This is a genomic window from Eubacterium sp. CAG:161, from assembly GCF_000432355.1.
In the GTDB taxonomy this organism is placed as follows: Bacteria; Bacillota; Clostridia; order Lachnospirales; family Lachnospiraceae; genus Eubacterium_G; species Eubacterium_G segne.
In genome coordinates this window covers 65,077-105,498 of sequence record NZ_HF991872.1, presented here as the reverse complement: position 1 = coordinate 105,498, position 40,422 = coordinate 65,077, and the positions used below count along the sequence as shown (strand labels likewise).

Sequence of the window (40,422 nt, the reverse complement as noted above, 5' to 3'; positions counted from 1 at the left end):
TAAAGAAAATTATTTATTAAAATAAAGATGAAAGGACAGGTAACATGAAGGAGAGATTAGAAGCAATTAAACAGGAAACAATTGCAAAAATCAAAAATGCCGAAGATTTAAATATTCTTAATGACATAAGAGTAGAAATCCTTGGAAAGAAGGGACAACTGACAGAAGTTCTTAAGGGAATGAAGGATGTTGCTCCGGAAGACAGACCAAAGGTAGGTCAGATGGTTAATGATACAAGAAAAGCCATTGAGGAAAAAATGGAGGAAGTTAAAGCCCAGTTACAGGAGAAGGCAAGAGAAGCAAAACTTAAGGCAGAGGTTATTGATGTTACACTTCCTGCTAAAAAGAACAAAATAGGACATAAGCATCCTAACACATTGGCATTAGAGGAATTGCAGCGTATATTTGTGGGAATGGGATACGAAGTGGTAGAAGGTCCTGAAGTGGAATACGACTATTACAACTTTGAGGCACTTAATATACCGGCAAATCATCCGGCTAAAGATGAACAGGATACATTTTATATTAATAAAAATATCGTTCTTAGAACACAGACTTCATCAGTTCAGGCAAGAGTAATGGAGAAAACACAGCCACCTATCAGAATTATTTCACCAGGCAGGGTTTTCCGTTCAGATCAGGTAGATGCAACACATTCACCATCATTCCATCAGGTTGAAGGTCTTGCAATTGACAAAAACATTAACTTTGCAGATTTAAAGGGAACGTTACAGGAATTTGCCAAGGAGTTGTTTGGACCTGATACAAAGACTAAATTCAGACCTCATCACTTCCCGTTTACGGAGCCAAGTGCAGAAATGGATGTTTCATGCTTTAAATGTGGAGGAAAGGGATGCAGATTCTGTAAAGGCGAAGGCTGGATTGAAATTTTAGGATGTGGTATGGTACATCCTCACGTACTTGAAATGTGTGGAATTGATCCTGAAAAATATCAGGGATTTGCATTTGGAGTAGGATTAGAGAGAATAGCATTGTTAAAATATGAAATAGATGATATGAGACTGTTATACGAAAACGATGACCGTTTCTTAAATCAGTTCTAAAGGAAAGGAGTTTACAATAATGAATACACCATTATCTTGGATAAAAGCATATGTTCCTGAACTTGAATGCAGCGATCAGGAGTATATGGATGCAATGACTTTATCAGGAACAAAATGTGAAGGCTACGAGAGATTAGATGCTGATCTTGACAAAATCGTTGTAGGACAGATTGAAAAAATAGAAAGACATCCGGATGCAGATAAGTTAGTTATTTGTCAGGTAAATATAGGAACAGAAACTATTCAGATAGTTACAGGAGCACCAAATGTTGAAGAAGGTCAGAAGGTTCCTGTAGTTTTAGATGGAGGAAGAGTTGCCGGAGGACATGACGGCTCAAGAACACTGGGAGGAATTAAGATTAAGAAGGGCAAGCTTAGAGGAATAGAATCCTGTGGTATGATGTGCTCTATTGAAGAGTTAGGCTCATCAAGGGATTATTATCCAAAGGCACCTGAAAACGGTATATATGTATTTGATGATGATGTGGAAGTAGGGGCTGATGCTGTAGAAGTGTTAGGTCTTCACGATACAGTATTTGAATACGAAATCACGTCTAACAGAGTTGACTGTTACAGTGTAATGGGTATTGCAAGGGAAGCAGCAGCTACATTTAAAAAGCCTTTTGTGGCACCAAAAACAGCTCCTGTGGGAAAAGACGGAGATGTAAATGATTACATTTCAGTTGAAATTAAAGATAGGGATTTATGTAAAAGATATTGTGCAAAGGTAGTAAAAAATGTAAAAATAGCTCCGTCACCGGAATGGATGCAGAGACGTCTTGCAAAAATGGGTATCAGACCTATTAACAATCTTGTAGATATTACAAATTATGTAATGGAAGAGTTTGGACAGCCAATGCATGCTTATGACTTATCAACAATAGCAGGAAATAAAATTGTTGTAAGACGTGCAAATGATGGAGAAACATTTGAAACATTAGATGGTCAGGAAAGAAAATTAGACAGCGAAATGCTTATGATTTGCGATGGTGAAAAGCCTGTAGGCTTAGCAGGAATCATGGGTGGAGAAAATTCAAAAATAAATGATGATGTTAAGGATATGCTTTTTGAGGCAGCATGTTTTGATGGCACCAACATCCGTCTTTCATCAAAGAGAGTAGGACTTAGAACTGATGCATCAGGAAAGTTTGAAAAGGGACTTGACCCTAATAATGCAGAGGATGCAATTAACAGAGCATGTGAGCTTATTGAAGAGTTAGGTGCCGGTGAGGTTGTTGCAGGTATGGTAGATGTATATCCTGAAAAGAAGGAGGAACATACTATTAAATTTGATCCTGATTATGTAAATAAACTTATTGGATTTAACCTTACAGAGGAGCAGATGGTAAGTTATTTCCCTGCTCTTGAGCTGAAATATGATGCTGCAACTAAGACAATTACGGTACCTACATTCAGACAGGATTTAATTGGTATGTGCGATATTGCTGAAGAAGTGGCAAGATTTTACGGATATGCCAACATTCCTACAGCACTTCCAAGTGGAGAGGCAACAGCAGGAAAATTATCCTATAAATTAAGAATAGATGAAATTGCAAGAAGAGTAGCTCTTTACTGTGGATTTTCACAGGGAATGTCATATTCATTTGAAAGCCCGAAGGTTTATGACAAATTGCTACTTCCTATGGATTCTGATATGAGAAAATCCATTGTTATCTCAAATCCTTTAGGAGAAGATTTCAGTGTTATGAGAACATCATCTCTTGGAGGTATGCTTACATCATTAGCTACAAACTACAACAGAAGAAACAAAGACGTAAGACTTTTTGAAATGGGAAATATTTATCTTCCAAAAGCTTTACCACTTACAGAGCTTCCTGATGAAAGAATGCAGTTTACACTAGGATTTTATGGTGATGGTGATTTCTTTACAATGAAAGGTGTTGTGGAAGAATTTTTAGAGCAGGTAGGAATGAAGGACAGAGTACACTATGATGCTGATGCAGGTAAATCATTCCTTCATCCGGGACGTCAGGCTAACATAGTTTATGACGGAAATGTTATTGGATATTTAGGAGAAGTTCATCCTACAGTATGTGAAAATTATGACATGAAAACAAGAGCATATATTGCAGTTATTGACATGCCATATGTATATGAAATGTCTTCATTTGATAAGAAATATGAGGGCATTGCCAAATTCCCTGCTGTCACAAGAGATATTTCAATGGTAGTTCCAAAGAATATTTTAGTTGGACAGATAGAGGAAGTTATTGAAAAGAGCGGCGGAAAGAATCTTGAAAGCTACAGTCTCTTTGACATATATGAAGGAGACCAGATTGAAGAAGGATTCAAGTCAGTTGCTTATTCAATAGTATTTAGGGCAAAGGACAGAACATTAGAGGAAAATGATGTTTCAAGTGCAATGAAGAAGATTCTTAAAGGACTTGAAGAAATGGGAATCCAGCTTAGAGGATAGAACCTTAAGGGCAAGTTGATTAAGACAGGCATATCATAAGTGGTGAAAACTACAATGGTATGTCTGTTTTTATAAGAATCTAAAAAATAGAAGGGGAAAATGTGAAAAAACGCCATTATATTTAGCTTATGAAACAGATAAACTTCTTTAGTATTTTACAAAGCTTAAAAGATATTGTAAACTAGTAGGCGGACAATAAAACAAGAGGTGATAAAAGTGAAGTTTGTGATACAGCGTGTAACTGATGCTAAGGTTTCCGTAGATGGAAAAGTAGTTGGCAAAATAGGAAAAGGATTTATGGTTCTTATAGGAATTGCCGGTACGGACACTGTGGAAATTGCTGATAAAATGATTAAAAAACTAATTGGAATGAGAATTTTTGAAGATGAAAATGGCAAAACCAATTTAGCTTTAAAGGACGTAGGTGGAGAGCTGCTTCTTATTTCACAGTTTACTTTATATAGTGATTGTAAAAAAGGTAACAGACCTTCATTTGTAAACGCCGGTGCACCGGATATGGCAGATGAAATGTACCAATATATTATATCACAGTGCAAAAAAGAAATAGATGTAGTTGAAAAGGGAATATTTGGAGCGGATATGAAGGTAAGCCTTGTAAATGACGGACCTTTTACCATTGTGTTAGATAGTGATGAAATAATAAAGAACAAATAGAAAAGAGGATATATTATGTGTAGCGAAAATAAAATGAGTTTACATGATTATTATTATGATTTGCCTGAGGAGTTAATTGCTCAGGATCCTTTAGAGGATAGAAGCAGTTCCAGACTTATGGTACTTGATAAGGAAACAGGGAATGTGGAGCATCACGTATTTAAGGAAATAATAGATTATTTAAATCCGGGAGACTGCCTTGTTATAAATGATACAAAGGTTTTGCCTGCAAGATTGTATGGAAACAAAGTAAGAACAGACGCAAAAATCGAAGTTCTTCTTTTAAAGAGGCGTGAAAAGGATGTGTGGGAAACTTTAGTTAAGCCCGGCAAAAAATGTAAGCCGGGAACTGTTATTAACTTTGGCGACGGCATTCTTACAGGAGAAGTTATTGATGTAGTTGAGGAAGGAAACCGACTTATTAAGTTTAATTATGAGGGAATATTTGAGGAAGTATTAGACAGGTTAGGTGAAATGCCTCTTCCACCATATATTACCCACAAACTTAAAGATAAAAGCAGATACCAGACGGTATATGCCAAGTATGAAGGCTCAGCGGCAGCACCAACGGCGGGACTTCATTTTACTAAGGAATTATTAGAAAAAATCAGGGAAAAGGGTGTTAAAATTGCCCACGTTACCCTTCATGTGGGACTGGGAACTTTCAGACCGGTAAAGGTTGACAATATTTTGGAACATCATATGCATTCAGAGTTTTATATGGTGGATGAAGAAGATGCTAATCTCATTAATACATGTAAAGAAAATGGTGGACGCATTATTTCAGTTGGGACTACCAGTACCAGAACATTAGAAACAGTAACAGATGAAAATGGAGTGGTACATGAAGGTAGTGGATGGACACAGATTTTCATTTATCCGGGATATAAGTTTAAGGCAATTGATTGTCTTATTACCAATTTCCATTTGCCTGAATCAACACTTATTATGTTAGTGTCAGCTTTAGCCGGTAGGGAAAAGGTACTTAATGCTTATGAAATTGCAGTTAAGGAAAAATACAGATTTTTCAGCTTTGGCGATGCTATGTTTATAAAATAGGATGAATGGGAGAAAACCGGTTGGATACTTATAAGGTAAAAAGAATTAAGGATAAAAGAAACATTGATGTTGTGGTTCCCGGTTCAAAAAGCATTACAAACCGTGCACTTATGTTGGCAGTTTTATCACAGGAAAAATGCAGACTTAAAGGGGTGCTGTTTAGTGATGATTCCAGGGCGTTTTTAGATTGTCTTGTAAGCTTAGGATTTGACGTTAATATTAATGAATCTGAAAAACAGGTAATTATACAAGGGGAAAATGGAAATATTCCCAATAAAAATGCATGTATAAATGTACGAAGTGCAGGAACTGCCGCAAGATTTATGACTGTTTTGTTAGCAGTGGCAGGTGGAAATTATACTCTTAATTCTTCTGAACAGATGAAGAAACGTCCTATGGAAGAATTAATTAATGTTTTAAGACAGTGTGGTGTAACTATTAATTGTCTTGAAAAAGAAGGTCATTTTCCTTTTGAAATTCATTCTAAGGGAATAAAAAACACAAAGGTTGAAATAGATACTACCAAAAGCAGTCAGTATGCCAGCGGATTAATGATGGCAGGCGTTATAAACGGGTTAACAGTTACTCTTACAGGCTCCAGAACCAAGGGTGCTTACATTAAAATAACTGAAAACTTAATGAGACAGTTTGGAATTAAGTATTTAAGAACCGATGATACATATGTGATAGAAAATGTCGGATTTAGCTGTAGTGATTACTATATTGAACCTGATATGTCAGCAGCATGTTATTTTTACGCCATGGCAGCTATTTTAAAGACAAAAGCAAGAGTTTATCAGATACATTTAGATTCCATGCAGGGAGATGTGAAATTTTTAAAGGTGTTAGAAAACTTAGGATGTATTGTTGCGGAATCTGAAGAAGGTGTAATTATTGACGGAAGTCAGATTAAAGAATATTCAGGCATAGACATTGATATGTCGGATTTTTCTGATCAGGCACTTACAATGGCAGTGGTGGCAGCCTTTGCCTCAACGCCAACTGTCATTAGAAATATCGGTCATATAAGGGGGCAGGAATCTGACAGGGTAGCAGTTATTGCCAATGAACTGAAAAAGATAGGCTGTGATACGGAAATTATTGAGGTAAACGGCAGAACTGATGTAAAAATAGTGCCGGGAAAATTACACGGTGCAGAAATTGAAACCTACGATGACCACAGGGTAGCCATGAGTTTTTCTCTTATTGGTCTTTTAGTAGAGGGAATAGTTATAAAGAATCCTTTATGTTGTAAAAAAACATTTGAAAATTATTTTGAGGTTCTTGATGAAATTACAAAATAACAAAGATTAGGAAGAAAAGAAAATATGGGTAAATATATTTTATTTGATATGGATGGTGTTTTGGTAAATACCGAACCTATGCATTTTGAAATATGGAAAAAGGTATTTAAGGAAAAAGGAATAGATATTGATTACGAACATTATAAAGGCTGTATCGGTTCTACAAGAAGCTTTTTGTATAACCTTATAAAAGAGGGATATGGAGTGGATGTAAGCGTATATACGGATTTGCCGGAAAGATTTTCCCAGGTTAAGGATGAGATGCTTAAGGAAAAAGGTATTCCGAGAATAGAGGGTGCAGTGGAAACAATAAAATATCTTTATGATAAAGGCTATGAAATGGCAGTGGCATCTTCTTCATCTCAGGATTATATTGAAAGCCAGATGAAAACCCTGGAAATAGATAAATGCTTTAAACTTTTGTTTAGTGCGGAAAATGTGGAAAAACCAAAGCCGGCTCCTGATGTTTTCCTGGTAGCAGCAGAAAAACTTGGTGGAAAGCCGGCGGAATGTACTGTTGTAGAGGATTCTGCAAATGGAAGCAGAGCTGCAAAAACAGCAGGAATGACCTGCATTGGATTTAGAAATCCTGATTCAGGAAATCAGGATTTAAGTGTTGCAGATAAAATTATTTACAAAATCACGGAGCTGAAAGATATTTTCTAGTTTATTTTTTCTTAAAAACCTTGTATCTGTGTCTTTCAAGCTGTTCAATAGCTTTATTTGCAGAGGATTCGTCATAAAATGAGATTTTAAGGACCCCTTCCTGATGTTCTCTGTTGTGAATGATTCCGATATTTTTAATGCTAATGCCATTAGTAGCTAATATGGTAGCTATGGTTGCAATAGCACCGGACTCATCAATAATATCACAGAAAACGCTATAGCTTCTCTGGATAATACTATTGTTATGCTCATCTAAATTATCACGATAATCACGGCTTTCGGCTATCATATTATTGATAGCCCTGCCGTCTTTTTTATCTAATTCATTTTGAACTTTCTTTAAGTCCTCAATATATAGTCCTAACATTTCGCTAATGTTAATATTGTTTGTCATACATATTTGCTCCCACATTTCAGGAGAAGAGGAGGCAATACGTGTAATATCCTTAAATCCTCCTGCTGCAAAGGTTTTCATATATTCAAGAGGGCTGTCATTATGCTTTACTAAATTAACCAGACTTGAAGCAATAAGATGCGGCAAATGACTTACCGCAGCAACTACACGGTCATGTTCCTTATAGGATATTTCAATAGGAATGGCTCCTATGTCAGAAACTATTTTGGAGTATTCCTTAACATATTTATTATCAACGCTATCTGTAGGCGTAACAGGATAGTAAGCATTTTCCAAAAGGCGGTCATTGGAAAACTCATAGCCTGTCTTTTCAGAGCCGGCCATAGGATGTCCTCCAATAAAATTCTTCTCCATGTTCAGTTTTTTAATGGCGGCATGAATGTTACTTTTTACGCTTCCCACATCGGTAATAATACAATCATCCTTAATAATATTCTTTAATAATGAAAGGTATTCCACATTTTTTTCCACCGGTGTACACAAAAATATGTAATCACATTCCCTAAAGGTATCATCAACACAATCTACGGCAATATTTGCAGTACCGTCATTCATTGCCATTACCCTTGGCTTTGCACCGCGATTGTAGACTATAATTTTACAGCCGGGATATACACGGCGAAGGGCTTTAGCCACTGAACCTCCAATTAATCCTATTCCAATAAATCCATATGTTAAACTATCTGTATTTCTCATAAAAACTCCATTCTGTTGTTAGTTAATTTATACTTTTGATACTTACATTGTAAATTATAAACGAAAAAATAAAATAATCAATTATCCTGTTAGTAGAATATAATTACTTCAGCACTTTAAAGTTTAACACTTTAAAGCGAACAAATCAAGTGAAAAGTGAATCTGAAAAATATTCTTATGTGATGAATATAAAATATAATACCTTATAAAAAAATTACACTACTTGTAGGGAGAAAATAATTTAGATATAAATAATCTATAAAAGTATATTTATAAGTGGAGGGATTTATTTTGAAGAAATATTTATGCTTGATTTTTGTTGTTACATTACTGTTAATATCAGGTAGTGCAACATATGCTAACACACCTGAGGAGTTATACTATGGCTCAGGAGCTATACGTTCTATGTCAATGAAAGATGACGGAACGGTAATTGGCGGAAGGAGCAGTGGTCATACAATAGAAGTATGGACAAGCTCAAACAGAGGGGAAAGCTGGACTAAAATAGGTACAGTGGCAAGCAATGACAACATTAATTATGGTGATGTTATGTTTATGGCTGTTTCAGGGACAGATAAGGTGTATTGTGCATTTCGTGAAAAAAATGCAGAGGGTAAATATTCAGTTGTTGTATGTAGAAGTGATAATGGTGGGTATAACTGGGTATATGACAGCACCGTAATTTCAGGATGTAGTCAGTTTGTAGGTGCTCCGTGGCTGTTTGTGACACAAAATGGAGATATGCAGTGTTATTATGATTCGGAACCTCTGGCTGCTGAAAATGGTGTATCCGGTGCACAGTGGATTGCAATGCAGGGAAGAGATGGTCTTACGGGAGCATGGAATAAGTACGGCGTAGTTGCTGCTTCAAGAGATGCTAATTCATCTAAATTTGTAAGAGACGGAATGGCATCTGTAGTTGATTTAGGAAATAATAGAATCATGGTTGTGACGGAAGGTATTGAAGATAATAAATCGGGGGGCGTGTATTCTAACGTGGTAAGGGCAATACAGTCTAATGATGGAGGATATACGTGGAACTATTCAGGAAGAAAAATAGTTTATCAGTCAACCATAGATTCGGAATCCGGTAGAAGATATAATGCATATTGTCCTATGGCTGTCAGAGTTGGTAACGGACCTGTAGGCGTGGTATTTTGCACTGATGAGGATTTCAAAGGCACACCGGATTCATCTTCAGAGAATGTGTCAAAGAGAAGAACTCATATTAAATACATAAGAACAATGGATAATTTTGAAACCTGGGGGCTTTTAACCGACATATGGACAGGAGGTTCTAAAGCATATGCTCCGGGAATTGTGGAAACCTCACGAAATAACATTTTAATTTCCATAGATCATTTTTCGGGAAATCAACGTTTTTATCATATGGATACTTTAGGAAAAAATAATAATTATGAGGTAATACCGGGAACAGGAAATTTATTATACAGCACAAATTTTGGAGATTCATATGGTCTTGATTTTTATCCGGGATTAGTTTCAAATACCCCTGTATATAATGAAAATGTTATGTCCATTAATGGAGGAAATTCCAACAAGGTAGTTGTGTCAGGAAAGGAATTTACTGATTTTGTTGTAGAGGCGGATATAAGCGTAAAGGAAGATGGCAGTAAAGACAGCAATCAGGGGGGGATAATTTTTAGGGTAAACAATCCTTACAGTAGTGTTTCAGATGGTTATGACGGATATTATTTTGGAATAGATGCACTGAAAAAAGAAGTGATTCTGGGAAAAGTCCATCAAAATAAATGGACTGAAATTGCAAAGAAGAAAATGACAATTGAATACAATAAATATTATCGTGTATCTGTAGCAGTGGCAGGGAATGAAATAAAAGGATATGTTAATTATAATGGTGAAAATTATGCCAAAATAGTGGCAGTTGATAATGATTTTTCAAGCGGTACAGTAGGATTTAGACATTGGCTTTCAGGAGCTTCATTTAAAAATTTAAGTGTATTTGAATATAATCCAAAAACACCGGAAAAAACATATACCAATTCAGTTTTAAATTCCTGTGCAGACCCGGATGTGTTGTATTACAAGGGTATGTATTATTTATATGCAACTAATACGGAAAATGCTAATTTAGGATTTAAAGTGTATTCATCTACTGACTTAGTTAATTGGACAGACAGAGGATGGGCATTATCTAAAAATGATGTATATGGTGACAGTGGATTTTGGGCACCGGATTTAATAGAAAAAGACGGTAAGTTTTATATGTATTACGTTGCAAATGAACATTTAAGTGTTGCAACAAGTGACTCACCTCTTGGACCATTTACCCAGACGAAGGAGGAACAGAAGCCTATGCATGAGGGTAAAGAAATAGACGCTCATGTGTTTAAGGATGACGATGGACAATACTATATATATTTTGTAAGGTTTTATGGAAAAAGCGGAGTAAGTGACGGTAATTACATTTATGGTGCAAAGCTTAATTCAGATATGAGAACCATGGATGATTCTACAATTACATGTCTTATTTCGCCGGAAGAAGCATGGGAAACAAATAAGGCAAAGGTAGCGGAAGGGCCGTTTATGCTAAAAAAGGACGGAGTGTATTACCTTACATATTCAGGTTCCCACTTTGAAAGTGATTATTATGGAAGTGGATATGCAACTGCCACAAGCCCGCTTGGAAATTATACAAAATATGAAAATAATCCTATTATGCAGTCTAATACATTAGTACATGGTGCAGGACATCATGGAATAGTGTCTTCACCTGATGGAAGTGAGATGTTTATTGTATATCATTGCCACAGTAGTCTTACTAAAACAGAACCAAGAAGACTTTGTATAGACAGGATTCATTTTACAAAGGATGATGCTGGGAAAACGGTTTTGGAGGTATATGGACCAACCATTACCCCACAGGGAATTCCAAAATCAGGCAATACCATTAGTAAGGGAATAGAAATAAACGGATATCAGATTAGTGCAACATTAGGTGGAATGAGAACTGTGTACTCAGTAGATTCCGTAATAAATCAAAAGGAAGTTATAGGATATGGTATGCTTTATTCATTAGCTGACTATGCAGATGAAGAGGATATGCATGTTGGAAGCAGCAGTAAATATGTTAAAAGCGTGGAGGGAACAAAAAACGGACAGCTGTCAATAAATGCTTCCGACTCGGATATAGCCTCAAGTTATGCAATGACAGTGTGTTTTACATCAAAACAGGCAGCTGAGTATACAGACAAATGGACAGTGAAGGCATATGCAAAGTTAATTGACGGGACATATGTATATAGTGATGCAAAAACATTTTGTGCTTATGATGTGGCAGATATATTGTATAAAAACAGTATGATGAATAATATATCAGCTCACAATTATTTGTACGAAAATATACTGACTTTAGTTAATAAAGAGTACACTAAGGTCGAGTATTCTAAAAGTTCTGTTGTAAGATAATTGTTAAAATATTAACCTTTCTTGTATTGTCATATTTTATAGAGTAAAATATATAAATATAGTTAGGGTGTTTGTACACCATCGGATATAAAATTGAATACAAGGAGGTACGGGATATGAATGTTTATAAGACATCGGATATCAGAAACGTTGTATTTCTTGGCCATGGTGGGGCGGGAAAGACAACTCTTGCAGAAGCCGTGGCATATGCTACAGGAGTTATTACCCGAAAAGGACGTGTAGAAGACGGTAATACCATTAGCGACTATGATAAAGAGGAAATAAACAGGAAGTTCTCAATTAGTGCGTCGGTTATACCTGTGGAGTGGAACGGACTTAAGATTAACATTCTTGATGCACCGGGATACTTTGATTTTGTAGGGCAGTTAGAGGATGCCATGAGCGTGGCAGATGCGGCGGTTATTGTGGTAAACGGTAAGGCAGGAGTTGAAGTAGGAACCATTAAGGCATGGGAAATATGTGAGAGAAGACGTATTCCAAGAATATTTTTTGTTACTAACATGGATTCACCAAATGCCAAATACATGGAAACTGTAGAGCAGTTAAAGGAGCATTTCGGAAAGAAAGTAGCACCGTTTCATCTTCCTATTTTAGAAAATGACAAACTTACGGGATATGTTAATGTGGTAAAAATGGGAGGAAGAAAATTCTTAGATGATGCAGGTAATTATACTGAAAGAGATATTCCTGATAGTGTGAAACCAAAGTTAGAGCCTGTCAGGGAGCAGTTAATGGAGGCTGTGGCTGAATCTGATGAAGAGTTAATGGATAAATATTTTGCTGGGGAAGAGTTTACATATGAGGAAATATCAAAGGCTCTTCGTAAAAGTGTAATAAGCTGTGATATTGTTCCGGTTCAGATAGGTTCAGGTGTAAGCTGTCAGGGAGTAAACAGCTTTCTTCAAACCTGTGAAAAATATTTTCCTAGTGCTGATAAGGCAGAGGTGCTTAAAAAGGCAACCAATGTAGATACAGGTGAAGAGGTAGTGGCGGATTTTGACTGCAACAAGCCCGTTTCAGCATATGTTTTTAAGACTATTATGGATCCTTTTGTTGGAAAATACTCCCTGGTAAAAGTTCGTACAGGGATACTGAAAGCCGGAGATACAGTTTATAATGCCACAAAGGATGTGGAAGAGAAACTCGCCAAATTATATGTTATGCGGGGAAAGAATGTAATTGAGGTTGACAGATTGTATTCAGGAGACATTGGCGCAATAGGAAAGCTGGCATCCACCAGAACCGGCGATACTTTATCTACAAGGCAGTGGCCTATAGAATATCATCCGACAACAATGTCAAAGCCTTATACATATATGGCATATCGTGCTGTAAATAAAGGTGATGAAGATAAAATGGCACAGGCTCTTACCAAGCTTTGTATTGAGGATTTAACACTGAAAACCGTATCAGATGAAGAAAACAGACAGTCGTTGATTTATGGAATCGGGGAACAGCAGTTGCAGATTGTGGCATCAAAGCTTGAAGACAGGTATAAGGTAAAGGTGGAACTTACAAAGCCAAGAATAGCTTTCAGGGAAACCATAAGAAAGAAGGCACAGGTACAGGGAAAACATAAAAAACAGTCAGGAGGACACGGACAGTACGGAGATGTTGTTATGGAGTTTGAACCTTCAGGGGATTTGTCAAAACCATATATTTTTGAAGAAAAGATATTTGGTGGAGCTGTACCTAAGAATTTCTTCCCAGCGGTGGAAAAAGGTTTACAGGAATGTGTTAAGGCAGGACCGTTAGCAGGTTATCCTGTAGTGGGAGTTAAGGCAACTTTAACAGATGGTTCCTATCACCCGGTGGATTCTTCAGAAATGGCATTTAAAATGGCAACCATTATTGCATTTAAGAAAGGATTTCTGGAGGCAGGACCTGTTTTGTTAGAGCCGATTGCTTTACTTAGTGTTACGGCACCTGATAAGTATTCAGGAGACATAATGGGAGATTTAAATAAAAGACGGGGACGAATACTTAATATGACTCCAAAGGACGGAAAGCAGTTAATAGAAGCGGAAGTTCCTATGTTAGAGTTATATGGATATTCTACATCCCTTCGTTCAATAACCGGTGGAAGTGGTGAATTTGAATATGTTGTATCCCGTTATGAACAGGCACCTCCTGATGTTCAGGAAAAACAGATACAGGACAATGCTTAAAAATAATCAAGGGGAAAGAGTGAAATTGCACCTTGACAATATGAAATATAAATTTTAGAATAAAGCAAACCGTTGACTAAGAGTAAGTAGTCATGTGAGATGTTTTTCAGAGAGTTGCCGTTTGGTGTGAGGCAATAGACTATCAGTGATGAATGGACTTAGGAGGGCAGCTTGAAACTATTTAGATGGAAGTAGACGCTGACGGAGACTCACCGTTAAAAGAGAGCGCATATGATGGTATGCAGTGAGTGAATGTGTTATACATTAATTTGGGTGGCACCGCAGAAGTATTTTATGGCTTTTGTCCCTTAATATTTAAGGGACAAAGGCCTTTTCTTTTTGTTTATCCTATCAATGAGAAATTCCAAAATCTTTTGTCCCAAAATCATTATTATTTTTTGAGGAGGACATATGAACACACAGAAATTTGAAAAAATTGAACATTTACTTGAGGATTACAGCATGATTCCAATATGTAAGGAAATATATGCAGATGTAATCACACCTATTTCATTACTTAGGAAGATGTAGGTCTTTGGGAAAAACTTCTTTCTTTTAGAAAGTGTGGAGGGTGGAGAAAACATAAGAGAGGGAGATATTTTTCAGGGAGTTATTTCAAGACGTTTTGAAGCGGAATATAAGGGAAGCTTTTTAAATGCTTACAGAGTTTTGAGAACCACTAATCCTTCACCATATATGTATTTTATACAGTCAGAAGATATGCAGATAGCCGGAGCTTCTCCGGAAACCATGGTTAAGTTAGTGGATAGGGAACTTACAACATTTCCTGTGGCAGGAACAAGACCAAGGGGAAAAACACAGGCGGAGGATATAGAAAATTTATGAGGCAAAAATTTATGGAGATGATTGTGTTTTGCTGATATGTTCCATACTAACTGATGCTAAACTTAAGCAATATATTGAAATTTCCGATGAATTAGGATTGTCAGCTTTAGTGGAAGCTCATGATGAGGAAGAAATTAACCGGGCATTAAAAGCAGGTGCAAGGATGATAGGTGTTAATAACAGAGATTTAAAAACTTTCAAGGTTGATATTTCAAACAGTGAAAGACTTCGCAGGCTTGTTCCAGATAATGTATTGTTTATTGCAGAAAGCGGCATTAAAACCAACGAAGATATAAGAAGGCTTAAAGAAGCAAAAGTTAACGGAGTTCTTATTGGTGAGACGCTAATGAGGGCAAAAAATAAAAAAGAAATACTTGATGAATTGGCAAAATAGCAGAAAGGAAGAAAAGAGATGAGCAAAGGAAGATTTGGTATTCATGGCGGGCAGTATGTTCCGGAAACATTAATGACAGCCATAAACGAAGTGGAAGAAGCATATGAATTTTATAAAAATGACAAAGGGTTTAATGAGGAATTAACAGATTTATTAAACAACTATGCAGGAAGACCGTCACTTTTGTATTATGCAGAAAAAATGACAAAGGATTTAGGGGGAGCAAAAATTTATTTAAAGCGTGAAGATTTAAATCATACAGGTTCCCATAAAATAAACAATGTTTTAGGACAGGTATTGCTGGCAAAAAAAATGGGAAAGACCCGTGTAATAGCAGAAACAGGAGCAGGACAGCATGGGGTGGCAACAGCAACGGCAGCATCTCTTATGGATATGGAATGTGAAATATTCATGGGAAAGGAAGATTGTGAGAGACAGGCATTAAATGTTTTCAGAATGGAACTTTTAGGGGCTAAGGTTCATGCAGTTACCAGTGGAACCATGACTCTTAAGGATGCCGTAAATGAGGCAATGAAGGAATGGACTAACAGAATGGATGATACATTGTATGTGTTAGGCTCAGTAATGGGACCTCATCCTTTTCCTACAATTGTAAGAGATTTTCAAAGTGTAATCAGTAAGGAAATTAAGGAACAGTTAATGGAAAAAGAAGGAAGACTTCCTGATGCAGTTATTGCCTGTGTAGGTGGAGGCTCAAATGCCATGGGAGCATTTTATAATTTTATTGAGGATAAATCAGTTGAGTTAATAGGATGCGAGGCAGCAGGACTTGGAGTTGATAATCCTAAAAATGCAGCAACAGTGGCAAATGGAACAGAAGGTATATTTCATGGAATGAAATCACTGTTTTGTCAAAATGAAGACGGACAGATTGCACCGGTATATTCCATATCAGCAGGTCTGGATTATCCGGGAATAGGACCGGAACATGCCAATTTACATGATACGGGAAGAGCAAGATATGTTCCGATTACAGATGTGGAGGCAGTAGAGGCTTTTGAATATTTATCAAGAACAGAGGGAATTATTCCTGCAATTGAAAGTTCCCACGCCATTGCTTATGCAATGAAATACGCAAAAACATTAAGTAAGGACAAAATAGTAGTAATAAACGTGTCAGGACGTGGAGATAAAGACGTGGCTGCCATTGCAAGATATAGAGGAGTAAAGATTTATGAGTAAGGTAAGTGGAGCATTTAAAAATGGAAAGGCATTTATAGCATTTATAACAGGGGGAGACCCGGATTTAGAAACAACAAAGAAGCTGATTTTAGAAATGCAGGATAAAGGTGCAGATATAATTGAAGTGGGAATACCTTTTTCAGACCCTATAGCAGAGGGAAGTGTTATTCAGGAGGCAGACCTTAGGGCATTAAAGGGAGGCTGTACAACTGACAAACTTTTTGATGCAATTAAGGAAATCAAAGATGAAGTACATATTCCTTTGGTTTTTATGACATATATTAATGTAATATTCAGATATGGAACAGAAAAGTTTATGAAAAGATGTGTGGAATGTGGAATTTTAGGGGTAATAGTTCCTGACTGTCCTTATGAGGAAAGAGAGGAATTAGCACCTTATTGTGATAAGGAAAACATAGATTTGATTCCACTTATTGCACCTACATCAAAAGAGAGAATTGCCAAAATTGCAAAATCAGCAAGGGGATTTGTATATGTGGTTTCATCTCTTGGAGTAACAGGGGTAAGAAGCAACATTACAACAGATATAGGGGCAATGACTAAAATAGTAAAAGAAAACACTGATGTTCCATGTGCCATAGGTTTGGGTATAGGTACTCCAAAGCAGGCAAAGGAAATGAGTGTATACGCTGAGGGTGTTATCGTAGGTAGTGCCATTGTTAAAATTGTGGCAAAATACGGAAAAGACAGTGTTTCATATGTAGGAGAATATGTGAAAGAAATGAAGGATGCTATAATATAAACTACACTTCTTGAAAAATGACGATAATGTTGTATAATATAAATTTGAGGTCGAAGGTATTTTTCAAAAATAAGCTTTTGATTGTTCAGACCTTTAGCATGAATAACATCACACAGAGGTAGAAATTTTGAGTGTAAAACATAAACTTCAAAACAAAAAACTAAAGAATGCTTTAATAATGATTATTGAAATTTTAATTGTTTCAGGCATAATTTTTGGCGTGCTGATGTACTTTCAGGGAAAGGTAAATAAAGAGGCTGAAAAAGCCGGCGGTCTTAGTGGTAAAGGTATAGAAAATGAGACTAAAAAGGCAGATGTTGAGGGCTTGGATGATTATTATATCCAGATTAATAAAAAGCTTAATGCTTTAATTGTTTACCGTTATTCAAAAGATAGGAAAACAAAGACGGCATATAAGAGCTTTAGATGTTCCGTTGGACGTGATTTGAAAAAAGGAAAGTATAAAACATCAAAGACCTATTCCTGGCTTGATATTAATGGTAGCTGGCATAAAAACAACACTATGTTTGGAGACAGTTCCTGGATACAGTCGGCAGGATACAACAATAAGTATAACTATACTTTAAATAAAAGTTCATACAATGCAATTGGAAAGAAAAAAAGTTACGGAGCCTGTGTACTGTTAAGTGCAGGGGATTCTGACTGGATTTATGAAAATTGCAAAACAGGGACAGAGGTTTCTGTTGTAAACGGACAAAAGGGTGACAAATTACAGGTGCCTTTTGAAGAATTTACAAAGGCACAAAAGTATTGTGGCTGGGACCCTACCGACACAGAAAGTGACAATCCGTACATGAAAATAAAAAGCGGAGAACTTGTAAGTGGCAGCGGTACTGTTTATGTGGAAAGAGGCTACAAACCTAATTATTTAGGTAATATTTTGTTATATGATGAAAATGGTAAAAACAAAACAGGTTTAGTTAAATACAATAAAATAAATACTGACGAAACAGGAGATATAAAGGTTACTTTTAAGTATAAGCTTTCTTCAAAAAAGACTTTAAAGCTTACACAGAAATTTAAGGTTATTGACACGATACCACCTAAGGTTTCATGTTCTAAGGATAGCTTTGTATATGAAGTTGCAAGTAAAGACAAAAAAGACATGAATAGTGAGTCTAACATAACTAACATAACTAATATGGTTAAGGCATGCGCCTCTACCAATGAAAGTGGAAGCAAAATAACCGTATATACAGTTAATAAGGATGAGTTAGATGAAGGAGAGTTTCCGGTAGTAATAAAAGCACAGGATTTGGCTGGAAATGTGGGTTCGTATCAGGTAATGGTGAAGATAGTTTTAAGAGATTCAGGCTCAAATAAGAAATATACACCGCCAAAGGATTTAGAAAAGATAAGAAAGCAGAAAGCCGGTCTTGAAGAAACAACTAAAAAGCCGGAGAAAAAAAAGAAGAAAGAGAAAACAACAAAAGCTGTTTCACAGGATGAAACAGAAGAATAAAGGATATTAAAGTTAAATAAATTTGGCTTTAAAATATAAGTGGATTAATACCACACCATATTATACATGCATTTTTTTAGGAGGAATTAAATTATGGCAACACCTTATAATCATAAGGAAATCGAAAAAAAGTGGCGTCATAATTGGGAAATATCACCAATTAATAAAGATACCACAAAACCAAAATACTATTGTCTTGATATGTTCCCATATCCGTCAGGTTCAGGTCTTCATGTAGGACACTGGAGAGGATATGTTATCAGCGATGTATGGAGCCGTTATAAGATGCTTCACGGATATCATATCATTCACCCTATGGGATGGGATGCTTTTGGACTACCTGCAGAAAATTACGCAATTAAAATGAAGACACATCCTGCAAAATCAACAGCAGATAATATTGCAAACATTAAGAGACAGATTAATGAAATAGCAGCTCTTTATGATTGGGATATGGAAGTCAATACAACAGATCCTAAGTTCTATAAGTGGACACAGTGGATTTTTGTTCAGATGTTTAAGAAAGGACTTGCTTATCAGAAGGAAATGCCTATTAACTGGTGTCCTTCATGTAAAACAGGTCTTGCAAACGAAGAGGTTGTAAACGGATGCTGTGAAAGATGTGGCGCAGAAGTTACAAAGAAAAATCTTAAACAGTGGATGCTTAAGATTACGGCATATGCAGACAGACTTTTAAGCGACCTTGACAAGCTGGACTGGCCTGAGAAGGTTAAAAAAATGCAGACAGACTGGATTGGTAAGTCATATGGAGCAGAGGTTGATTTTAAATTAGAAAATTCAGATAAGAAGATTACAGTTTATACAACAAGACCTGATACACTTCATGGTGCAACATTTATGGTACTTGCACCGGAACATGCCATGGCAAGAGAACTGGCTACACCGGAAACAGAAAAAGATGTGGAAGCATATATCCAGATGGCAGCAAATAAGTCATCAGTAGACAGACTTCAGGGAAAAGAAAAAACAGGTGTATTTACAGGAAGTTATGCAATTAACCCACTTAATGGTGCAAAGGTTCCAATCTGGCTTTCAGATTATGTACTTGCAGATTACGGTACAGGAGCTATTATGTGTGTACCTGCACATGATGACAGAGACTTTGAATTTGCAACTAAATTCAATATCCCTATTATTCAGGTTATTGCAAAAGACGGAAAAGAAATAGAAAATATGACAGAAGCTTATACAGAAGCTGTAGGAACCATGATTAATTCCGGTGAATGGAACGGAATGGAATCATCAGTTCTTAAGAAGGAAGCTCCTCATATTATTGAGGAAAAGGGCTTTGGAAGAGCAACTGTTAATTATAAGTTACGTGACTGGGTATTCTCAAGACAGAGATATTGGGGTGAGCCTATCCCAATCATACATTGTCCTGATTGTGGACCTGTTCCGGTACCGGAAGACCAGTTACCGTTATTACTGCCGGATGTTGAGTCATATGAACCAACAGGTACAGGTGAATCACCGCTTGCAGCAATTGATGAGTGGGTAAATACAACATGTCCATGTTGCGGTAAGCCTGCTAAACGTGAAACAAACACAATGCCACAGTGGGCAGGTTCATCATGGTATTTCTTAAGATATGTTGATAACAAAAACGATAAGGAATTAGTATCTAAGGAAAAAGCAGATAAGTATTTGCCTGTAGATATGTATATCGGTGGTGTAGAGCATGCAGTATTGCACTTACTTTACTCAAGATTCTATACAAAGTTCTTGTATGATATAGGTGTTGTGGATTTTGAGGAACCATTTAAGAAATTATTTAATCAGGGTATGATTACCGGTAAAAACGGTATCAAAATGAGCAAATCCAAGGGAAATGTTGTTTCACCTGATGATTTAGTAAGGGATTACGGTTGTGATTCATTAAGAATTTATGAAATGTTTGTAGGACCACCTGAACTTGATTCCGAATGGGATGAGAGAGGTATTGATGGCGTTTACAGATTTATTACTAAATTCTGGAAGTTAGCCGTAAACAGCATTGAAGCTGATGTAAAGGCTACAAATGAAATGGTTAAATTACGTCACCAGATGATACACACTATCACAAGACGTTTAGAGGACTTTAGCTTAAATACCGTTGTTTCAGGTTTCATGGAATACAATAACAAGTTCAACGAAATCGCTAAGAAGGAAGGCGGAGTTGACAAGGAAACAATCGAAACATTCGTAACACTTTTATCACCTTTTGCGCCACATATTGCAGAAGAGTTATGGGAGATGCTAGGAAAAGAAGGAAGCGTATTTGAAAATAACAAGTGGCCGGAAGCTGACGAGGATTTGATGAAGGATGATGAAATTCAGGTTCCTGTACAGATTAACGGCAAGACAAAGGTTGTTATCAGTGTACCTGCTGACATTTCAAAGGATGACGCCATAGCACAGGGCAAGGAAGCTTTAGGTGACAAATTAACAGGAAACATTATTAAGGAAATTTATGTTCCGGGAAGAATTATAAATATTGTTGCTAAATAATATATAGTGAATATATTACAAAAAAAGCTGTCATGGAGTTAATAAGTTCATTAACCCCAGGGCGGTTTTTTTGTGACTTAGAGAGTAAAATAAGACCTGCGTTTGTGAAAAACAATGCAGGTCTTATTTTTGGTTGCTCGTTAAAAGAGACTATACTTATGCCATATACAATCAAAAATTCTTGTCATTTAGAATTTTTGCCGGTTCGTTTATTTTTCTCTAACATTGCCATAATACGTTTCACAGTATCTATACGTTTAATTTCCTCAGGTGTCATGCCTTCTTTTAAAACATTGAGTATTAAATCTGTTTCGGAATTGGTAAAGTTAATACCCTGTTTTCCGGCAGCATTTGACTGCTGAATAAAATATGTAAGCATTTGCTTAGGCTCCATTCCTTTTGCACCTTCAATTATCTTTGTAAGCATTTCTAATTTCTCATTTGAAATACCCTCTAATACAGGGTCATCCATCCACTTGTTATTAGACATAAAATCCTCCATTAATTATTATTAGTCTGGTTAAAATCACCGCCCATAAAGCTGCCCATAAAATCATTCATGGCATTTTCGTCCATACTCATCATTTCCATTATGCTCATTATATTTTCAAGCATTTCACGGTTGTCATCATCTAAAAAATCCTTAATGTCGTCAAGCATGCTTTCCATACCTTTGTGCTTGTCAGCGTTCATGGCTGCTATGGCAACATTATTATTAATTCTTGCGGCATTTTGTAATTCCTGAAATTTAATAAGCATGCCAATAAGGGTACCGGCATCGTTATTTATGTAAGGTATTACAGCCTTTACTAACTGCATAGTGCGGTTAGTAACTAAGGAATCATATTTTGTCTGCTTTAATTGTTGCTTTTCCATTAGGCTGTAATCCTCCATTTGCTTTGGGCTTGCGGTTATTAAAGTTTATGCTGATTAATTATTTAAAATGCTTAGGCATATTAGCAATGTTAAGAAGTTAGTATCAGACAAATGTTTACCATATAAGGCGTTATTTAATAAGCATTCTAAATCATATTCATAAAAATCAGTATCATTAACTAGCAGCCGCAACCACAACCGTTTCCGCCACCGCCAAAGAATGAACCGTTACCGCATCCACAGCAGCTTAAGATTAAGAATAACCAGATTATTGAACAGCAGTCATTGCCACCAAAAATTCCGTTTCCACATCCGTTATTACCACATCCTCCACAGAAAATAAGAATAAGGATAAGGAATAAACAGTTATTGTTTCCTCCGTCGCAACCGCATCCGCAGTTTGTTGCTGCTAAATCACTCATGTTAAATCTCCCTAAATTTTTGTTTACACTAAATAATATGGCATAGTGCCTGTCTTGTTTACAAATTTATCTAAATTATATAAATAATGTCGGTGGCAATTACAAAAGCATATATTATATTAAATTTAACAATAGAGGAAATATGAACAGAGTAATAAAAAAATTAGGAATAAATAATATTCACAATCGGGGGATAAGAGGAAAGGGAATTACAGTGGCTGTTTTAGACAGTGGAATAAGCAGGCATTTAGATTTTGATAACCGTATTATATATTTTAGGGATTTTGTAAAGGAAAGGCATGGTATATATGATGATGAGGGGCATGGAACTCATGTGTCGGGAATTATTGCAGGTTCCGGTAAAATGTCAAAGGGAAAAATAATGGGAGTTGCACCTGAAAGTGAAATTGTATCATTAAAAGTGTTAGACAACCGTGGAATGGGTAAAGAAGAGAATGTAATTACCGGACTGCACTGGATTATTGATAATGGTAAACGGTATGGAATCAGAGTGGTAAATTTATCCTTTGGAACATTAAGCAATGATGAAAGGGCAGGGAAAAGGCTTACAGATGAAGTTGAATTGTTATGGGATTTAGGTTATGTGGTGGTGGCTGCGGCAGGAAATAATGGCCCGGGGGCTAATTCTATTTCAACACCGGGGGATTGTAAAAAAATAATTACCGTGGGAGCAGATAATGATAATGTTAAGGTGTTTGTAAACGGAAAATATACTTATAATTATTCCGGAAGAGGACCTACTAAGCAGTGTATTATAAAACCTGATATTGTGGCACCGGCGAACAAAATCATAAGCTGTTCTAATTTATGGCAAAAAGGCTATTCTTATGTGGTAAAAAGCGGAACTTCCATGGCAACTCCTATTGTTACGGGAATCGTTGCTTTAATGTTAAATAAGAAGGATAAATTAACCAATGTGGAATGTAAAAAAATACTTAAAGAAAATGCCATAGATATGTCTATGGATAAAAACAGGCAGGGAGCAGGTCTGGTTAATGCAAATGCAATATTGAATATTCTCTAATGATGTAATAGAATTAGAGAGATAAAAAGATACAAAAAAGAGGGAGATTTCAAATGAAAGAAAATTTAAAAGAAAAAATGAAAAAAGTTGGGGCGGTTTTATTGGCTTCAACCATGTTAGTAGGAATGATACCTGTGGGGGCAGTACAGACTTCTGCTGCAACGGCAAAAAAGGCATATAACGTAGTGGTTAAGCCTAAGCTGTCATACGACATGGTTGATGGAATGTATGGCAACTCCATAATTGTGGGAAAAAGCAAAAATGATATGGATTTATGGGGATTGGTTGACAAGAATGGAAAAGTAATCATTCCGTGTTCTTATGTAAGTGCACAGGTTTTTAACGGAAAAGTAGTTTTACTATGTGATAAAAATTCACAGTGGAGCATAAGAAATTTAAATGGAAAACTTATTAAAAAACTTTCAAAAGAATACGATTATTCAGAAGAACAGAATGGACAAATTATTCTTGGATTTTATGATGGCACATATGATTTAATTGATTATAATGGAAAAATAACAAAAGAAAATCAGACAATAAATGAAGATTCATTGGGTTATAAGGGAAAGGAAAAATTCGATAATTTATGTTTACTTCAGGATAAGAAGCACTATTTGGGATGTAAATATTTAGATGGCTCTGAAGAAGACGGATATACCAGATTCTATTACAAAATGGTAGAGGCAGATGGAACTGTTGTTGCAGATATGGGAACAGGTTCTTATTGGGAGCAGATAAATAAAGATATTATACAGGTTGATACAATTTCAGAAAATGATGATAATATATCACAATATAAGACTTTATGGGTAAATATGGATGGAAAGATTGTAAGTGATGTAAATAATAGAGAATATTACAACAACGAAGTAAATAGTTCATCGTTGGAATTGTATAATAACAACGAGTATGTAAGATATAGTTTCCCATCATTAAGTGTTGAAAAGAAAATCACATTAGCAAATGGCAGTGAAACTATTTCTAAGGTATCATTGATAAATGAAAAAATATATTATAAGGCTAATAATCAGTGGTATTTTGTTGATAAAAATACAGGGAAAAGGCAGAAATCTTCAATTTCAGACAGCGTTGAAGAAATTCATAAAGTAAACGCTTCAACAATTATTACTTATCAACAGGGTAGGCTTACAGGAAATGTTACCATTATGGATTCTGGTGAGAAAATAAAGAAACAGTTTGATTATAATAGTGATTACGTTTATTGCACAGAAGACGGAAATAATGTAATAGTAAAATATAATAAAGAGAATGGTAATGAAGCAGCAGATATAATTAATACATATTCATTAACAAAAATATTGACAGGATACGAAGACGTTGATGTGTCAGATGCAGACTATTATTCAGCATACAAAAATGGAAAGCTATATTTAGTTTCAAAAGATGGAAAAAATACATCAGAAATTGGAGAGGGAGCATATTGTTATATTTATTCATATGATGAATACAAGGAGTTAAATCTGCTTAAAATAGATGTTTTTTCTAATAGAGGTGTATGGAAGAATACTTATTTATTTGACTATAATGGAAAGAAAGTTACTTCATTGCCGTATAATTCGTCTATTGTCCCGGTGGCATTTGAAAAAGATGCATTTTTGGTGAAGGTTTATAATAACGACTATCAGATTACATCTAGTTATGTAATTACGAAAAATGGTAAGAAAACTATTTCAGGAACAATGTGTTCTTATGAATCAGATAGTTTGGGAAAAATCAAAAAACTGGCAATTAGGGATAAAAATAAAAATTGGAAATTATACTGTGGAGAAGGTAAAAAAGCATATAGCTTTGGAAAACATGGTTATTTAGAATTTGATGGAAATATAGCATATGGTTATGAAATCAGAAATGGAAAAGATTGTAATTATGAAGTAATGTCTGCTACAGATGGAACTGTGATTTTTAAAAAAGGTCAAATTCAAAGTATCAGTAAGTCAACAAATAATTTAAATCCAGTGAAGATAGATGGGAAATGGGGCATTTATAAGTTTAATAAATGGACATCAGCAGACCAAAAGAGGATGAAGAATGTTCCTCCTGCAAAAACAACATTGCAAAAAGTAAAAGCAGGAAAGAAAAAAGCAACAGTTTCCTTTAAAAAGGTTAGTGATGCTGATGGATATTTGATACAGTATTCTTTAAAGAAAAACTTTAAGGGAGCTAAGAGTAAGTATGTTACAAAAACAAAAGCAACCCTTAGCAGATTAAAGGCTGATAAAAAGTATTTCTTTAGGGTAAAGTCTTACAAAAAAAACGGTAGTAAAAAAGTAACTGCAAAAAAATGGAGTAATGTTAAATCTGCAAAAATTAAGTAGATAAGTTATAATTGATGGTAATATTTACAAAGTGTCCCTGAAAAAGGGGCAATCTGTTTTTGAGAAAAGGTCATTTACCACTTTTTGGTTTACTTTCCTTTGGAATTTAGATATAATCTACAAGGATACTACAAAATCTTAGGAGGAAACAGAAATGGATAAAATTAAAATGACTACTCCCCTTGTTGAAATGGATGGGGACGAGATGACAAGAATTCTTTGGAAACTTATCAAAGACGAATTATTATTACCTTTTGTTGATTTAAAAACAGAGTATTATGATTTGGGACTTGATTACAGAAATAAAACTAATGATCAGGTTACTTTTGATTCAGCAGAAGCTACAAAGAAATACGGTGTAGCCGTAAAGTGTGCAACAATCACACCTAATGCTGCAAGAATGCCTGAATATAACTTAAAGGAAATGTGGAAAAGCCCTAATGGAACAATCAGGGCAATTCTTGATGGAACAGTATTTAGAGCACCTATTATTGTTAAGGGTATCGAGCCATATGTAAAAAATTGGACAAAGCCTATTACAATAGCAAGACATGCCTATGGTGATGTTTATAAGGGTGTTGAAATGAAAATTCCAGCAGCCGGAAAGACAGAACTTGTTTACACTAATGAAGCAGGAGAGGAAACAAGAGAATTAATTCACGAATTTGACGGACCGGGAATTATTCAGGGTATGCATAACATAAATAAATCAATAGAAAGTTTTGCAAGAAGCTGCTTTAATTTCGCTCTTGATACAAAACAGGATTTATGGTTTGCTACAAAGGACACTATTTCAAAGAAATATGACCATACATTTAAGGATATTTTTGCAGATATTTTTGAAAATGAATATAAGGAAAAATTTGATGAAGCAGGAATCGAGTATTTCTACACACTTATTGACGATGCAGTTGCCCGTGTAATGAGATCAGAAGGTGGATATATCTGGGCTTGTAAGAACTATGATGGTGATGTTATGTCAGATATGGTTGCTACAGCATTTGGTTCATTATCAATGATGACATCAGTGCTTGCTTCACCTAACGGATATTATGAATATGAAGCTGCTCATGGAACAGTACAGAGACATTACTATAAGTATTTAAAGGGAGAAGAAACATCAACTAACCCGATTGCAACTATTTTTGCATGGACAGGTGCTCTTAGAAAGAGAGGAGAACTTGATAATCTTACTGAACTTATGGCATTTGCAGATAAGCTTGAAAAGGCTTGTATTGATACAATTGAAAATGGAGAAATGACAGGAGATTTATATCTTATTTCAACATTGGAAAATAAGAAAAAACTTAATACGGAGGAATTTATATTAGCAATTCGTAAAACTTTAGAAGGGCTGATGTAATCTCAATATATAATATTAGAAGGAGATTAAGAGATGAAGAAAATTATGAAAGGGTTAGTATTAGTTGCTTCATTAGCTGTAATGATGTTTGCCATGTCATTTGCAGTATTGGCAGTTGATACTATTACACCAACCAAGTCAGTAACAGGTAGTGAAAAGAGTGCAACGAAAACTTATACTTTTACACAAAATGATAAGTTTCCGGGACAGAAAAGTGATCAGGGCTTAGTAATTCCGGTTAATATTTCAGAGCCGGGAGCTCTTGAGTTAAATATTAATGTTGTCAGACTGGATAAAAATATGACAGTAGAAATTTATACTGATGCTCAGTGCACTAACAGAATAACAGGTTTTTTCAAGTATCTTACAGTAGGTGAGGTTAATGCTAAAGGGTATGTTGCTTTAAGTAACAGGGGAACATATTACATTAGATTAGAATCATCAGTATATGATGACAGCGTGTATACTAACACAGTTAATATTTCCACTCGTTTATATTTAAGAGGAGAAAGAAATATTAAGTCAGGTCAGACAATTACTTACTACAGAAACAGTGGAAGTGATGAATACTTATTTAAATATAAGGCTGAAAAAACAGGAAAGGTTACAGTAAGTTTTTCCTACGAACATGGAAGTTATCTTACATTGTTAAACTCAAAGAAGAAGGCTTTGTCAGATGAAGAATGGGTATTATCAGGATATAACTTTAATAAGTTTACTTTCGCAGTAAAGAAGGGTGTTACTTATTACTTTAAAGTTAAGTCAAATGGCACCAGTGGTAATACGGCAGCCGGAAATGGTAACTTACATACAATTAATGTAAAGAACACAGCTGTTAAAGCAAAGGCAGGAAGCAGTAGAAAGAAAGCTGTTACTATTAAGTATAATAAGACAGCTAAGGGATTAATTACTGCCGGTGATAAATCTGCCAAGTGGTATAAGATAGCTCTCAAAAAGGGAAAGAAGCCTGCTTTTATACTTCAGGGAGATTTAACAGGAAGCGTTAAAATTCAGATTATAAATAAGAGTGGAAAAGTTATTTCAAGTAGCACATGGAGTGGATCAAAGTCACAATATAACTCATGGGGTAACTGGAAAAAAGGTACATATTATATTAAAGTGTCAAGAGCTAACTCATTATCAAGCGGATACTTTACTATAAAGAATAAACAGGCTAAGAAATAAATTTACACAATTTAGTTTAAAGACCTTCGGCAATGCCGGAGGTCTTTAGTATAAACAAAACTATTATCCAAATTAACAAAGAAATCAGGAGCAAAATAATGAGAGAGACATTAAAAAAGATGATATCATACTACAAGCCATATAAAGGAGTGTTTTTCACGGATATGTTTTTTGCAATTATGGCATCAGCAGTAGCACTTGTGATACCTTTGGTTGTAAGGTATGTTACATCAACTGTTATTTATATGGATAGGGATAAAGCAATGAAAACTCTTGTAATTATTGCCGTAGTAGTTACACTGCTTATATTGTTTCAATGCTATTGTAATTATTATATTTCAAATTACGGACATGTTATGGGAGCAAGAATTGAATATGATATGAGAGCAGAAATATTTGCACATTTTCAAAAGATGCCTTTTTCTTTTTATGATGACCAAAAGGTAGGACAGTTAATGTCCAGAATAACATCAGATTTATTTGAGATAACGGAGCTTTTGCATCATGGACCGGAAAATATAACTATTTCAGTAATAAAAATAATAGGTGCTCTCATTATTTTAATGAGTATAAACGTAAAACTTGCCTTTGCAGCCTTTGTGCTGATTCCTTTTATGATTATGTATGCATACTTTTTCAACAAAAGAATGAAAAGGGCATTTAGGGAAAATCGTGTAAAAATTGCTGCTATAAATGAACAGATAGAGGATAATCTATCAGGAATAAGAGTGGTTAAATCTTTTGCCAATGAAGATATAGAAAATGAAAAGTTTAAAGTGGGAAATGATGCATTTTTAGACGCAAAGAAAAACAGTTATCATTACATGGGCGGATACAATTCAGGACTTACAGCTTTTAATACAATGATAAACCTTATTGTAATTGTATCAGGTGGAATTATGATTACTAGAAATGCCGTAAGTATAACAGATTTACTGACCTTTTTACTTTATATTAACATTTTTACTGACCCGGTGAAAACATTAATTGATTTTACGGAACAGTTTCAAAACGGATATTCAGGATATGAGAGATTTCAGCAAATATTACAGTTAGAACCGGAAATCAGGGACAGGGAAGATGCTATAGAATTGAAAAATGTTAAAGGAAATATTTCTTTTGACAATGTTTCCTTTAGATATAATGATAATGCGCACAGAGTTTTAAAACATATTAATTTAGATATAAATGCAGGGGAATATGTAGCTTTAGTAGGTTCCTCCGGTGCGGGAAAATCAACCTTATGTAATCTTATACCAAGATTTTATGAAGTGTCTGACGGTAAAATTTCCGTTGACGGGCAGGATATCAGAAACATAAAACTTAACAGTTTGAGAAAAAACATAGGAATGGTACAGCAGGATGTGTATCTTTTTGCCGGAACTATATTTGACAATATAAAATATGGCAGACCTGATGCCACTAAGGAAGAAGTAATAGAGGCCGCAAAGGAGGCAAATGCCTACGACTTTATAATGTCTCTCCCAAAGGGATTTGATACGGATATTGGTCAAAGGGGAATAAAATTATCAGGAGGACAGAAGCAGCGTTTATCCATAGCAAGAGTATTCCTTAAAAATCCACCTATTTTGATTTTTGATGAGGCAACATCCGCATTAGATAACGAAAGTGAAAAAATCGTTCAGAAATCAATGGAAAAATTAGCCAAAAACCGTACAACTTTAGTTATTGCCCACAGACTTTCAACTATTAGAAATGCTAAAAAAATACTGGTTTTAACTGAAAATGGAATAGAGGAACAGGGAACCCATGAAGAATTAATGGAGAAACAGGGAATATATTATGATTTGTATAAACTCACAAAGCTTTAAAAGTGTAATTAAAAACTTTACACAAATATATGATATAATTTATATAGATTTTATAAAAACGTGGTAATATACAGTGTATTTGGGAAAGATAGTAATAAGATTTCGCTTAATGCACGGAATAAAAATAATGTATTAAGGAGGACTTATCAATGAAAATAGGTTTTTTAACAAGTGGAGGCGATTGTCAGGCATTAAATGCAGCAATGAGAGGTACGGCAAAGTACCTGTATGAAAAGGAAAGAAATAAAGTTGAGTTTTATGGTTTCCTAGACGGATATAAAGGTCTTATAAGGGGCAATTATAAAAAAATGAAGATTGACGACTTTGAAGATATTTTAAATTTAGGAGGTTCTGTTATTGGAAACTCCAGAACACCTTTTAAGCTGATTAATGAGCCGGACGAAGAAGGACGTGACAAGGTTAAGTCAATGATTGACACTTATAAGAAAACAGGTCTTGACTGTTTAGTGGTTGCAGGAGGAAACGGTTCCCACAAAACAGCAAATCTTTTATTTGAAAAGGGGTTAAATGTGGTTACACTTCCTAAAACTATTGACAATGACTTAGAGGGAATTGATGTAAGTTTTGGATTTCAGTCAGCTATTGATGTGGCAACAGATTATATTGACAAACTTCAGTCAACTGCAAAATCCCACGGAAGGGTGTTTGTGGTAGAAGTAATGGGACACAAAACAGGATGGCTTACGCTTCACGCAGGAATTGCTTCAAACTCAGATATTATATTAATACCTGAAATTCCTTACGATATTAATGCAGTAGTAAAAGATATTGAAGAAAAGGAAAAAAGAGGTAAGAAATATATAATTATTGCGGCAGCGGAAGGAATTATTTCAAAAGAAGAAAGCCTGCTTACAAAGAAAGAATTGAAGAAAAAACGTAAAGAGGGAGGAAACCTGATAGCAGCGGAAAGACTGGCAAGGGAACTTGAACCATATGTTGACAAAGAAATCAGAACTGCTTCAATAGGTCACATTCAAAGAGGTGGCAATCCATGTGCTTATGACAGAGTATTGGCTACAAGGCTGGGAGTTATGGCAGGAGAATTAATTGAAAATAAAAAATATGGTTATATGGCAACCTTTGTGGATAATAAAATATCAAGTGTTCCATTAAGTGATGTTGCCGGTAAAACTAAGATGGTTAATATTGATAATCAACTTGTGCTACAGGCAAAAAAATTAGGAATATGTTTAGGAGAATAGCCGGTGCAATAGTTTTGACTATAGGTAAGGCACTTAAGTTTAAGAAGGAAGAGAGGGTTATGGAAGAGAGAGTTTCACAGGAAATAAAAAAAGAGGAAAAAATGGAAGTTAAGGATAATAAGTACAATATGGCAAAAAGCAAAAAGCACGGCAATAAGCCAAAGTTCAAGAAGAAACCTTATTATGATAATAGGGAGTTATCCTGGCTTAAATTTAATAAACGTGTGTTAGAAGAAGCAGCTGACAAGAGGGTTCCTCTTTGTGAAAGGCTGTCCTTTGCCAATATTTTCATTAGTAATTTAGATGAGTTTTATATGGTAAGAGTGGGTTCAATTTATGATCAGATGCTTTTAGATAACACTATTAAGGAAAACAAGACACAAATGGTGGCAAGTGAACAGCTAGAGCATATTTTTAAACACACCAAAAATCTTCTTAAAATTAAAGACGATGTATATGAGGAATTAATGAAGGAAATTAAAACGCAGGGAGTTGAACTTATTAGTTTTAAGGAAATTTCAGATGAAGATGCCGCATACTTAGAGAAGTATTTTTACAGCACTGTTATGCCTCTTCTTTCACCACAGGTGGTGGGAAAGAAACAGCCGTTCCCGTTCCTTAATAACAGGGAAATATATGCTGTGGCTCTTCTTGGCTCAAAAAGTAATGAAAAGTTATGTATTGTGCCTTGCAGCAATGGAGTGTTTAACCGATTGGTACAGATTCCATCAAGCAAAAATAAATATATGTTGGTGGAAGAACTGATTCTTCATTTTATGCCGAAGATTTTTGAAAAATATACAGTTAAAAGTAAGTCTTTAATTAGAATTATAAGAAATGCTGATATTGACATAGATGATCAGCAGTTTGATGATGACGCACTGGATTACAGGGACTCCATGGAGGAACTTATAAAGGTAAGAAGGAGACTTTGCCCTGTAAAATTAGAGTATTCAAGGATGCTGGATGAAAAGGTTATTAAGTCACTGTGCAGGGAACTTGACTTAAGCATGGATCAGACGTTTTATTCAGAGTCTCCGTTAGAGCTTTCTTTTGTATCTAAAATACAGGATGTTTTAAGAAATAAAAAGGAATTATTCTTTAACAGAAGGGTTCCTCAGCTGTCAGCTAATATTGATGAATCCCGTCCGATGATTGCCCAGATAGAAGAGAAGGATATTTTGTTAAGCTATCCCTTTGAAAGCATTAATTCATTTTTGAGACTATTAAAGGAAGCAGCTTATGATAAAAGGGTTGTGTCCATAAAAATGACTTTGTATAGGGTAGCAAAGGATTCCAGAGTAGTGGAAACGCTGATTGAAGCTGCTGAAAATGGAAAAGAAGTAGTGGTAATGGTGGAACTTAGAGCGAGATTTGATGAGCAGAATAATATTGAATGGTCAAGACGAATGGAAGAGGCAGGTTGCCGTATTATATATGGAATTGACCATACAAAGGTACATTCAAAAATATGCCTTATTTCCTACAGCGAAGAGGGACACATAAAGCATGTAAGTCAGATTGGCACAGGTAATTACAACGAGAAAACTTCAAAGCTATATACAGATTTGTCTCTTATGACTTCAAATGAACAGATAGCCCAGGAGGTTTCTGAAACATTTAACAAAATTTGTATGGCTCAGGTTATGGAACAGACAAATCATCTCCTTGTGGCACCAAAATGTCTTCAGAATAAGGTTATTCAAATGATAGAAGATGAGATTAATCATGTAAAAAATGGTGGCGAAGGCTACATAGGACTTAAACTTAATTCATTAACTGACAAGAAGATAATGGAAAAGTTAGTTGAGGCATCCCAGGCAGGGGTTAAAATTGACATGGTTATTCGTGGAATATGTTGTCTTGTGGCAGGAGTTAAGGGATATACAGAAAATATCCGGGTAATTAGTATTGTGGGAAGATATTTAGAGCATTCCAGAATTTATATTTTCGGAACAAAGGACAGAGATAAAATTTTTATTTCTTCAGCGGACTTTATGACAAGAAATACTGTGAGAAGAGTAGAAGTGGCAGCACCGGTTTATGATGAAAATATAAAGAACAGGATTAGACATATTTTTGATATTATGTTAAAAGATAATATTAAGGCAAGGTATATGGACAATGAAGGTGTTTATCACAAAGTAGAAAATGATGATGAACCAATTAATTCCCAGGAGTTTTTCTTTCAGGAAGCCTATGACGCGTTAAAGAGATAAACATAAAAAAACGGTTGAATTTCAGAAATTATGATTTCAACCGTTTTTTATAACAAGATTATTTGATGATGGTACCGATGTTTTCCCTGATACCATCTTTGGCTTTACTTAAGTTAGTAATAATGGCTTTTCTGTCATTACCTGCTAAAACAAATGAAAGTGAAGCATCAATCTTAGGAAGTGATGTAACAGGATCAAAGTATCCAGCATCAATAAGCTCCTTAGCCTCATCTGTAGAAATGTTCTTTAATGTTTCAGTAGCACCCTCCTTTTCAATAGTCATATAATCATTAGATGTAAGAATCATGAGGGTAGAAGCATCAAGCATATCTGCAAGCTTTGCAGCTGTGTAATCCTTCTCTATAATTCCACTGGCACCTTTAAGACCTGTACGCTGCTGTAATACAGGAATACCGCCACCACCTGCAGCAATAACTAACTGATGGGCATCAACTAAAGCCTTAATGGCATCAATTTCATATATGTCAATTGGCTTTGGACTGGCAATTATTCTTCTGTAACCATCCTCGCCTTCTTCGTATTCTACATAATTTCCCTTTTTCTTTTCATTTTCAGCTTCTTCCTTTGTCATAAGACGTCCGATAACCTTTGAAGGAGCATTAAATGCACGGTCAAAAGGATCAACTCTGACCTGAGTAATAATGGTACTTACAGGTTTGTAAATTCCTCTTGATAAAAGTTCAGTTCTAATGGCATTTTGTAAGTCAAATCCTATGTATCCCTGACTCATGGCACCACATATAGACATAGGTGCAACAGTTCTGTCCGGGTCAAGTCTTGAATACTCAGTCATAGCTGTCTGAATCATTCCAACCTGAGGTCCGTTACTATGAGTAATAATAACTTCATATTTTTCTTCTACTAAGTCTGCAATAGCCTTAGCAGCTAATTTAACACGCTCCTGCTGCTTAGGAAATGACTCGCTAAAGGCATTTCTTCCAAGAGCGACTACAACTTTTCTATTCTCCATAATGATAGTCTCCTTAAATGTAAAATGATATATCTAGTATAGAATAAAACAGCCTAAAATACAATAAATAACCTTGATAAAATCAAATAATTAAAGCTGGTCTGACAACTCTTCCCACTGTAACATTAAATCATCAAGCTTCTTACTGATATCGTTTTGTTCCTTACTGATTTCGTTTAATTTAGCTGAATTGGTAGATACGGAAGGATCCTCAAGCATTTCATCTAATTCATTTAATCTGTCTTCATATTTTTTTATTTTCTCTTCAACTTTAGAAATGTCATTTTTCAATTTTCTAATCCTTGCGGCTTCAGCCTTCCTTTCTAAATAATCAAGTTTATTATCTGAAACAGTTTTTGCTTCCTTTTCCTTGACAATTTCCGGGGCGAAGGTAGCAGTAAGCTGTTCTTTTTTTTCTTCATAGTAATCGTAATTACCAAGGTAATTAATTAATTTAGTATGAGTTAGTTCCAAAATACGGCTTGCAGTACGGTTAATAAAATAACGGTCATGGGACACATAAAATACTGTACCGGTGTAGCTGTTTATGGCATTTTCCAAAATCTCCTTTGAAGTCATATCCAGGTGGTTGGTAGGTTCATCCAAAATAATTAAGTTAGCCTCTGAAAGCATAAGCTTTGCCAGAGATAAACGACCTTTTTCGCCACCGCTTAAATCGGAAACTAATTTAAAAACGTCATCACCCGTAAACATAAATGCAGCTAAGGTGTTTCTGATTTTGGTATTAGTCATATCAGGATAGGCATCTGCAATTTCCTCAAACAGTGTATTGCTGTCAGTAAGGTTATGCTGTTCCTGGTCATAATAACCGATATGCACGTTAGTACCTAACTTTACCATACCGCTATCGGCAGAAATAATATTATTGATGATTTTTAATATAGTAGTTTTACCTGTACCGTTATCACCAATTAAGGCAACATGCTCGCCACGTTTGATTTCAAAATTAATATCCTTAAAAAGCAGTGTGTTGTAAGACTTAGAAAGGTTTTGAACAGTTAAAACGTCATTTCCACTTACACAGTCAGGTTCAAGGGTAATATTCATGGCAGCATTTAATTCTTCGGGCTTATCCACTAATTCAATTTTATCTAAAGCCTTCTCACGGCTTTCAGCACGTTTGTAAAACTTTTCCTGTTTATAAGAGCGAAGTTTGGCAATAACTTCTTCCTGATGTTTAATTTCACTTTGCTGTTTAAGGTAAAGATTAAGCTGCACCTCTCTAAGCTGTTTTTTCTTTTCAGCAAAGGCGGAGTAATTGCCATCATAAATATGACACTTATGATTTTCAATTTCAATGACCTTAGTTACGATTCTGTCAAGAAAATATCTGTCATGGGCTATAATAAGTACCGCACCTTTATAGTTTAAAAGATAATTTTCCAGCCATTTAATGGAATTTAAATCCAAATGGTTAGTAGGTTCGTCTAACATTATAATGTCAGGCTTTCCTAAAAGGAGTTTACAAAGGGCAACTCTGGTTTTCTGTCCTCCGGATAATTTCCCCACTTCTTTATTAAAATCATCAGAAGTAAATCCTAAACCTTTAATGACACCTTCAATTTCGCTTTTGTATGAATAACCATCTAACATTTGAAAGCGATGTTCAAGATTAGTATAGTCTTCAATAAGTTTTTGAAGGGCAGAACCTGACAGGTTAGCCATCTCCCTTTCATATCCCATAAGGCGCTGTTCCATGTTAATTATGTCCTGCTTAACGGATTTTACTTCTTCATATATGGAATTAGTGGAGCTTAAATCCTGATACTGGGCAAGATAACCGATGGTTTTATCCTTGCCAATGGTAACATTTCCATTATCAGCGCTAAGTTCCCCTATTAGAATTTTCATTATGGTTGACTTGCCGGCACCGTTATTTCCCACAATGGCTGCTTTTTCATTATCATTAATAAAGAAAGAGCAGTCATCTAAAATAGTGTCAACACCATAAGATTTTGATATATGATTACATGATAATATCATTTGTTTTCTCCTGTAAAAGTAAATTTTCCTGGAAAACAGTTTACCATAAATAAGCATATTTTTAAACTATATGTTTATAAATCCCATCAACTTTAATATAGGCTGAAATTATGAGAAAATCCCAAAAATAAAAGAATGATAAATATTTGACAATGTTTCCCTATGTACTTATAATTAAACATTAGAGAAAAAAGAATGAGGAGTTAGCATGAATAAAATATCAAAAGCAGTTGTTTCAAGGCTGCCTCGTTATTATAGATATTTAGATGAACTAAGACAGGAAAATATTGAGCGTATATCTTCAAAAGAGTTAAGTAAAAGAATGAATGTTACAGCATCCCAGATAAGACAGGATTTAAACAATTTTGGCGGATTCGGACAGCAGGGATACGGCTATAATGTTCAGTATTTATATGAAGAAATCGGAAAGCTTTTAGGACTTAACGTAACACATAAAATGGTTATTGTAGGTGCAGGAAATTTAGGTCAGGCAATTGCCAATTATGGCAATTTCAGAAACAGGGGATTTGAGATTACTGCGTTATTTGATAAGAATCCTGAACTGATAGGTAAAGACACAGCAGGCGGTAAGGTTTTGGACATTAAATACTTATACGATTATGTTAAGGAAAATAATGTGGAAATTGTGGCACTTACATTACCTAAGGAACCGGCACAGAAAATAGCTGAGAAACTGGTAGAGTGTGGCATAAAGGCATTTTGGAATTTTGCCCATACGGATTTAGGAGTTTCGGGAGACATTATTGTTGAAAATGTCCATCTGTCAGAGAGCCTTATGAAGCTTACATATAGAATTTCAGAAAAAAACAATAGTTTAAACAAATAGGAGCATACTCATGGAGAATATCGTTAAAGGCACGGATATGAAGAAAATAGACAGCTATACGATAAATGAGATTGGAATACCATCATTGGTTTTGATGGAAAGAGCAGCAAAAAGTGTAGCTGATTTAATTGACAAAAATGAAAGAAAACAAAAAAATAATATAACAATACAGGTTATTGCAGGCATTGGTAACAATGGGGCAGATGGTGTTGCTATAGGCAGGATGTTGTATCTTTTAGGATATAACATCTGTATTTTTGTTATAGGAGATAAGGAAAAGGCAACAGAGGAATTTAAAACCCAGTTAAGTATTGTGGAAAAAATAGGAGTTCCTGTGGTATCTAGTGTTATAGATGCCGATGTGGTAGTTGATGCTTTATTTGGAATAGGTTTATCAAGGGACATTACAGGTACATACGAACAGCTTATTTCGGAAATAAATAAAATGAAAAATATTATTTATGCCGTTGATATTCCATCAGGAATTAACGGAGATACCGGTGAAGTTATGGGATGTGCCATAAAAGCCAATTATACTGTAACTTTCGGTTGTCACAAAATAGGCACGGTATTATATCCGGGAGCTGATTACTGCGGACAGGTAGAGGTGTCAGACATTGGTTATCCGGTACAGTCTTACAATGAGGCTTCGGAAATATTAGAATATGCCGGTGTGGATGATTTGAAAATGATTCCAAAGAGAGCTAATTATTCTAATAAAGGAACATTTGGAAAAATCCTGATAGTGGCAGGCAGCAGGGATATTTCAGGAGCCGCTGTTTTGTGTGCTAAGGCTGCCTTTAGGGCAGGAGCAGGACTTGTAAGAATTTTTACCCACGAAAATAACAGGGATATTATTGCAAAATTAATTCCTGAGGCTATGATTAATACATACAACACAGAAAAATTTGACAAAAAAGCCTTTGAAGCATGTTTAAACTGGTGTGACGTTGTGGCTGTGGGGCCGGGAATAGGAATAGGAACCATACAGCAGATGATTGTGGAGCAGGTAATTGAGTCAAAAATCCCGGCAGTTATTGATGCTGACGGAATAAACAATATTGCTGCAGATGAAAGGGTTAAAAAGAACTTTCATAAGAAATTAATTTTAACTCCTCATTTAGGAGAAATGAGCAGACTTATAAATAAACCTGTTAAGGAAATTGCAGAAAACCTTATTTATTATGCCAAAGAGCTTAATTACAGGTACGGTGCCAATGTGGTTTTAAAGGATGCAAGAACCGTTATTGCAACTGACGGACAGATTTACATTAATCTTTCGGGAAATAATGGAATGGCAACGGCAGGAAGTGGTGATGCCCTTACAGGTATAATATCAGCCCTTATAGGTATAGGCTGTGATTTTGAAAAGGCAGCGGTAATGGGACCTTACGTTCACGGATTAGCAGGTGATATGGCAGCCCATAAAGTATCAAAAACAGGTCTTATGGCTACAGATATTATTGAAGAAATAAAAAGTGTAATTACAGATTAACAGGAAGTGAAATTATGGAAATTGACAAGTATTTTAGAGGTTATGCAACAGTTGACTTAGATATGATTCATAAAAATGTAGAGATTATGAAGGAAAGATTAAATGAAAATACAGGAATAGTTGCAGTAATAAAAACAGATGGTTACGGACATGGGGCAGTACCTATTGCTAAGGATTTAGATGATATATGTTACGGATATGCCGTAGCTACGGCTTACGAGGGCCATAACCTTAGAAGACATGGCATAGATAAGCCAATTTTTATACTGGGATATACCCAGGAATGTACTTACGATATGGTGATAGAAGAAGATATGTTACCTCCCGTGTTTACATTGGATATGGCAAAGGTTATGTCACAACATGCAGTTAATCTTAACAAAGTATTAAAAATAAATATTGCTGTAGATACAGGTATGAGCAGAATAGGATACATACCGTCTAATGAAGCTGCAGAGGAAATTGTGGAAATCAGTAAGCTGCCAAATATAAAAATTGAGTCAATATTTACCCATTTTGCCAAGGCGGATTATAAAGACAAATCCTTTGCAGATAAGCAGTTTGAAGAATTTTTAAACTTTGTTAATCTGGTGGAAGAAAAAGGGGTTAAAATTCCTATACATCAGTGTGCTAACAGTGCGGCAATGATGGAAATGAAAAAAACATCCCTTAGTCTGTCAAGAGCCGGAATTTCAATGTATGGCTTGTATCCATCAGATGAAATGGATAAGGACAATATGAAATTGTATCCTGCCATGGCAATTTACAGCCACGTTGTTTACGTTAAAAATATCGAAAAAGGACGGGGAATAAGCTATGGTCAGACCTATATTGCAAAGGATGACATGAAAATAGCTACTATTCCTTTAGGATACGGAGACGGATATCCACGTAATTTAAGCAATAAAGGCTATGTTCTTATTAATGGAAAACGCGCTAATATTGTAGGGCGCGTGTGCATGGATCAGTTTATGGTAGATGTTACGGGAATGGACGTAAAAGTAGGAGATTTGGTTACATTAGCAGGAACTGATGGAAGCGAGGAAATCAAAATAGATGATTTAGCGGAACTTGCAGGAACTTTTAATTATGAATTTGTATGTGATTTAGGTAAAAGGGTTCCAAGGGTGTATTTAAAAAACGGTAAGGTAATTGGCACGAAAGACTACTTCACAGATGATTATGAAATAGATTTGTAAGGCCGGGGATTAAATTTAAAATAATCTTTTGAATACACATTCCAAAATGTGGAATACTATAACTAGTAAGACATTAGATGATTTGGAGTGTGAAAAAATGGTAATAAGAAGAGGGGATATTTTCTATGCCGACCTAAGACCGGTAATCGGGTCTGAACAGGGAGGAGTCAGACCTGTTTTAATAATTCAAAATGACACCGGAAACAGGCATAGTCCCACGGTGATTGTGGCAG

Annotated in this window: 30 protein-coding genes, 1 pseudogene and 1 other annotated feature; of the genes and pseudogenes, 25 read left to right on the top strand and 6 right to left on the bottom strand. The window is 35.4% G+C overall.

Features of this window, described 5'->3' with window-relative positions; genetic code table 11:
• The first annotated feature begins 44 nt into the window (after positions 1-44).
• The 6 genes from pheS to Q5O30_RS08315 all read left to right on the top strand — a co-directional run bounded on the left by pheS (position 45) and on the right by Q5O30_RS08315 (position 7,205).
• A complete protein-coding gene (gene pheS, locus Q5O30_RS08340) occupies positions 45-1,064 on the top strand; it encodes a phenylalanine--tRNA ligase subunit alpha (RefSeq protein WP_021953297.1) in 1,020 nt (339 codons plus the stop codon).
• Between the two features lie 19 nt (positions 1,065-1,083).
• Positions 1,084-3,501, top strand: coding sequence for a phenylalanine--tRNA ligase subunit beta (pheT, locus tag Q5O30_RS08335; protein WP_021953296.1), 2,418 nt, complete (start codon positions 1,084-1,086; stop codon positions 3,499-3,501).
• Positions 3,502-3,717: 216 nt separating this feature from the next.
• The gene (dtd, locus tag Q5O30_RS08330) at positions 3,718-4,176 is read left to right on the top strand and encodes a D-aminoacyl-tRNA deacylase (protein WP_021953295.1); all 459 of its coding nucleotides are present in this window, start codon (positions 3,718-3,720) and stop codon (positions 4,174-4,176) included.
• A 33-nt stretch (positions 4,177-4,209) separates the two neighbouring features.
• Positions 4,210-5,235 (top strand): tRNA preQ1(34) S-adenosylmethionine ribosyltransferase-isomerase QueA, encoded by a 1,026-nt coding sequence (gene queA / locus Q5O30_RS08325; RefSeq protein WP_302674671.1) that lies wholly within the window; start codon positions 4,210-4,212, stop codon positions 5,233-5,235.
• Between the two features lie 20 nt (positions 5,236-5,255).
• The gene (aroA, locus tag Q5O30_RS08320; RefSeq protein WP_021953293.1) at positions 5,256-6,539 is read left to right on the top strand and encodes a 3-phosphoshikimate 1-carboxyvinyltransferase; all 1,284 of its coding nucleotides are present in this window, start codon (positions 5,256-5,258) and stop codon (positions 6,537-6,539) included.
• Between the two features lie 24 nt (positions 6,540-6,563).
• Positions 6,564-7,205, top strand: coding sequence for an HAD family phosphatase (locus Q5O30_RS08315; protein WP_021953292.1), 642 nt, complete (start codon positions 6,564-6,566; stop codon positions 7,203-7,205).
• Between the two features lies 1 nt (position 7,206).
• On the opposite strand, the gene Q5O30_RS08310 is transcribed toward Q5O30_RS08315, so the two are convergent.
• Entirely contained in the window at positions 7,207-8,316 is a 1,110-nt protein-coding gene (locus Q5O30_RS08310; protein WP_021953291.1) for a prephenate dehydrogenase, read from the bottom strand.
• A 291-nt stretch (positions 8,317-8,607) separates the two neighbouring features.
• Here Q5O30_RS08310 and Q5O30_RS08305 point away from each other — a divergent pair, with 291 nt between their 5' ends.
• The 8 genes and pseudogenes from Q5O30_RS08305 (at position 8,608) to leuS (ending at position 21,152) form a co-directional block, all read left to right on the top strand.
• The gene (locus Q5O30_RS08305) at positions 8,608-11,766 is read left to right on the top strand and encodes a family 43 glycosylhydrolase (protein WP_021953290.1); all 3,159 of its coding nucleotides are present in this window, start codon (positions 8,608-8,610) and stop codon (positions 11,764-11,766) included.
• A gap of 116 nt (positions 11,767-11,882) precedes the next feature.
• Positions 11,883-13,955, top strand: a complete 2,073-nt coding sequence (locus tag Q5O30_RS08300; RefSeq protein ID WP_021953289.1) for a translation factor GTPase family protein — start codon at positions 11,883-11,885, stop codon at positions 13,953-13,955.
• Positions 13,956-14,018: 63 nt separating this feature from the next.
• Positions 14,019-14,267 (top strand) — a binding site (T-box leader).
• A gap of 264 nt (positions 14,268-14,531) precedes the next feature.
• A pseudogene (locus Q5O30_RS08295) lies at positions 14,532-14,786 on the top strand (chorismate-binding protein); the annotation flags it as partial.
• 43 nt (positions 14,787-14,829) lie between these two features.
• Positions 14,830-15,195, top strand: coding sequence for an indole-3-glycerol-phosphate synthase (locus tag Q5O30_RS08290; protein ID WP_021953286.1), 366 nt, complete (start codon positions 14,830-14,832; stop codon positions 15,193-15,195).
• Between the two features lie 18 nt (positions 15,196-15,213).
• Entirely contained in the window at positions 15,214-16,398 is a 1,185-nt protein-coding gene (gene trpB / locus Q5O30_RS08285; RefSeq protein WP_021953285.1) for a tryptophan synthase subunit beta, read from the top strand.
• Complete coding sequence (gene trpA, locus Q5O30_RS08280; protein WP_021953284.1) at positions 16,391-17,161, top strand: tryptophan synthase subunit alpha; 771 nt, start codon at positions 16,391-16,393, stop codon at positions 17,159-17,161. The genes trpB and trpA overlap by 8 nt, the downstream gene beginning before the upstream one ends.
• 127 nt (positions 17,162-17,288) lie before the next feature.
• Positions 17,289-18,644 carry a L,D-transpeptidase gene (locus tag Q5O30_RS08275; RefSeq protein ID WP_021953283.1) on the top strand — a complete coding sequence of 452 codons (1,356 nt, stop codon included), beginning with the start codon at positions 17,289-17,291 and terminating at the stop codon, positions 18,642-18,644.
• A 93-nt stretch (positions 18,645-18,737) separates the two neighbouring features.
• Positions 18,738-21,152 carry a leucine--tRNA ligase gene (gene leuS, locus Q5O30_RS08270; RefSeq protein WP_021953282.1) on the top strand — a complete coding sequence of 805 codons (2,415 nt, stop codon included), beginning with the start codon at positions 18,738-18,740 and terminating at the stop codon, positions 21,150-21,152.
• 184 nt (positions 21,153-21,336) lie between these two features.
• Here the strand turns inward: leuS and Q5O30_RS08265 are convergent, their stop codons facing one another.
• From Q5O30_RS08265 to Q5O30_RS08255, 3 genes are all read right to left on the bottom strand, one after another.
• The gene (locus tag Q5O30_RS08265; RefSeq protein ID WP_021953281.1) at positions 21,337-21,642 is read right to left on the bottom strand and encodes a hypothetical protein; all 306 of its coding nucleotides are present in this window, start codon (positions 21,640-21,642) and stop codon (positions 21,337-21,339) included.
• 11 nt (positions 21,643-21,653) lie between these two features.
• Positions 21,654-22,028, bottom strand: a complete 375-nt coding sequence (locus Q5O30_RS08260) for a hypothetical protein (protein WP_021953280.1) — start codon at positions 22,026-22,028, stop codon at positions 21,654-21,656.
• A gap of 179 nt (positions 22,029-22,207) precedes the next feature.
• Entirely contained in the window at positions 22,208-22,450 is a 243-nt protein-coding gene (locus Q5O30_RS08255; RefSeq protein WP_021953279.1) for a hypothetical protein, read from the bottom strand.
• A 142-nt stretch (positions 22,451-22,592) separates the two neighbouring features.
• Here Q5O30_RS08255 and Q5O30_RS08250 point away from each other — a divergent pair, with 142 nt between their 5' ends.
• The 7 genes from Q5O30_RS08250 (at position 22,593) to ppk1 (ending at position 33,653) form a co-directional block, all read left to right on the top strand.
• Positions 22,593-23,495, top strand: coding sequence for a S8 family peptidase (locus Q5O30_RS08250; protein WP_021953278.1), 903 nt, complete (start codon positions 22,593-22,595; stop codon positions 23,493-23,495).
• Positions 23,496-23,548: 53 nt separating this feature from the next.
• Positions 23,549-25,831 (top strand): fibronectin type III domain-containing protein, encoded by a 2,283-nt coding sequence (locus Q5O30_RS08245; protein WP_021953277.1) that lies wholly within the window; start codon positions 23,549-23,551, stop codon positions 25,829-25,831.
• A gap of 154 nt (positions 25,832-25,985) precedes the next feature.
• Positions 25,986-27,194 carry an NADP-dependent isocitrate dehydrogenase gene (locus tag Q5O30_RS08240; RefSeq protein WP_021953276.1) on the top strand — a complete coding sequence of 403 codons (1,209 nt, stop codon included), beginning with the start codon at positions 25,986-25,988 and terminating at the stop codon, positions 27,192-27,194.
• A gap of 33 nt (positions 27,195-27,227) precedes the next feature.
• Positions 27,228-28,379 carry a peptidase gene (locus Q5O30_RS08235; protein WP_021953275.1) on the top strand — a complete coding sequence of 384 codons (1,152 nt, stop codon included), beginning with the start codon at positions 27,228-27,230 and terminating at the stop codon, positions 28,377-28,379.
• 98 nt (positions 28,380-28,477) lie between these two features.
• Positions 28,478-30,211: an ABC transporter ATP-binding protein gene (locus tag Q5O30_RS08230; RefSeq protein WP_021953274.1), complete on the top strand. Its 1,734-nt coding sequence runs from the start codon at positions 28,478-28,480 to the stop codon at positions 30,209-30,211.
• Between the two features lie 149 nt (positions 30,212-30,360).
• A complete protein-coding gene (locus Q5O30_RS08225; protein ID WP_021953273.1) occupies positions 30,361-31,434 on the top strand; it encodes a 6-phosphofructokinase in 1,074 nt (357 codons plus the stop codon).
• Positions 31,419-33,653, top strand: a complete 2,235-nt coding sequence (gene ppk1, locus Q5O30_RS08220; protein WP_021953272.1) for a polyphosphate kinase 1 — start codon at positions 31,419-31,421, stop codon at positions 33,651-33,653. The genes Q5O30_RS08225 and ppk1 overlap by 16 nt, the downstream gene beginning before the upstream one ends.
• A 58-nt stretch (positions 33,654-33,711) precedes the next feature.
• On the opposite strand, the gene arcC is transcribed toward ppk1, so the two are convergent.
• Both arcC and abc-f read right to left on the bottom strand, forming a co-directional pair.
• Entirely contained in the window at positions 33,712-34,644 is a 933-nt protein-coding gene (gene arcC / locus Q5O30_RS08215) for a carbamate kinase (protein WP_021953271.1), read from the bottom strand.
• Positions 34,645-34,734: 90 nt separating this feature from the next.
• Positions 34,735-36,648: a ribosomal protection-like ABC-F family protein gene (gene abc-f / locus Q5O30_RS08210; RefSeq protein WP_021953270.1), complete on the bottom strand. Its 1,914-nt coding sequence runs from the start codon at positions 36,646-36,648 to the stop codon at positions 34,735-34,737.
• 208 nt (positions 36,649-36,856) lie between these two features.
• On the opposite strand from abc-f, the gene Q5O30_RS08205 reads away from it, so the two are divergent.
• From Q5O30_RS08205 to Q5O30_RS08190, 4 genes are all read left to right on the top strand, one after another.
• Entirely contained in the window at positions 36,857-37,495 is a 639-nt protein-coding gene (locus Q5O30_RS08205) for a redox-sensing transcriptional repressor Rex (protein ID WP_021953269.1), read from the top strand.
• Positions 37,496-37,505: 10 nt separating this feature from the next.
• Complete coding sequence (locus Q5O30_RS08200; RefSeq protein ID WP_021953268.1) at positions 37,506-38,990, top strand: bifunctional ADP-dependent NAD(P)H-hydrate dehydratase/NAD(P)H-hydrate epimerase; 1,485 nt, start codon at positions 37,506-37,508, stop codon at positions 38,988-38,990.
• A gap of 14 nt (positions 38,991-39,004) precedes the next feature.
• Positions 39,005-40,189, top strand: coding sequence for an alanine racemase (gene alr, locus Q5O30_RS08195; RefSeq protein ID WP_021953267.1), 1,185 nt, complete (start codon positions 39,005-39,007; stop codon positions 40,187-40,189).
• Between the two features lie 97 nt (positions 40,190-40,286).
• On the top strand, positions 40,287-40,422 hold a 136-nt coding region (locus Q5O30_RS08190; protein ID WP_302674670.1), incomplete at its 3' end, for a type II toxin-antitoxin system PemK/MazF family toxin.

Coding starts and splice junctions, on each gene's coding strand:
- pheS (WP_021953297.1), top strand. CDS start 45: ATGAAGGAGAGATTAGAAGCAATTAAACAGGAAACAATTGCAAAAATC.
- pheT (WP_021953296.1), top strand. CDS start 1,084: ATGAATACACCATTATCTTGGATAAAAGCATATGTTCCTGAACTTGAA.
- queA (WP_302674671.1), top strand. CDS start 4,210: ATGAGTTTACATGATTATTATTATGATTTGCCTGAGGAGTTAATTGCT.
- Q5O30_RS08315 (WP_021953292.1), top strand. CDS start 6,564: ATGGGTAAATATATTTTATTTGATATGGATGGTGTTTTGGTAAATACC.
- Q5O30_RS08310 (WP_021953291.1), bottom strand. CDS start 8,316: ATGAGAAATACAGATAGTTTAACATATGGATTTATTGGAATAGGATTA.
- Q5O30_RS08300 (WP_021953289.1), top strand. CDS start 11,883: ATGAATGTTTATAAGACATCGGATATCAGAAACGTTGTATTTCTTGGC.
- trpB (WP_021953285.1), top strand. CDS start 15,214: ATGAGCAAAGGAAGATTTGGTATTCATGGCGGGCAGTATGTTCCGGAA.
- trpA (WP_021953284.1), top strand. CDS start 16,391: ATGAGTAAGGTAAGTGGAGCATTTAAAAATGGAAAGGCATTTATAGCA.
- leuS (WP_021953282.1), top strand. CDS start 18,738: ATGGCAACACCTTATAATCATAAGGAAATCGAAAAAAAGTGGCGTCAT.
- Q5O30_RS08265 (WP_021953281.1), bottom strand. CDS start 21,642: ATGTCTAATAACAAGTGGATGGATGACCCTGTATTAGAGGGTATTTCA.
- Q5O30_RS08260 (WP_021953280.1), bottom strand. CDS start 22,028: ATGGAAAAGCAACAATTAAAGCAGACAAAATATGATTCCTTAGTTACT.
- Q5O30_RS08255 (WP_021953279.1), bottom strand. CDS start 22,450: ATGAGTGATTTAGCAGCAACAAACTGCGGATGCGGTTGCGACGGAGGA.
- Q5O30_RS08250 (WP_021953278.1), top strand. CDS start 22,593: ATGAACAGAGTAATAAAAAAATTAGGAATAAATAATATTCACAATCGG.
- Q5O30_RS08245 (WP_021953277.1), top strand. CDS start 23,549: ATGAAAGAAAATTTAAAAGAAAAAATGAAAAAAGTTGGGGCGGTTTTA.
- Q5O30_RS08240 (WP_021953276.1), top strand. CDS start 25,986: ATGGATAAAATTAAAATGACTACTCCCCTTGTTGAAATGGATGGGGAC.
- Q5O30_RS08235 (WP_021953275.1), top strand. CDS start 27,228: ATGAAGAAAATTATGAAAGGGTTAGTATTAGTTGCTTCATTAGCTGTA.
- Q5O30_RS08230 (WP_021953274.1), top strand. CDS start 28,478: ATGAGAGAGACATTAAAAAAGATGATATCATACTACAAGCCATATAAA.
- Q5O30_RS08225 (WP_021953273.1), top strand. CDS start 30,361: ATGAAAATAGGTTTTTTAACAAGTGGAGGCGATTGTCAGGCATTAAAT.
- ppk1 (WP_021953272.1), top strand. CDS start 31,419: ATGTTTAGGAGAATAGCCGGTGCAATAGTTTTGACTATAGGTAAGGCA.
- arcC (WP_021953271.1), bottom strand. CDS start 34,644: ATGGAGAATAGAAAAGTTGTAGTCGCTCTTGGAAGAAATGCCTTTAGC.
- abc-f (WP_021953270.1), bottom strand. CDS start 36,648: ATGATATTATCATGTAATCATATATCAAAATCTTATGGTGTTGACACT.
- Q5O30_RS08205 (WP_021953269.1), top strand. CDS start 36,857: ATGAATAAAATATCAAAAGCAGTTGTTTCAAGGCTGCCTCGTTATTAT.
- Q5O30_RS08200 (WP_021953268.1), top strand. CDS start 37,506: ATGGAGAATATCGTTAAAGGCACGGATATGAAGAAAATAGACAGCTAT.
- alr (WP_021953267.1), top strand. CDS start 39,005: ATGGAAATTGACAAGTATTTTAGAGGTTATGCAACAGTTGACTTAGAT.